We start from the raw sequence: 55,590 nt of genomic DNA, 5'->3' as shown, positions 1-55,590 counted from the left end.
CCTGCGCGGCCTTCGAAGTCGGCGCGCGCCCAAGCACATCGCAGATGAACTGCCCGGCATCCACCAGTTTCGCCATATCCACGCCGGTTTCGATTCCCATGCCATGCAGCATATAGACCACGTCTTCCGTGGCGACATTTCCCGAAGCGCCAGGCGCGTACGGGCATCCTCCCAAACCGGCAACAGCGGAATCCACTGTCGCGACGCCGGCATCGAGACAGGACAAGATGTTCGCGAGCGCCTGGCCATAGGTGTCGTGGAAATGCAGGGCGAGCCGCGCAACCGGCACAACCGCCGAAACCGCGTCCACCATGGCCCGCGCGCGCGTCGGCGTGCCGACTCCGATGGTGTCGCCCAGGCTGATCTCGTAGCACGACATGTCGTCCAGCGCCCGGGCGACACGCACCACATTCTCAATCGCCACATCGCCTTCATAGGGACAGCCGAGCACGCAGGAGATATAGCCGCGCACTTTCATCCCGGCCGCCAGCGCGGCGGCGGCCACGGGGCGGAACCGCTCAAGGCTCTCGTCGATCGAGCAATTGATGTTTTTCTGGGAAAACGTCTCCGAGGCGGCGCCGAAAATCGCAATTTCCTCGACCCCGGCCGCCATTGCGCCCTCCAGGCCTCGCGCATTGGGCACAAGCACCGGGTAACGCGTTCCCGGCCGGCGCCGTATGCCGGCCAGAACCTCCGCCGCATCGGCCATCTGCGGCACCCATTTCGGCGATACAAAAGCGCCGGCCTCGATCGCCGGAACCGCGGCATCCGAAAGCATGTCGATCAGTGTGATCTTGTCTGCCGTCGAGACCATGCCCGGCTCCGCCTGCAGCCCGTCGCGCGGCCCCACATCGACAATCTCCACCCTGTTCGGTCGCGTCATCTCAGCCATCCAGGGGTTCGAGTTGCAACAGTTCCGCACCTTCGGGCACCTGATCGCCCTCGGCAAAAAACACGACTGCCACCTCGCCATCACCCGGTGCGGTGATGGCATGTTCCATCTTCATCGCTTCAAGCACCATGAGGGCTTGCCCCCGGCTGACGCGGTCACCCGCCGCGACCATCACCCGGACGACCTTACCCGGCATCGGCGCGTTCAGCCCGCCCGATGCACCCGCCCGTTCCGATGCCTCGTCGACCGCAACGACACGCTCGAGCCGCAACTGCGTACCTTCCGCAACGGCGAAGAAAAGGTTGCCGGACAGATAAGCAGACCAGCCGCCGTGCCCGATCTGCGCATCGATGACCTGCCCGTTGGGCAATGTCAGCGAGACCCGTTCCGCGTCATGAACAACGGCAACCGAAATTTCCGTCTCGCCATCGCGAAACAGAAGTGTCTCCGAATTCAGAAGGTTGGTGCGCCAGCTGTCAGATGCCGCCCAGGGCGAATTCGCCTCGCCGCGCGCGACGGCCCGCGCCAAAGCGTCGGTCCGGCGTTGCGCGAGGAGTCGCGTCACGACCGCCGCGAGCGCATCATCGGGCACGCCGTCACGAGACGGGATAAGCGCGTCGCGGTGCCGGTCGATGAAACTCGTATCCACCGTGCCGGCGACAAACGCAGGATGCGTGATCGCCCGGCGCAGGAAAGCCTGATTGGTCACCGGCCCGACACAAGCAAGCTGGGCCAACACCCGGTCAAGCGCCGAGATCGCGGCCTCCCGGTCGGCGCCATGAGCAATGATCTTGGCAATCATCGGGTCGTAGGAAACCGCAATGTCGTCGCCCGTCGCGACACCCGTGTCGATGCGCACCGAGGGCCCCATCTCCGGCGCATCGAACGCAACGACATGGCCGGGGGAAGGCAGAAAATCGCGCTCCGGGTCTTCGGCATAGAGCCGCGCCTCGATCGCGTGACCGTTCAGCCTGATATCACCCTGCCCCAGCGGTAACGCCTCGCCATCGGCGACACGCAGTTGCCACTCGACGAGATCCAGCCCCGTGATGAACTCGGTGACGGGATGCTCGACCTGCAGACGGGTGTTCATTTCCATGAAATAGAACGGCCCGTTGGCGCCGCCATTCGCCGCGTCGACGATAAACTCGACCGTACCCGCGCCCGAATAATCGATGGCCCGCGCCGCGGCGACCGCGGCGGCACCGATCTCCCCCCGGCGTTCTTCGGACATCCCCGGCGCCGGTGCCTCTTCCACCACCTTCTGATAGCGACGCTGCAACGAGCAATCACGCTCGAACAGGTGCACCACATGACCGTGATCGTCGCCGAAAACCTGAACCTCGATATGCCGGGGCGTCGTCAGGTATTTCTCGATCAACACGCGGTCATTGCCGAAAGCACCACGCGCTTCGCGTTGCGCCGCGGCGAGCGCCTCATCGAACCCTCCCGGATTCTCGACGATCCGCATGCCCCGCCCGCCGCCACCGGCGGATGCCTTGATCAGAACCGGAAAGCCGATTTTCACGGCCTCGGCCGCCAGGGTCGCGAGGTCCTGGTCCGCGCCGTGATAGCCGGGCACCAATGGCACATCCGCTTTGGACATCACGTCCTTCGAGGCCGCCTTGTCGCCCATCGCACGCATCGCCGCGGCGCTCGGCCCGACCAGCCGGATGCCCGCCGCCACACAGGCATCGGCAAAATCCGCATTTTCCGACAGGAACCCGTAGCCGGGATGGATCGCATCGGCGCCGGTGCTGCGTGCCGCCTTGATCACGGCATCGATGTTCAGGTAGCTCTCCGCCGCCGCATCGGGGCCGATGCGCACGGCCTCATCCGCCACGGCGACATGCATCGCGGACACATCCGTGTCGGAGTAGACCGCGATCACGTGAATGCCCATGCGTTGCGCCGTGCGCGCAACACGAACCGCGATTTCACCACGGTTGGCGATCAACAGGCGTTCGATCATTGATCTGCTCCGGATTTGCCGTCCGCTTCGCGGACGTAACGCATGATTTCGGCGAACCCGAACAGGAACAGCAGAATTCCGAACATCACTTCGATTGCCGCCACAACCCGCACGGCTTCGCCCGCCGGCGTGATATCGCCATAGCCGACCGTGGACATGGTGATGAGTGAAAAATACAGGCCATCGGAAAAACTGATGGCGGACCGCGCACCCTCGACGAAGAAAATGGGCTCCGCCGCGAGGCGGTCCATGATCCGAAATATCATCGCGAACACAATCACGATGAACGAATAGAGGGTAAAAAATGCGAAGGCCGGCCGGAATAGACGGCCGGTCCGCACGAAGAACTGATCGAACAGCAGCCCGGTGTCGATCAGGAACAGGCAAATTTGCCGACTGACCCCCGCCACAAGGAGGGCGATGACCCCCATCGACCCCACAAGCACCAGGCTGATTGTGCCCCCCTCAAAACCGAGACGGGGCAACGCAAATGTTGCCGCGGCGATTGCGAAGATCGGCAGGGTCCAGAGGAATTTACGGCCCGACAGATGCGCCCGCCGCAACTCCTCGACCCGCGAAAGCTGATGGATATTGTTTCGATTCAAGGCGACGGCGGCCATGAAAACAAAGATCGGTACAAGATAGCCAACGGCAATCGCCCACGTCTCCGCACCCGCAAAATTGGTCAGCTGCAGGAAGGAATAGACGCTCGTGTAGATCGCCAATGAGTTTGCAAACGCCAGCACGAAGAAGCGGCTGCCCGGGAACATCCACAGAAACAGGCCCACCGCACCGAAGACGGCACCGAGAATGATGATCGTGTGCAGCCCGAAGAAATCGGTGACACCCACCGCCACCAGCAACACGATGACGGCGGAAAATCCGACCGCGCTCAGCCAGCCCTGATGGCTGATCCCGACGCTTACGCTTTTGTCGTCGTCCGCCAATTCGGCCCCCGTTTCTCCAGAAAGGCTTGCACGCCCTCGCGTCCTTCAGCGGTCGCGCGGATGTCGGCGATGCGCTGAGCGGTATACTCGACCATAGCGTCATCGACCGGTCCCGACGCGACCCTGCGGATCAATTCCTTCGACGCCGCCATCGCCGCGGGTCCGTTGTCGAGCAGAACACCGATCAACTCATCTATCCGCCCATCGAGCCGCTCGCGGGGCACCACCTCGTGAACCAGTCCCAGCACATGGGCTGTCTCGGCATCAAACCGCTCGGCCGTCTGGAAATAGCGCCGCGCCGCGCGCGCGCCGATCGCCTCGACCACATAGGGGCTGATGACCGACGGGATCAGCCCCAGCCTGGCTTCCGACAAACAGAAACTGGCCGCCTGGGATGCCAATGCGATATCGCAGGCCGCCACCAGCCCGACCCCGCCACCGAATGCCGCCCCCTGAACCCGGGCGATCGTCGGACGCGGCAACTCGTTAAGTGTGCGAACCATGCCCGCCAGCTTGCGCGCATCGGCGAGGTTCTCGGCCGCCGAATAGTCGGCCATCCGCTGCATCCAACCGAGGTCCGCCCCGGCAGAAAAGCTCTTGCCCTCGCCCTCCAGCACAACCACCCGCACCGCGCCATCCCGGCCGACAGCCTCGAACGCATCGGTCAGGTCCGTGATCAGCACGTCATCGAACGCATTGTGCTTGTCCGGGCGGGCCATGGTGACCCGGGCAACCCCGCCGGCGACATTCACATTGATCGAATTCTCACTCATGGTCACATCCTGAACACGCCGAAACGCGTTTCCTCAATCGGTGCGTTCAGCGCCGCCGACAGGCCCAGCCCCAGCACGCGCCGCGTATCCGCGGGGTCGATGATCCCGTCGTCCCACAACCGCGCGCTGGCGTAATAGGGGTGACCCTGGGTCTCATATTGTTCCTCGATCGGCCGCTTGAAAGCCGCCTCGTCATCGTCGGACCAGGTCTCGCCGCGGCCCTCGATATTATCGCGCGTCACCTGGGCCAGCACATTCGCCGCCTGGGGACCGCCCATCACCGAGATGCGCGCGTTCGGCCACATCCAAAGAAACCGCGGGCCGTAGGCGCGGCCGCACATGCCGTAATTGCCCGCCCCGAAGCTGCCGCCGATGATGACCGTGAACTTGGGCACGTTGGCGCAGGCAACGGCCATCACCATCTTCGCGCCGTCCTTGGCGATGCCGCCGGCCTCGTATTTCTGCCCGACCATGAAACCCGAGATGTTCTGCAGGAAGACCAGCGGAATGCCCCTCTGGCTGCACAGCTCGATGAAATGCGCGCCCTTCTGGGCCGATTCCGAGAAGAGAATGCCGTTGTTCGCGATGATCCCCGCCGGGTAGCCGTGAATATGGGCGATGCCTGTGACCAGCGTCTCGCCGTAACGCGGCTTGAACTCGTCGAATTCGCTGCCGTCGACGATGCGGGCGATCACTTCACGCACGTCATAAGGTTTGCGGATATCGGCGTTCACGACGCCATACAACTCTTCCGCCGAATAAAGCGGGTCGCGCGGTTCGGTCAGTTCCAGGTCCACATGCTTGGGCCGGTTCAGGTTGGCGACGATCTGGCGCACCTGCGACAGCGCGTGTGTATCGTCCTCGGCCAGGTGGTCGGCGACACCGCTGATTCGCGTATGGACATCGGCCCCGCCGAGGTCTTCGGCCGAGACGATTTCCCCGGTGGCCGCCTTCACAAGCGGTGGCCCGGCCAGAAATATGGTGCCCTGATCCTTGACGATGATCGCCTCGTCCGACATGGCCGGCACATAGGCACCGCCCGCCGTGCAAGAGCCCATCACCGCGGCGATCTGCGGAATGCCCGCCGACGACATGGTCGCCTGATTGTAGAAAATCCGTCCGAAATGTTCGCGGTCGGGGAATACATCGTCCTGCTGCGGCAGGTTGGCGCCCCCGGAATCGACCAGATAGATGCACGGAAGGTTGTTCTGGCGGGCGATCTCCTGGGCACGAAGATGCTTCTTCACGGTGATCGGAAAATACGTCCCGCCCTTGACTGTCGCGTCATTCACAACGATCACGCATTCGCGGCCCGATACGCGCCCGATGCCGGTCAGGATGCCGCCGGCGGGGATGTTGTCTTCATACATCTCCCACCCGGCGAACTGGGAGAATTCCAGGAAGGGCGCGCCTCCGTCCAGCAGCGTATCGATCCGATCACGGGGCAACAGCTTGCCCCGGCTCAGATGCCGGGCGCGGGACTTTTCGCCGCCGCCCTGCTCGATCTGCCCGACCTTCGCGCGCAGATCGTCCACGGCGGCATCCATCGCCGCGGTGTTTTCCACGAATAATTCGGATCGGGTGTCTAGGCTGGAGTTCAATACGGTCATATCAAACCTGCTCCATGATCGCGGCGGACCGCAGCGTGACGATTTCAATGGCGGGCGGCATATTGAAACGCATCGGCAGAAAACTCGTTCCCAAACCGGCGCTGACATACATCCGGCATTTGCCCGCCAACACATGTCCATGCGCCCAAGCCCGCGGCGCGCGGCCGGGAACTCTCAGCGCGCCGATAAATGGCAAAGACACCTGCCCCCCGTGGGTGTGCCCGGCGAAAGTTGCGACAACGGTGGACGGAACTTCAAGGAATGTCGCGGGATCATGGGCGGCCACAATCACAGGCTGATTGTCCGGCACGGTTGCAAGTGTTCCGGCGACATCAGGGGTTCGGGTGGAATCGTCGGCAATCCCGGCAAGGGCAACAGGACCATGTTCGGTATCGAGGCTGGTGACCGCGTTCTCAAGAACTGGGATGCCTGATTCCGCAAAGGCGCGCCGGATCCGCTCCCCGTCAAACAGCCAATCCGCATTGCCGAGCACCGCCACAATAGCGATCTCCGCGTGGAGCCGGGACAGACGCGGCGCAATGAGCTCCGGTGAAACCGCTCGCCCCCCCACAACGCAGACCGAAACGTAATCCCCGAGCAACAGCACAATTTGCGGATAAGCCGCGTTGACCGCATCAACGATCTTGTCCACCCGATCGAGGTCATTGAATGGGCTGCCGACATGCAGGTCTGCGACCAGCGCGATTCGCAACGGTGGCCGGTCGCGGGGCCAACTAACGCTCTCAACGCTGACCTCCCGAACGATCAACAGACGCGGCTCGACAAACACCGCCCAGCCCATCATCAGCAATCCGGCGGCGAACGCGCCAAGCAATATCCAGTAATATAAACTCACAGCCCGCGCTCATTCGGTCGCGGTGCCATACGGGCCGTGTTGGGCCGACGTGAGGAGAATCCAGAGTGGCCGCAGAATTGCCGACCAAATCCGAGATCGAGGCTGCCGCCGGGACGGTGTATGCGGCGATGTCCTCGACCCCGCAATATGCCTGGCCCCTGCTCGCCGCGGCGACCGGCGCGAATGTCTGGGTGAAGCATGAGAACCACACGCCCACCGGCGCCTTCAAGGTGCGCGGCGGGCTGGTGCATATGGCCAACCTGCGCGCGCAGAAGCCCGGCATCAAGGGTGTGATCGCGGCGACACGCGGCAACCACGGGCAATCGATCGCCTACGGCGCGCGGACCAACGGCATCGATGCGGTGATCGTCGTGCCCGAGGGCAACTCGCTCGAGAAGAACGCGGCCATGCAGGCCTTCGGCGCGGAACTGGTCGTCCACGGCCATGATTTTCAGGCCGCACTCGAATACACAGAGGGGCTGGCCGACGAACACGGTCTCGAGATGGTTCCGTCCTTCGACGTCGCGCTCGCCCATGGTGTGGCAACCTACGGGATGGAGCTGCTCGCCGCCGCGCCGGATATCGAGACTCTGTATGTGCCAATTGGCCTTGGTTCCGGGATCACGGGCTGCATCGCCGCGCGGGAAGCACTCGGCCTGAATACGGAGATCGTCGGCGTGGTCGCGGAGAACGCGCCCGCCTATGCGCTGTCGTTTGCCAAGGGCGAAGCCGTCTCGACCAACAGCGCCGACACGTTTGCTGACGGACTCGCCTGCCGGGTGCCCGCCGCCGACGCGGTGCCGATCATCTGTAAATACGCGTCGCGTGTCGTCACCGTCAGCGAGAACGAGATCAAGGCCGCGATCCGGCTCTACTACACCGCCACCCATAACCTGGCCGAGGGTGCGGGTGCTGCCGCACTCGCCGCACTGATCCAGGAACGTGACGCCATGGCCGGCCGGACCGTCGGGGTCGTGCTGTCGGGCGGGAATATCGATCGCGCGGTCTACCAGGACATCATCTCCACCGATTGAGCCGCCTACCAGCCGCCGGTCTCGAGCCAGCGTTCGACCATGTCGAGCCGGTCGGCGCCCCAGAAGGCTTCGCCGTCCACGACCATGAACGGCGAGCCGAAAATCTCCCGCGAGATGGCCTCGTCGGTCGCGGTCTTGAGCGCTTCCTTGATCGCCGGGTCCTGGATACCCGCCGCCACGGCGTCGCCATCGAAACCCGCCTTCGCCGCCACGGCAACAACCGCATCCGGCGCGGCGATGTCCAGGCCTTCGCCGAGCGCCGCATTATAGAGCGCCAGTGTCATCTCTCCGGCCTTGCCGTCGGCCTTCGCCCAATAGACGGCGCGCGAAGCCGCGACAGGCGAGAAAGGGAAGCTCTCCGGCGGGTTGTAGGTCACCTCGTGAAACCGCGCCGAGCGGGCAAAATCATGCTTCGCGTAGTCTCCCTTCATCGGAACATGAGGCAGCGGCTGCGCGCCCGTCACCTTGAAGACGGCTCCCAGCAGGAAAGGTTTCCAATCGACGGTGCGACCATGCTTCACCGCGATATCGCCGATCTTGTGGGCCGCGATGTAGCCGTACGGGCTGTTGAAGTCGAAAAAGAACTCGACCGGTGCGTCGGACATACTGTTTGCTCCCCTCTCGGATTGTTTCGTCAGGCCGCCGCGATATCGCGGCCGATGATCAGCCGCTGGATATCGCTGGTGCCTTCATAGATTTTCGTGACCCGGACGTCGCGATAGATGCGCTCGACCGGGAAGTCCTGCAGGTAGCCGTAACCGCCGTGAATCTGGATCGCGTCGGAGCAGACCTGTTCCGCGATTTCCGACGCATAGAGTTTGGCCATTGCCGCCTCGGTCAGGCAGGGTTTGCCCGCATCGCGCATCCGCGCGGCGTTGTGGGTGAGCTGGCGCGCCGCCTCGAGTTTGGTTCGCATGTCCGCCAGCCGGAAGATCACGGCCTGATGCTCAATGATCGGTTGGCCGAAGGTCTCGCGTTCCTTTGCGTAGGCCAGCGCATGTTCATAGGCCGCCCGTGCCATGCCGATGGCCTGGGCCGCTATGCCGATGCGCCCGCCCTCGAGATTGGAGAGCGCGATCCGGTAACCCTGCCCCTCCTCTCCGAGCAGCAGATCCGGCGTCAGCTCCATGTCCTCGAATACGAGCTGGCAGGTGTCCGAGGCCCGCTGGCCCATTTTGGCCTCGACCGACGCGACCCGGTAACCGGGTGTGTCCGTCGGCACGATGAAGGCGCTCATGCCCTTGCCGCCCGCCTCGGGGTCGGTCTTGGCGAAAACGATCGCCACGTCGGCATTCTTGCCCGAGGTGATGAACTGCTTGGTACCGTTGAGCACATATTTGTTGCCGCGCTTCTCGGCCCGGGTCCGGATCGCACCGGCGTCCGATCCCGCGCCCGGCTCGGTCAGCGCAAATGCGCCCAGCATCGCGCCGGTCGCCAGCGGGCGCAGGAAACGCTCCTTTTGTTCGTCGCTGCCGAAATTGAGGACCGGCAAACAGGCGACCGAATTATGCACCGCCATGATCGTCGAACAGGCGCCGTCACCGGCCGAGATCTCCTCAATCGCCAGCGCATGGGTGAGCGTGTCGGCACCGGAACCACCCCATTCCTCTGGCACGACCATGCCCAGCAAGCCGAGCTCGGCCATGCCGCGCACGGCGCCTGCCGGATAGTGGGAGTCCCGGTCCCACGCAGCCGCGTTCGGCGCGAGCTGTTCGGCCGCGAAGCTCCGCGCCATGTCGCGGACCATGACCTGTACGTCAGTCAGCAACGCCGAGCTCTCCCTCCCCGGCTACGAGATCGCGAATGCCGTCGCCCTTGTGATCGACAGCGCACAACCGCCCGGCCTGCAGGTCGACCCACCAGCCATGCAGCAGCAGATCGCCGGCGTCGATCCTCTCCGTGATCCACGGAAAGGTCATAAGGTTATTCAGGGAAACCCGGATGCAGGAATGCTCCACGGTTTCCTGGTCCGGCACGTTTCCGTCGGCATCGCACGGGCAGGCATCCGCCGCGATCTGCATCCAGGGTGCGATGAAATCGCGCGGAAACTCCTCGCCGGCACTGGTGGCACGAAGCGCCTGGATACCGCCGCAGGCAGAATGCCCGAGAATGACGATGTGGCGAACGCCGAGGTCGCGTACCGCAAACTCGATCGCCGAGCTGGTGCCGTGTGGATTTTCGTCGGGGCCGTAGGGGGGAACCAGGTTCGCAACGTTTCGTACAACGAACAATTCGCCCGGCTCGCTGTCGAACAACAGCGCCGGATCGATGCGAGAGTCCGCACATGCGATGAGCAACACGTCAGGGTGTTGGCCTTGCTCCGCCAGCTCCTTCATCCGCTCGGGGCGCTGCTCGTAGTAGCGCGCGCGGAAGCCCTTGAACCCGGCGATCAGGCGATGAACAGATTCTACCATGCGACGTTTTTACCTCGATAATCCAGAAACCGGCCGCTGTCCTTCACAATCAATCCGGCCAATACATTGCGAATGCCGCGAACGCTTTCGTCGGGTGAAAGCGATGCGTGCGCGCCGGTCATGTCGGTGCGCACATACCCCGGATGTAGTGCCACGGCGGTGACGCCGCGCGCGCGCCAATCGGGCTCGATCGCACGGAACCGCTTGTTCAGTTCACGCTTGCTGTCGCCATACAAATCCGGACTTCCCGCGCGAGATTGCCCCGACCCCTGAACGCTCGACATGACGGCGACCTTTTTCTCGTCGCTCGCCGCCACGCTGTCGAGCAGGGCCGCGACTGTGGCGATGGGCGCCTCGGCGTTGATCCGCATGGAACGCGCGGTGGTCTCCGCATCGCCCGCGCCCCGCCCGGCGTTGATACCGGCATTATGGATCAGGATATCGATCGGCTCACCGGACAATGCGCCGGCCAACGCGTCTATTTGTTCATCATCGACCACGTCGAGCCGATGCAGACGGACATCGCCGCCGACGGCACCCAATTCACCGGGCGCACCCGGCGTGCGCGTGGTGGCATGAACCCGGCAACCGTCAGCCGCATACTGGCGTACGAGTTCAAGGCCGATGCCCCGGCTTGCGCCGATGACCGCGACGGTCGTCATATCCGACCCGGTATGTTCGTGCATTCATTCACCACGGATGCTCGGTTCCCTTCCATGTCAGAAACTTGCCACTGTCGGCGGGCGAAAGTCCCGCGATCACCCGGCGCATCCCGGTGACGCTCTCATCGATGCTCACCGGCGCACCGCTGCCGCCCATTTCGGTCGCCACCCAGCCCGGATGGAACACGACCGATGTCACGCCTGCTGCACGCCATACGGGCTCGATCTCCCGGAACCTGTCATTGAGGATGCACTTCGATTCCCCATAGGGGCTCGACGGGGTGCCGCCGCCATGGCGCGCGCCCATCTGACTGGTCAGAATCGCGATTTTCTTGTGTTCGCCACGCGTCACCGCATCGAACAACGCGCCGACCACGTTGAACGGCGCGTCGGCGTTGACCGCCATCATCTCGTCGCGGTCCACGCCGCGCAGGACGCCGGCACTGTGGATCAGCAGATCGATGGATCTGCCTTCAAACGCGTGCCCGAGCGCCGCGATCTGCTCCGTGTTCCGGACATCGAGACTGTAAAGGGACACATCGCCGCCGACCGCACCCAGTTCGCCCGGGCTGTCCGGCGTCCGGGTCGTCGCATGAACCTCCCAGCCATCCGCGGCAAACCCTTGCGCGAATGCCAGGCCGATACCCCGGCTCGCGCCGATGATCACGACCGACGCCATCACTCTTCTCCCTGGGGCATGCCGCGGTTCGGGCCCGGGCGCCGCGCGGTCGCCTCGATCTCGATCTTGATACGTGGATCGATCAGCTGCGCTATTAGCGCCGTGGCCGCGGGCGGGTTGGGTCCGAGATACTGCTTGAAGACTGGCATCAGCGCCTCGTAGTCATCGGCGTCGGCGATGTAGTAGGTCACCCGCACCAGATCGGCGAAGGAAACACGCGCCGCGGCAAGCGTGCGCGCGATATTGCCGAACGCCTGATGGGCCTGCGCGACCACATCGTCGGATATCTCCATCGTCTCGTAGTCGAAACCGGTCGTACCGGAGACGTGGACATAGTCGTCGTCGACGACCGCGCGGGAATAGCCAACGGCTTTTTCGAATTTGGAATTGGTGGAAATACGGCGCATCAGGCCGTCTCGTCGAAAAGTTCGCGGCCGATCAGCATACGCCGGATCTCCGACGTGCCCGCGCCGATCTCGTAGAGCTTGGCATCGCGCAGCAGACGACCGGTCGGGAATTCGTTGACGTAGCCGTTGCCGCCCAGCGTCTGGATCGCCTCGAGCGCCATCCAGGTCGCCTTCTCACCGGCGTACAGAATGGCGCCGGCGGCATCCTTGCGGGTTGTCTCGCCCCGATCACACGCCTGCGCGACGGCATACACATAGGCCTTGCAGGCGTTCATGGTGACATACATGTCGGCCAGTTTGCCCTGCATCAACTGAAACGTGCCGATTGGCTGGCCGAACTGTTCACGTTCATGGACATACGGCACGACGATATCCATGCAGGCCTGCATGATGCCCAGCGGCCCGGCGGCGAGGACCGCGCGCTCATAGTCGAGGCCGGACATCAGGACGTTGACACCCTTGCCGACCTCACCCAGCACGTTCTCCTCGGGTACTTCGCAATCCTCGAATATCAGTTCGCAGGTGTCGGACCCGCGCATGCCCAGCTTGTCCAGCTTCTGTGCCGTGGAGAATCCCTTGAAGCCGCGCTCGACGATGAAGGCCGTCATTCCCCGGGGGCCGGCGTCGGGGTCGGTCTTGGCATAGATTACATAGGTCTCGGACACCGGCCCGTTGGTGATCCACATCTTGGTGCCGTTGAGGATGTACCGATCACCCTTCTTTTCGGCCCGGGTGCGCATGCCGACCACGTCGGAGCCGGCACCCGGCTCGCTCATCGCCAGCGCGCCCACATGCTTGCCGGAGACAAGATCGGGCAGATAGCGGGCCTTTTGCGCGTCGCTGCCGTTGCGGTGAATCTGGTTGACGCAAAGATTCGAGTGGGCGCCGTAGGACAGGCCGACCGACGCCGACGCGCGGCTGACCTCCTCCATCGCCACGCAATGTTCCAGATAGCCGAGGTTCGACCCGCCATATGCCTCATCTACCGTAATGCCGTGCAGGCCGAGTTCGCCCATCTCGGGCCAGAGATCGATCGGGAACTCGTTGTCCCTGTCGATGGCTTCCGCGCGCGGCGCAATCCTGTCGGATGCGAAGCTGCGTACCGAATCGCGCAGCATGTCGGCGGTATCGCCCAAATCGAAACTCAGGCTCGGATACTCGTTGGGAATCATGTGTCGCCTCCACCCGGGCGGGTTCGCCGCCCCCAATGTTTTCAGACAATAGCGGGAATTTTACTCCGCCGCCTCCCGGCGGGACTCGAGCTCCGCCAGGCGGTCCCGGCAACGGGCCGCATACTTGTCCATGTTCGAGATCGCCGCATCCAGGTCACGGTGCTTGTCTTCCAGCAACCCGCGTTTCTCGTCGAGTTTCTCCAGCAGGGTCCGAAGCTGGAAGGCCTCGCCCTGTGGGGCGGCATAGAGGTCGATGATCTCCTTCGCCTCGGCCAGCGAGAAACCCAGCCGTTTGCCGCGGAGCACAAGCGCGAGGCGCACCCGATCGCGTCCGGAATAGATGCGTCGCTGGCCGTCTCGGTCCGGCTTGATCAACCCCTCCGCCTCGTAGTGACGAATGGTCCGCGGGGTGATGTCGAACTCCTGCGCGAGGTCGGATATCGAGAATGTCTGCTCCATACCCAATAGTTTACGTTAACGTAAACGTTAGTCAAGAGCGGCGACAAAAAACCTGCACAACCCCTTGTTTCATAGTCATTTAACCGTGGTCGCGAAGTAGACGGGCCTTCTGACGGTCCCAGTCGCGCTGCTTCTCAGCCTGACGCTTGTCGTATTTGCGCTTGCCCGATGCGATGCCGAGATCGACCTTGGCGATGCCACGTTTGTTGAAATAGATCGAGAGCGGCACGAGGGTCACGCCGTCGCGATGGATCTCCGCAAACAAGCGGTCCATCTCGCGACGGTTCACCAGCAATTTGCGCGGCCGGCGTTCCTCATGGGGTAAATTTTTCGCCGGGGCGTATTTCGGGATGTAGCAGTTGAACATCCACAACTCGTCGTCGCGCTCGCCGGCCCAGGCATCCACGAGGCTGCCCTTGCCTTCGCGCAGGGATTTTACCTCGGGTCCCGTCAGGACGAGCCCGGTCTCGATATTGTCCTCGATCGAATAGTCATGGCGCGCCTTGCGATTCTGCGCGGCGATCGTGCCTGGCGGCGCGTGTTTTTTTCCGGCCATCGATCCTGCGATACCGCGCCGCTAGTTGAGCAGCCCCGCCGACACCATCGCGTCGCGGACCAGCTTCTGGGTGTTCTCGTTCGCCGGCGTCAGCGGCAGGCGGACATCCATCGTGCATTTCTCGAGCAGCGAGGCCGCATACTTGACCGGCACCGGGTTCGGCTCGACGAACAACGCGGAATGCAGCGGGAACAGGCGGGCGTTGATCGCCATCGCAGCCTTCGCATCGCCGGCCTGCCACGCGTCATGCATCTCGGCACACGCGCGCGGAGCGGCATTGGAGGTGACGGAGATACAGCCGTCCCCACCATTGGCCAGGAACGACATGACCGTCGCATCTTCGCCGGACAACATGCAGAAATCCTCGCCGATCTCCTGGCGCATCGCCAGCGGCCGGGTCAGGTCGGCCGTCGCATCCTTCACACCGATGATGTTCGGGCAGTCCTTCGCCAGCCGCGCCATGGTCGCGGTGGACATGTCGATCACCGAACGGGGCGGGATGTTGTAGATGATGATCGGAATATCGACGGCATCGGCGACAGTCTTGAAATGCGCATACAGGCCATCCTGCGACGGCTTGTTGTAATAGGGCGTCACGATCAGAGCCGCATCCGCGCCTGCGGTCTTCGCATGCTCGGTCAGGCGGACACATTCCGCGGTCGAATTGGAACCCGCACCCGCGATCACGGGGACACGACCGGCTGCGGCCTCAACGCACATCTCGACGACGCGTTCATGCTCACCATGGCTCAAGGTGGGCGATTCCCCAGTCGTTCCGACCGGAATCACGCCGTCGGTGCCCTCGTCGATCTGCCACTCGACAAGACCCTGATATGCTTTCTCGTCGACCTTGCCGTCGCGGAACGGCGTAATCAGTGCGGTCATCGATCCCTTGAACATATCGCCCTCCTGCCCGCGAATTGCGGAACGTGCGGATATTCGCGCGGAAGATAACGGCTCGGCTGTGCCCGAACAAGGCGCAAACCGCGCGAACCAACTCTGCGGATCGATACGATACTGGTCAGGTGCAAGCGGTATCCCTACACTCGCAGGCCTGAGAATCACCCTGGATCTGCACGTGTTTGTTCGACCCGCCAACCGATGCATATTTGCCCTGTTCACTGCGGTCGCGCTCGCATGGGGTGTGACGAGCGGATATATCGGGCCCGCCTATGCGTCGGATAAAAACGCCCGCGACCTGATCGCCGCCGCGGAAAAGGAAAACTGGCCGGCGGTGCGCCTGTACCGCGACCGGGGCGTCGAACCTCTCATCGCCAAATACGCCGCCTGGCTCGACCATCAGCGCGCCGCCGGGAAAAGCAGTTTCGCCGAAATCACGGCATTCCTCGCCGCGAACCCGGACTGGCCGCGCGCGCGTGAATTGCGCCGCAATGCCGAGGCGGCCATCGACGAGACAGTCACCGGCGCGGCCGTTCGTGAATGGTTCGACGCGCACCCGCCCATCTCGGGGGCCGGCGCGCTGGCCCATCTCGACGCGCTGCGCACGAACGGCGAACGCGACCGCCTCGCCGAACTGACCCCGCGTTACTGGCGCACACTCGGCATCGACCGGCATACGGAAACCGCGCTGCTTAAACGCCACGGTGCATATCTCGGCAAGGACGATCACCGCGCCCGGCTCGACCATCTGATCTGGACGCAGAATCATGGCGCCGCGCAGCGCATGTTGCGTCGTGTAGACCCGGCCACAGCCGCATTGGGCCGGGCCCGCATCGCCTTGCTGCGCAGAAGCGGCGGGGTAGACGGTGCGATCGCGCGGGTACCGGAGGCGATGCGTGACGCGCCGGAACTCTGGTTCGAGCGCCTGCGCTGGCGCCGCCGCAAAGGCAAGGATATTGACGCGCGCGACATCCTGTTCGAACTTACGGGCTTGCGCCCCCATCCGCATAAATGGGCAGCAGAGAGCCAGATCCTTGCGCGGCGCGCCCTTGCGGACGGGCATTACTCCGAAGCCGCGCGACTGGTGACAGGCCACGGCCTGTCCTCGGGTGCCGCCTTCGCGGAATCGGAGTTTCTCGCCGGCTGGATACAACTTTCGTTCCTGGGCGCACCAAACACCGCCGAGGACCATTTCGCCACCCTGTATGAAGGCGTGCGATACCCGATTAGCCGGGCACGCGGCGCGTTCTGGAAAGGCCGCGCCGCGGACGCGCGTGGCGAGCATGAACATGCGCGCGAATGGTGGCAGCGAGCCGCCGAGCATCCATCGACCTTCTATGGCCAGCAGGCGCTGCTGTCGCTCGGGTCGCCGGCGCCGCGGATCGCGTTTGCACGGCCGTCCGATCCGGCTATCCGCGAGGCCTTTGTCTCGCACGAGCTTGTTGTCCTGGTGCAGCGCCTGCATGCGCTGGGCGCCGACGCCAGCCTGCGGACATTCCTTTTGCAGCTTTCCGGCCAGGCAAAAACCGCCGACGAACGCCTGCTCGTCGCCCAGCTTGCCCATGAGGCCGACAGGCCCCGCGAGGCCGTACGGGCCGCAAAACGCGCCAATCAACTCGATAACATTATCGGTGCGGCAGGCTATCCGCTATGGCCCCTCCCGAAACGCGAGGCGGATACGCCGCTCGAAGACGCACTGGTGCTGTCGGTGATCCGGCAGGAAAGCGGCTTCGACCGGACCGCCATCAGCCGGGCGGGCGCGCGGGGCATGATGCAATTGATGCCGGCCACCGCCAAACAAATCGCCAAGGGCCTGTCCGAGCCCTATAGCCGGTCGCGGCTGCTTACCGATCCCGGCTACAACATCCGCCTCGGCGGCGGCTATCTGGAGCAGATGCTGGAGCGGTTCGACGGTTCGTCGCCCCTCGCGCTCGCCGCCTACAATGCCGGGCCACACCGGGTCGTTCGCTGGGTGCGCGAATATGGAGATCCGCGGACCGGCGAAATCGACATGCTCGACTGGATCGAGACAATCCCCTTCAGCGAGACCCGCAACTACGTCCAGCGCGTTCTCGAATCCGTGCCCGTGTACCGCCATCTCCTGAGCGATACGCAACTCGCCGAGACCGGCGCCAACCCGATCTTCAGCGCGCTGAAAAGCCAATGACCGATCAGCATATCGACGCTATCGAGGCTTGCGTTTTCGACGCGTATGGCACGCTGCTCGACTTCAATTCCGCCGTCATGCATTGCCGCGAGGAGATCGGCGACAGTGCCGAGACCCTTTCGGAAATCTGGCGTCAGAAACAACTGCAATACACTTGGCTGCGCAGCCTGATGGGGACCCATGCGGATTTCTGGCAGGTCACCGGCGAGGCCTTGGATTTTGCCCTGGCTGCGACACGGATCGACAATCCCGATCTGCACGAACGCCTGATGGCGCTTTACCGTGAGCTCGACACCTTCGCCGAAGTGACGGACACGCTGACTCGCCTCAAGGCCGCGGGGATGAAGACCGCGATCCTGTCGAACGGATCCCCGGATATGTTGAACGCGGCGGCCGCCGCGTCGGGAATCGACGCCTTGCTCGACGCCGTGCTGAGCGTCGAGGAGGTCGGTGTCTACAAGCCCGACCCGCGCGTGTATCGGCTGGCGGTCGACCGGCTGGGCGTGGCCGCGGGAAATATCTGCTTCATGTCGTCGAACGGCTGGGACGCCGCCGGGGCCGGCGCGTTCGGCTTCCGTGTCGTCTGGGTGAACCGCTACGGCCAGCCGGTGGAACATCTCCCCGCGAAGCCCGAAATCATCCTGGACACACTGGCACCGCTGCCCACCATTCTGGGTCTCGACCCGGCATGACGACGCAGGCCCGGCCCACCCTTGCCGGCATCGAGGCGGCGGCAGAAAGACTGGCCCGCGTCGCGGTCCGCACCCCGCTGATCGAGAACCCCGCCCTCAATGCCCGCACCAACGGACGCGTGCTGCTGAAGGCGGAAACCCTGCAGCGGACCGGGTCGTTCAAGTTTCGCGGCGCCTATAATTTCCTGTCCCAGATTCCGTCCGATGTCCGCACGAACGGGGTCGTCGCCTATTCGTCAGGCAACCATGCCCAGGGTGTTGCCGCGGCGGCGGAAATCTTCGGCGTTCCCGCGACGATCGTGATGCCCGCCGACGCGCCCCGCGCCAAGAACGACAACACGCGTGGTTATGGTGCGGAGGTGGTCACATATGATCGCCAGACCGAATCCCGCGAGGATATCGCCGCGGCCATCGCCGATGAGTTCGGTGCGACCCTGGTTCCCCCCTTCGATCACCCCTGGACCATCGAGGGGCAGGGCAGCGTGGGACTCGAGATCGCCGCGCAATGCGCGGCATTGCAAGCCCCGCCCGATGAAGTGCTGGTCTGTTGCGGCGGCGGCGGGCTGACGTCCGGGATCGCCATCGCGCTGGCGGATCGCTGTCCCGCATCCCGGGTCACAGCGGTCGAACCGGCCGGGTTCGACGATGCCATGCGCTCCCTCGCCGCCGGCCAGCGTCTTTCGAACGAGACCGGCGCGGCCTCCATCTGCGACGCGCTGCTGTCACCAAGCACGGGTGACCTGACCTTCGCCGCCATGCACGCGCACGGTGTAACGGGCATCGCGGTAGACGACGACGACGTGCGCGCGGCCATGGCCTACGCGTGGCGCACCCTCAAACTCGTGCTGGAACCCGGGGGTGCCGTGGCGCTGGCTGCCATATTGTCGAACAACATCGAAACGGAGGGTCGGACGATCGTCGCCATTCTATCCGGCGGCAACGTGGACGCGGCGCTTTTCAACGCCTGTATCGGCTAGGCTTTCTCGCGCTCGCCGACGACCAGATTCAACCGTGACTGTTGCGCGTCGCGGCGCAGAAGCTGGCCTTCCATATACGCGCCCGCCTCGATCGAAAGCTCTTCATGCTGGATATCGCCAATGACCCGCGCGGTCGACGAGAGGCTCACGGCGCGGGCGCGAATTTCGCCGGTGACCGTGCCATGTACATGCACGGTGTCGCACTCAAGCTGACCATATACCTGGGCACCCTGCCCGATCGTCACCTCCGCGCAGCGGATATCACCATTGACCGTTCCATCGATCTGCATCACGCCATCGCCGGAAAGGTCACCAGACACGCTCAAGTCTGCGCTGATAATCGACGGCACACCGTTGCCCAAACCCTGTCGGTCAGTTTTTGAAAACATACTGTCCTGCCTTGATGAAATTCGACGGATCATTCTGCCGTCCATCGACCAGGATTTCATAGTGCAAATGTTCGCCCGAACTCCGACCCGTACTGCCGATAAGGCCCACTTTTTCCCGGAAATCCAGTTCCTGGCCGCGTTTCACGAAAATCGCCGACAGGTGACCATAACGCGTGCGTACGCCCAGCCCGTGATCGACCTCGACCATTTTGCCGAAGCCGCCCTTCCAGCCCACGAAGGTCACGACCCCCGGTGATGTCACGCGAACCGGCGCCTTGCGGCGACTGGCCATGTCCATGCCGGAATGAAACGCCAGGCGTTTGGTGAATGGGTCGAGGCGACGGCCAAAATTGCTCGTCACGCGATATTCGGTGAGCGGTGCGGCCAGCGGCAGGTGTTCCATCAGGGACTGCAGGCTGTGCAGGTCGTCAATCCGCCGCTCGACTGTCGCAATCTGTTGCGCAAGACCGCCGCCCGGACTGTTCTCGATCGCGAGGAAAGGCCCGCCCACGCCGCGACCTTCGCCCGCCGCACGCGCCATCCGGTCCAGCAGACGGTCGACGTCAAGTCCGGCCAGGTCCAGGGTTTTTCGCAGGGCTTCGCCGCCCTGGTCGGCAGTCTCGCCCAGCCGGGAAACGATGCCGACCTGCGCGGTCTCCAGTGATACAAGCCGCGCCGACAAATCCGCGACCTGTTCACCAAGTGCCTGTCGCTGGTTATCGACCGCAAGCTTCTCATCCACTGTGCTGCGCAGCTTCTGGTCGCTCGCATCGAGGTTCGCCTGGAGATCCGCGCGCGCAATTTCGATCGCCACAACATCCGACTTGAGCGCGGCAAGAGCACCGCGCGACTCTGCGAGTTGTGTCTCCAGCGCCAGGCGTGACTCCTCGACCGCTGCAAGTTTTTGTCCCCGGTCGACGAGCCGCTGCCGCATCTCTTCGCGCGAGACCGTGAGGCTTTCCGCTTCGGCCGCGATCCGCGCCTTTGATTCGACCTCGCTCAGATACGAAAGCGCGAGCGCGTCGCCCCGCAGCTTTTGCTCATCGAGGGCGCCCTGCAGCGCGCCGATCTCATCCTTCAGGGACCGGTTTGATGTTTCGAGATCGACCGTCGTTTGTTGGGTTGCGGTCAATGAGCGTCGCTGAATATCCACGCGATCACGCACCCGCTCGAGCTCTTGCGCAATCCGTGCATTATGGTCGCGAAGCTCTGAAATCTGGGTTTTCTGACCCGATACGATGCTGTTGTGCGACGCAAACTTGGCCGTCGAGAAGGCCGTCCAGACAAACGCTGTCGCCACCAGCGTGACCACACCGACCTGGACATGCCGGCCGACCCGCAGATAGCGCACACGACCGCCGGCGCGCACGATCAGTTCGCGCTGTTCCGGGAACAGTCTGCCCAGCATCTTTCGTGCTGCGATCACTCGTGAACTCCCCCACGCCGCGTCCAGCGGCGAACCTGTCCTGTTTACCCCGCCGGGTTCATTTCCGGCCTATTCGATGCGGCGCACTAGTCGCCAGACCTGGCCATTACGACACCCGCCAGAATCATAACCGTGCCCAGAATGGCCAGCCCGTAACTCTTCAACCCCATGACAACCAGGCCCCTGTGGGACTGCCAGATAATGTCATGGAGATAGGCGTAATTCACCGCCACCAAACCGGCAACAATCAGCCAAAACGCGCGTTGTCCGATCTTCATGAAATCAACCCTCAAGGTCCTCCGGAGCCAGCGCATCGCTGACCCCGATCATGGCGTCTCGCGTTACCAGGCGCGCAAGCCTGTCCTGATCCCAGCCGTCGGTGCCTTCCGGGCGCTGCGGCAGTACCAGATAGCGCAAATCGGCGTTGCTGTCATGTACACGCACTTGTTTTTTCTCAGGAATCTCCGTGCCGAACTCGCGCAGGACCGCGCGCGGCTCACGGACCGCACGCGCGCGATAGTCGCGGCGCTTGTACCAGGCCGGCGGAATGCCGAGCACCGGGCGCGGATAGCAGGAACACAGGGTGCAAACGACCATGTTGTGGACGTCCTCGGTATTTTCGACGACACACAGCTCCATGGGGCTCATGTTGATGCCGAAATCCTTCAGCGCCTCGTCACTGTCAGACATGAGCAGCAACTTGAACTCGGAATCGTCCCAGGCACGGGCCACGATCTTGGCGCCGAGCGCCGGATTGCGGCTTTCGACCTGGTCGATTGCGCGGCGCACATCATCCGACGAGATGACCCCCTTTTCGATCAGGAGTTCGCGCACCGCGGCCTCGAGAATCTGCGCCTCGAGCGACGGCAACGGATCCTCCTGGATCGGTTTGCCGTCATGGGTATGCGTCGGGTGGTCGTGGGAATGATCATGCGAGTGATCGTGGGTTTCGCTCATAATTGTCACCGCTTTCCGCGCGCGCCTAAACTGGCGCCAGCCAATGTTCGTAAATTTCGATCTCAAGCGTGTCGTCGGGTGCCCCGTCATAGTCTTCCCACAGCTCACCCTGCCGGAAGTTCACACGGTAGAGCATCTTGTAGGGCAGCCCCGAATGGCCGACCGCCAACAGTTCGGGGTTGGGAAATGAACCGACGATGCGTTCGATCACGCCGGATTTGCCCCGCACATACATCGGCGTTCGTACATGGCCCGGCTGGTCGCGATGCAACACCTGGACCTTGTCGCCCGGCTGGAACCTAGGATCCATGGCCTTCCGCCTCCAGACGCGCACGGACCTCGGCCTGCTTCGCCTCGAGTTCCTCCTGGGTGTAGACGCCCTTCTCCAGCATCAACCAGGAGATCGCCTGCAGCCAACGCTCGTAATAAGGATATTTGTGATAATCCTCGCCAAGCGCTTCCTGCATGCGCCGCGATTCATCGACGCGGGCCAGGCGACGGCGCTGATCGAACAGCAGCATCATCATCGCATCGACCGTCTTTTCCCAATGGGTCGGGACATGCTCGTGCTTTTCGGGATCGACCGGGCCTGCCGGCATCCCTCCGTAATCCTGTGGACCGCGCATTCTCTCCCCCCGCGTGGTGCGGACGCCATTTTCAGGGTCCAGCCCGGACAAGGCAAGGACTTCGTCGACCGACACACATAAATACCGGGTTTCGCTCTATCCCTTTAGATTTCTTCAATATTTCCAATTCAGAATGGGACGGATCAGAACTCCCGGAGTCTCGTCTCGATGTCCATGAACCGGCAACAGCTTTCCCGCGCTATCGATGTGGGTCGTTCCTCGACCCTGAATTGCTTCGAAACCACGAAGGACATCGCCGGCATCGCGGCGACAATCGCCGACGATGACCCGTTCGGGCCGTTGTTTCGCAACCGCTATCTGAATGATTCGATCATTTTCAAGGTCGTCGATACCGTCACCATTCGCGGCAAACGCCAGCACGGTGTCGAGACCCTCGTCTATTTTCCCTACAACCATCAGAATATGTATGAGGGTGGCGACTCCATTCTGGTAAGCGACCCCCGCCGGGCCGAGAAACTGCTGCACAAATGTGGTCTCGATACGAATCGCGAGGACAAGGCTGAAGACGGCCGTTGGGACATTCAGATCATGGAAATGATCGACCAGTTGCCCACCCTCGACCCGTTCCTGCTGAAATGTAAGGCGCAACAGCAGGGCATCGAGGACCAGTTGAACCCCGCCTATTTCAACATCAGCATCGAGGAATGGACCCGCATCCAGAAGCCCATCCGCGAAAAAATCGACGCGCTGGTCCGCAAGGCGCTGGGCATGGAAGACGACGACGTCGACACCGACCCGGACCTCAAGATCAGGATCGAAGAGAACATCTCCAAATTCCTGAAGAAAATCTGGGAAGCGCGCGACATCGACGGCATTGAGGATTTCGTCTACGGCATGGAAATGCCGCCCGAGCGCGCGCCGGAGCTATTCTTCGCCTGGAAAGCGATTTGCTATTATCAGGTGCAGTTTTCGGAAGTGGAGCCGGCACTACGCCGCCTCTTCGCCTGGATCGGCGACGCGAAGACCGCGCTGCCGGTCGATTACGGCGGTCTGCGCACGGAGGTTCAGGGCCTGATCAAGCGGGACCTCAAGCAACTCCGCGCCCTGTTTCGCGAAAATTATCTCAGCATCGTCAATATGCTGGAGGCTTATGAAAACAGCTATCGGCAGTTTATCGAGGAAAGCAATCCGGCACCGTTCAAGGATTTCCTCGGCCAGGCCGACACGCACTATGTCGAACTGGCAGCCTGCCTGAGCAGCAACTCCCACGCGATCAATCTGCTGCAGGACCAGCTCGGACGCACGGGCCCGCAGATTACGAGCGACCAGCACCGCGAGTTGCTCGATTGCATGCTTGGCGTGTTCGGGGTCGAGCCGCAAGCCGCCGACATGCTGATCGCCAGCTAATCCGACGCCAGATCCGACTTTAGATCCGACGTCAGCAGCTTCAGCCGGTGGGACGCGCGTTCCAGCCGCTCCTCGACCGTGTCCGGCGTATCGCGGGTCACATGCTCGCCCACATCATAGAAATACCAGAGCCGGGCCCTAAAGGCCGCATCGGACGAGCTGAGTCCCGCCTCCTCGAACAATGACCGCGCCGTTGCCATCCGGCGTTCGTCAATCGCCGCCACCGCGGCCGCGACGTCCGGATCGAACTGAGCCCAGGCACGCATGGCATTGTCGTATTGGTCGGGGTCCTCGTGCGCGATGAATTCGAGAATGGCCCGCATCTTTTCGATCGGACCTCCCGACGTGGCCTGCACATGGGCAAGTACCGGATCCGTCTGGCGACGCGCCCAGAATTCCGGAAGCGAGTTCAGCAGGTCCTGACGATCCTTGAAGTGCCAGTAAAAGCTCCCCTTGGTCACCCCGAGGCGCTGCGCGAGAGGCTCGACCTTCACATGATCGACCCCGCGCTCTCGCAGCATTTCAAGCGCTTCCGCGAGCCAGGAGTCTCGATCCTGGGACTGTTCTCGTTTGCTCGTCATTCGTCCGCCTACAATATCTGCCAGACCAGGCTCGGCCCCATACGCACGCGTATTGACACCCGCACACCAGCATAATACCATACGGTTGCGTATGGGCCAAATACCGAGCGCGTGACACCGGGTTAGAGGCTTTCCGAGCCAAGCCTGTTCCGTCTAGAGTATCCAGCAACACCGCCGCGAATGGCAGGGCAGGAGGAAATCCCCATGACTGAACCCATTATCAAGGTCGCCGATCTCGAATGGGGCCGCATCAGGTCACCCGATCTGGACGTCCAGGAAGAGTTCCTGACCAATTTCGGTATGATCACGGTCGAGCGCACCAACGACAAACTGTTCATGCGCGGCACCGGTGCCAGCCACCATATTCACGTGACGGAAAAGGGCGACCCCGGTTTCATCAGCCTCGCCTTCCGTGCTGTTAGCGAAGACGATCTGCACAAACTCGCTGCGGAAGCCAAAGGCGCGTCAGATGTCGAGAATATCGACGAGCCCGGCGGCGGCAAAAGGGTCCGCCTCACAGAACCCAACGGCTACACCATCGAAGTCGTCCACGGTATTGAAGCCGTCGACGAGATGCCCGTCGAGCGTCAATCCTACAACCTCGGCAATATCGACAAGTACAAGCGCGCCAACGAACTTTGGCGCAAGGCCCCCGGCCCGGCCACGGTCATGCGGATCGGCCATGGCGTGATCGGCACACCGAAGATGCACGAATGCACGGCCTGGGTGCGCCACCATATCGGCCTCATCGCTTCGGACGAGGTCTATGTCGAGGATGACAAAGACAAGATAATTGCCAGCTTCAACCGTATCGACGGCGGCAAGCAATTCGTCGACCATCATGTGTTTCTCTACATCGGCAACGAGAATGCCGGGCTGAACCACCTCTCGTTCGAGGTGCCCGATTTCGACGACGTGATGATGGGTCACGAACATCTGCGTGATGCCGGTAATTACGACCATGTCTGGGGCATTGGCCGTCACGTTCTCGGCAGCCAGATTTACGACTATTGGAAGGACCCGTGGGGTCGGGTGCACGAACATTGGGCGGATTCGGACACGCTCAATGCGGACTACGAAACCCGCTACATCCCCGCCGATGAAGGGCTCAGGTCCCAGTGGGGCGAGCCTGCTCCCATGGAATTCATCCATCACGTCAGCCCTTAGGCGGTTTCTGCCTTGTGATGTGCGGCCCGGCAGCCAATGCCGGGCCGTTTGCGTTTATTGCGGCACCCGACTTGGCGCACAGCCAGTTTTCTGGCAGACAGAGCCATCATCCCAGGGCCGTGATATTTCATGACAGATTCTGACAACCCCGATTCCCACGACACCGAAACGGCGCCGCGCGATTTCATCCGCGACCGGATTCGTGCCGATCTCGAATCCGGCCAGACCGATACGATCGTCACCCGCTTCCCGCCGGAACCGAACGGCTACCTTCATATCGGACACGCCAAGTCGATCTGCCTGAACTTCGGCGTCGCGGCGGAGTTCGGCGGCACCTGCAACCTGCGCTTCGACGATACCAACCCCGCCCGCGAGGACGCCGCCTATATTCGCGCCATACAGGACGACGTGCGCTGGCTCGGATTCGACTGGGGCGAGAATCTCTTCCACGCGTCAGATAATTTCGAGCAACTCTACGCCTGGGCGCAGCATCTGATCGAAGGCGGCCTCGCCTATGTGGACGATCTGACGGCCGATGAAATCCGCGAGTATCGCGGCACCCTGACCGAACCCGGCCGACCGAGCCCCTACCGCGAGAGGCCGGCCGCAGAAAGCCTCGATCTGTTCGCGCGCATGCGCGCCGGCGAGTTCGAGGATGGTGCACGGGTGCTCCGCGCCAAGATCGACATGGCCTCAGGCAATATCAACCTGCGCGACCCCGTATTGTATCGGATACTTCGCGCCGATCATCCGCGCACGGGCGATGCGTGGCGCATCTACCCGACCTATGATTTCGCCCACGGCCAGTCGGACGCCATCGAACATGTGACTCATTCCCTGTGTACGCTGGAGTTCGAGGATCACCGCCCTCTGTATGACTGGTTCATCGAAAACCTCCCGGTGCCCGCCCGGCCCCGCCAGTATGAATTCGGACGCCTCAACCTCGGTCACACGGTGCTGTCGAAACGTCGCCTGATCCACCTCGTGGAGGAAGGCCATGTCGCCGGCTGGGACGACCCGCGCATGCCCACCGTGGCCGGGCTGCGCCGCCGCGGTGTGCCCCCCGAGGCGATCCGCGATTTCATCACCCGCCTGGGCATTACCAAGGCCGACGGACTGGTCGAGATGTCGTATCTCGAGAACACGATCCGCGAGCATCTGAATCAGACCGCCCCGCGCCGAATGGGCGTACTCGATCCGGTCAAGCTGGTGATCGAGAACTATCCCGAGGGCGAGACAGAAGAACTGGACGGGGTGAACAACCCGACCGACGAAAGTGCCGGCACGCGCAAAATTCCGTTCGGGCGCGAACTCTGGGTCGAGCGTGACGATTATATGGACGACGCACCCAAGAAATTCCGCCGCCTGACCATCGGGCGGGAGGTGCGGCTCCGCTTCGCATATTTCGTGACTTGCACGGATGTAATCAAGGACGCCGTCGGCAATGTGACTGAGCTGCGCTGCACCTATGACCCGGAAAGCCGTGGCGGCGAATCACCCGACGGCCGCAAGGTCCGCGGGACGATCCATTGGGTCTCGGCGGCCCACGCCGAGACCGCAGAAGTCCGCCTTTACGATCATCTGTTCACCGCCGAGGAACCGGGCAAGGAGCGCGACTGGCTCGAAGACCTCAACCCGTCCTCACTCGACCTGCGCACCGAATGCTACCTGGAGCCGACCCTCGCGAAGGACGATGCGGTGGTCCAGTTCGAGCGGCTTGGCTATTTCGCGCCCGATGCGGGATCTGCCCCCGGCGCACTCGTGTTCAACCGCACGGTGAGCCTGCGCGATGGCGGGGCGAAGGCAAAAGGCTAGACGTTCGAAAACGTAAACGGGCGCGACGGGTATTCAGGACTGTTCCGACGACGCGACCTCGACTTTCACATCCATTCCCTCGAATGCGTTTCCGTCACCGATGAAGCTTCCCGATACGGGCATCGTCTGACGGATATGGCGGGCCACGGCGACCGGAATCAGATTGAATCCGCCGACACTTCGGTTGGTCGGATCGAACACGATCCAGCCCGCACCGGGCACGTAGACTTCGGCCCACGCGTGGGTCGACCCCGCCCCCTGGGACCCCACGGCATCATTGTCCGGATCGTACAGATATCCCGATACAATCCGCGCACCGAAACCGAAACTGCGTACGGCATCGACAAACAGAACCGCGAAATCCCGGCATGACCCCTGGCCAAGGCTGAGCGTCTGCCTCGGCGACTGGGCATCATCGGTTTCGCGAACTTCATAGGTGACCCGCGCCGCGACACCGTCCGACAAATCCTTGAGGAGCGACAGCGTATCGGTCGGATTCCCGGAAACGAAACCCTGGGCCCATGCCCGCAGGCTCCCGTCGGAATCGAGATAGGCTTGCAGCCGCAATGCCCCGAGGTCGGTCATCTCGTCTTCTGTCAGCAGGAAAGGGTAATTGGCGGCCGAGGCGGCGATATCGAAAACGGGCCACTGGTCGACGTCGAGTGTGAGTGCCGCAAAACTATCTATGACGAGCGTATCCGACGGTTCCTGAAATGTGGCCGTCGCAACGGAATTGCCGAAAACATCATGCGCCCAGGCAATGGTTGCGCCGGGTGACACATCCAGATTATGCGCGGTGAGACGCAGATTGCGGCTCTCGCGCGGGCGAAGCATCATGCGGTGCGTGCCGAACTGGATGGGCTCCCGGTACCGGTAGGTTGTGCGGTGGTGAATCTCGAGCCTGGTCAAATTTCGTCTCCCGCCGGAAGCTAGCATAGATTGGCCCGGCACCCGCCCCGGCCGGTGGCGGGTTTGATCCGGGGACTGGACCCGGCGGCCGAACCCGGGGGTTGGACCGAAGGGCTGCGCATGGGAACATGGCTTGTCTGACTGGAGCATTTAAATGGAAATCAACATCCCCGAAGTCCTCGCCGAGGTAACGGCAGCCCATGACCGCTATGAAGCGGCGCTGACGACGAACGATGTCGACGTGCTGAACGAGCTGTTCTGGACCCATGATCTGACCCTGCGCTACGGCATCGGCGAAAACCTCTACGGCCATGACCAGATCGCCGGGTTCCGTGCCGCACGTGACCCGGCCGACGTGGCCCGCACCACCGGGCCGGTGATCGTAACCACATACGGCCGTGATTTCGGTACCGCGAACCTGGAGTTTCATCGCGAAAGCATGGGCGACAAGGTGGGGCGACAGAGCCAGAGCTGGGCGCGCATGCCGGAGGGATGGCGCATCGTCGCCGCCCATGTAAGCGTCATCGACAAATAGAAAAAGGCCGCTGCGATGAGCGGCCCTTTCAAATCTGGTCCCGGGGCTGATTCTAGCTGGCGACGCGCCAGATCTCCGGCGCTTTCTCCATGCTATCGAGCAACGCCTGACGCTCAGCCTCCATGGCCGCCGGCAGACGACCGGCAAAGCTGTCGAACAGTTCCTTCTGGGCTTGAGCCTCGTTGCTGCCCGCGTCGCGCGCGAGATCCATGATCCCGCTGAACGCATCGGCCGTGAATTCGAGGCCGGTCCAGTTGAGATCGCTGTAGCGCGGCATATTGCCGAGCGGGCCTTCGATGGCGTCGCGATTGTCGTGCACCCGGTCGCAGACCCATTCGAGTACACGCATGTTCTCGCCGAAGCCCGGCCAGATGAAGTTGCCCGCCGCATCCTTGCGGAACCAGTTCACCCTGAAAATCTTGGGCAGCTTGAGCCCCTTCTCCGCGAAGCCCAACCAATGGCTCCAGTAATCGGCCATGTTGTACCCGCAGAAGGGCAGCATCGCCATCGGGTCGCGGCGAATTGCTGCCTGATTGTCCGCTGCTGCGGTCGCTTCCGATCCCATGGTCGCGGCCATGTAAACACCGTGCTGCCAGTCCGTGGATTCGTAAACCAACGGAAAGGTTGAGCTCAGTCGGCCGCCGAAGACAAACGCATCGATCGGCACACCGTTCGGATCGTCCCAGGCCGGGTCGAGGCTCGGGCAATTGACCGACGCGACGGTGAAGCGCGCGTTCGGATGGGCGGCAGGTGTGTCACTGTCCGGGGTCCAGTCGTCGCCGCGCCAGTCGATCAGATGATCGGGCACCTCGCCGTCCTTGCCTTCCCACCAGACGTCGCCATTGTCCATCAGCGCCACATTGGTGAAGATCGTGTCGCGCTCGATCATCGTCATGGCATTCGGGTTCGTCTTCGTCGACGTTCCCGGCACCACACCGAAATACCCGGCTTCGGGATTGATCGCATGCAGCCGGCCATCCTCGCCAGGTTTGATCCAGGCGATATCGTCACCGACGGTACTGACTTTCCAGCCCTCGTAACCGGCAGGCGGAATGAGCATGGCGAGGTTCGTCTTGCCGCACGCACTCGGGAATGCGGCCGCGACATATGTCTTCTCACCCTTCGGCGATTCCAGCCCGAGGATGAGCATATGCTCGGCGAGCCAGCCTTCTTCCCTGGCCATGATCGACGCAATGCGCAGCGAGAAGCACTTCTTGCCGAGCAGCGCATTGCCGCCATAGCCGCTGCCATAGGACCAGATCGAATGATCCTGCGGGAAATGCACGATGTATTTGGTCTTGTTGCAGGGCCAGACGACATCCGCCTCGCCATCCGCGAGCGGCGCGCCGACGGTATGCAGGCACGGCACGAAGTCGCCGTCATCACCCAGCACGTCAAGTGCGCCCTGCCCCATCCGGGTCATGATGCGCATGCTCGCGGCGACGTAAGGTGAGTCTGTAAGTTGCACCCCGATATGGGCAATGTGGGAGCCGAGCGGCCCCATGCTGAAGGGGATCACATACATGGTTCGGCCGCGCATGCAGCCGTCGAATAAGCCGTTCAGGGTCTCGCGCATCTCGTCGGGTGCGACCCAGTTATTGTTGGGTCCGGCATCTTCCTCATTGTCCCAGCAGACGAAGGTGCGGTCCTCGACCCGCGCCACATCGCTGGGGTCGGAACGGGCCAGGAAGCAGCCGGGCCGTAATTCCTGGTTCAGCGGAATCAGCATGCCGGACTCGACCATCTGCGCGGACAGGCGGTCATATTCTTCCTTCGACCCGTCGCACCAATAGATGTCGGCCGGCTTCGTCAGCGCGGCGACCTCATCGACCCAGTTCAACAGCCCCTGATTACGGGTTCGACTGTCTGCCGATTTCCCCATCGTTGCGTCCCCTCCGGCGATCTTTGCCGCCTGTTTTCCGATACGAGAATTATCGAACTATAAGCCAAAGGACTCGGGGCATGTAAACCGCTCGCCCGGATTATTCTGGGGGCGAAATGACGCATGATCTACGCGGGCATTTTTCGCTTTGCGCGCGGGCGGCGCGCTTGCGTTCCCACGGTCGCGATCCGCAGGGTATTTGTGCGGCCCGGAGTCCCGAACGGCACGCCCGCAGTGATGACCAACCTGTCACCCGTTTTGGCGAACTCTTCCGTCTCCGCCACCCGGCTGGCCCGGACCACCATGTCCAGGAAGCTGGTTGTGTCCTCGGTCTCCACACAATGCACCCCCCAGGCAAGCGCCAGACGCCGCGCGGTCTGAACCACCGGGGTCAGCACGAGAATCGGTACTTCCGGCCGTTCGCGCGAGGCGCGCAGCCCAGTGGAGCCCGACGCCGTATAGCAAACGATGGCAGCCGCCTTGAGGGTTTCGGCGACCTGCCGCGCCGCCAGGGTGATCGCATCCGCCGAAGTCGTCTCGGGTGCCATCCGTCCCGCGTCGATCTCATCCCGGAACTGCGGGTCACCCTCGACCGACCGGGCGACCCGGTCCATCATCTCTACCGCCTCGAGCGGATGTGCGCCGGCGGCGGACTCGCCCGACAGCATCACCGCATCCGCGCCCTCGAAAACGGCATTCGCCACGTCCGAGACTTCCGCACGGGTCGGCACCGGTGCCTCGATCATCGACTCCAGCATCTGGGTCGCGACGACCACCGGCTTGCCGGCGCGCCGCCCGGCCCGCGTGATCGCCTTCTGGATACCCGGCACCTTTTCGATGGGCAGCTCCACACCCAAATCCCCGCGCGCGACCATGATGCCGTCCGCGACCTCGATTATCTCATCCAGGAAATCGAGTGCGCGCGGTTTTTCAATTTTTGCCATTACCGCCGCGCGCCCGGCGACGATCTTCTTCGTTTCGGCCACGTCGTCGGGCCGTTGCACGAAGGACAACGCCACCCAGTCCACGTCGAGAGTCATGGCAAAATCGAGATCGCGGCGATCCTTGGGCGACAAGGCCGGGACAGGCAGGGTCACGTCCGGCACGTTCACGCCCTTGTTGGACGAGAGCGGCCCGCCGACGATCACCTTCGTATCCGCAAAATCCTTCCCCGCCTCGACCACCTCAAGCCGAATCTTGCCGTCGTCGATGAGCAGGCTGGCGCCGGCACCGATCGCCTGAAAAATTTCCCTGTGGGGCAACTCCGCACCGGCAGCATCGCCGGGCCCATGTTCGAGTTCGAGCCGGAAGGCCGCACCATCCTTCAAAACCGTACCCGCGGCGACCTTGCCGATCCGCAGTTTCGGTCCCTGGAGGTCGACAAGGATACAGATCGGGCGCCCGAGCTCTGCTTCGACCGCACGGATACGCGCATGCATTTCACGGACGTCGTCGTGGGACCCGTGGCTCATATTCAGCCGGAACGCGTCCGCGCCGGCCAGAAACAGCGCGCGGATCATCTTCTTCGATGAACTCGCCGGGCCGAGGGTCGCCAGGACCTTCACGTTTCGCACACGCCGCATATCGCTCTTCCCAGATAACTTAACGTTCAGATCATTTCGCGCAATCGACGCATTGCGCGGCCGCCGGATCGACTTCCAGGCGCTTCTCCGGGATGTCGTTCCCGCAAGTCATGCAGTAGCCATACTCGCCCTCGTCGAGCCGGGACAACGCCGCCGAGATGAGGCGCAACCGATGCTGACGCCGGTCTTCCTCGGCCTGCGCCATCGCCTGCACCTGGATGGCATCCATGCGCGAGAGCCGGCCGACGCTCTGCTGATCCAACGTCACCGGTGTGCGGTTCTCGGATGTCGCGGCGCTCGACTCCCTCAGTGCGGCGCGTTCGCCCAGGAGCGTCGCGCGCCATCTCTCGAGGTCCAGTTTCCCTGTCATGGTCGTATTGGGAGCCGAGTTCGTCGCGAAATCAAGTCGCGCGTGATGGTTCGCCCTTCCCTGCAACCCAACGATGTTTGTGGCTACACTCGTTTCAGGGAAAACGCGGGAGAAACAAATGTCACGTTTCGAAGACAGGGTCTGCATCATCACCGGCGGCGCGAGCGGGATCGGTGCGGAGACCGCGCGCCGGTTTGTGCGCGACGGCGGTCGGGTCGTCATCGGAGATGTGGACGCGGCGCTCGGCGGCGTCATTGCCGACGAAATGGGCGATGCGGCGGCGTTCGCTCCCATCGACGTCGCCGACCCAGATTCCTGCGCTTCCGGCGTTGCCTTCGCGGTCGAAACCTTCGGTCGGCTCGACGCTCTGGTGAACAGCGCCATCCGCATGGGACCGGGACCGTTGGAAGATCTGTCCCACGACGACTGGAGCAAGGTCGTCGATGTGGGGCTGACGGGCACCTTCCTGATGACCCAGGCTGCCGGCCGCTGGTGGATCGGGAAAAAAACCCCGGGCGCGGTGGTGAACCTGTCCTCGACCGGCGGGCTTCAGCCCTACAACCTGGCCGGCGCCTACAGCACGACCAAGGCCGGCGTGATCATGCTGTCCAAACAATTCGGGCTGGAATGGGCGAAGCACAATATCCGGGTCAACGCGGTCTGCCCCGGACACACGGAAACGCCGCTCACCGCCTACATGCGCGACCCGGCCGTCAAACAGGCGCGCGCGGATGTCACGCCGCTCGGCCGGGTCGGCCAGCCCGACGACATCGCCGAGGGCATTCTCTATCTGCTGTCAGATGCCGCGTCCTATGTGACCTCATCCGAACTGGTTATCGACGGCGGCATGTCGACGAGCCTTTTCAACCACATGCCGGGGCGAAAATGGGACTAGGCTGTTGGCTTATCTCGCCGGGCCCATCTTGAATTGCACGTCGTCGTCGGCGGCGATCTGCTCGATCAGCGCGACCTCCCAGTCGATATATTCCTGCATCCGGGCTTCCACATCCGTATTGCGGTCATAGGCGCGCAGATAGACATCGGTGCAGTCTTTGTCGGCCGGATATGTCGGGTCGGCCTCGGTCTCAAGGCCCGCCGCGACCCAGGCGTTCGTACCGCCGGACAGAACCAGAATCTCCGCATTCGTATGGGCGCGCACCTCTTCCACCGCCAGCGCGGCGAGACGGCCATCATCGGATGTGAGAACGAGTGTGCCGCTGTCAGGCAACGCGGGGCCGGTCGCGGCGATCCGCGAGCGGATGGCCCATTTCGCACCGGGGATATGCCCCTTGCGGAACACCCGGCTCTCGCCGAGATCGAGGACGCGCATATCACCGTCATTCAGGCGCGCTGCGAGATCATCCGGGTCGATCGACGCGGCGTCTGAAGGCAACGCCGGGGCGGCGCCGCCGTTCTCCAGTTCACCCGTCAATCCGCCCTCAAGCACATACACCTCTGGATATCCCATCTGCACCAGCCAGTGGGCCGTCATGGTTGCGCGCACACCCGTGTCATCGATCAAAACGATGCGGCCATTCGGGACACCGATGTGAAAATCGGTCGCCTGCACCAACTGGCCGCCCGGCGCGGAACGCGAACCCGGCAGATGCCCGGCAGCGAATTCTTCCGGGTCGCGCACGTCGAGCAGATACAATGTGCGGCTGCCGGCATCGCCCCGCCATGCAACGAGCCTGGCCATATCGATGGTCTCGATATCGTGGGCAGACGCGATCCGGTCACGCATGGCGATTGCGGCCTCCAGGGTCTCCGGGTCGCCCGCTGAAAATCGATCTGTCCGGCCATGTTCCAGCTCAAGCCCGGCGAGGTGCCAGCCCATCGTGCCGTTTTCGAGCGCGATGACCTTGTTGGGCACGCCGGCGTTGATGACCGACTGGGCACCAAGAATACTGCGGGTGCGGCCGGCGCAATTGACCACGATGGTGGTATCGGGCGAAGGCGCAAGATCGCGCACCCGATAGGCGAGTTCCCCGCCCGGCACACTGACCCCCCGGGGGATGCTCATGTTGCGATATTCCGCGAAAGTGCGCGAATCCAGCACGACCAAATCGTCGCCGCGGTCCTGCATCGCCTTGAGGTCGGTCGCGTGCAGCGCAGGTGTAGCGTAGTGATGCTCGACCGCTTCGCCGAATGCCTTACTGGGCACGTTGATGCCCGAATAGACGGTGAAACCGGCTGCAATCCATTCGTCGCGCGTATCGGGACAGATCACGACGTCGGTGTAGCCCAGGGCGGCCAGCGCCGCCGCGCCGCGTGCGGCCAGGTCAGCGTCACCGGCGGTCGTCACGATGACGGGCGTGCTTTGCCGGGGCACCAATCTCGAGACCTCGAATTCGAGCCGGCTCAGGGGCGTGTTCGCCGCCCAGAACAGGTGACAGGCGCCGAACTCGCCCTGCTCACGCAGATCGAGGAGTGCGGTTTCGCTTTTGGCCGACAGGGCGGCGCGGAGAATCTCGGATTTCATGATTGCCATTCTACAGTAAACACACGTGTATTGTGATTCGGGTCGGGTCCGGTGCATGATAGGGGTCAGACATTCAGATACGACCGTCGCAACAGCGGTCATCGTAACAGGAGGAATTTCATCATGGCGCTTACCGTCGATCAGTTCGCCGAAGATTGCCGTCAAATTCTCACGAAGGATTCAAGCGAAAGCGGACTCGAGAAGGTCCGACAGGTTGTCGAGAAATTCCTCGCCGATCAGGAATTCATCAACGAGCATCTCGGGCCGCAAGCCGATGCCAATCGCGACGTCCTGTATGAAGATCCGGACCTGGGTTTCTGCATCTGCGCCCATGTCTTCAAAGGTACGAACGAGGCCCCGCCCCACGACCATGGATCAACGTGGGCAATCTATGGCCAGGCGACAGGCCAGACAGTCATGACCGAATATGAAAAACTCGAAGCACCGCATGACGGCGCACCCGGAAAGGCGAAGCCGATCAAATCCTATGACCTGGACCCGGGAATGGCGGTTGCCTACCCGATCGGACGCCTTCACTCACCCAAACGCGAGGGCGAGACCCGGCTGATCCGAATCGAGGGCAAAGACGTCACCAAGATGTCGCGCGATTCCTACGATCGCGCCTAAACGTCTGAGGGAACGATCATGACGGCCAGCCGCGGCGGCGCGGTCGCGCGCGCGGCTGGTCATTTCGATTCCGGTCAGTTCGTCGCGGGGCTGGCGCGCCTGGTCGGACACCCGACCCAGAGCCAGATCCCCGACGCCCATCCGGCTCTCGCGAGCTATTTCGACGATGTCGTCGGCCCCGAGCTCGCCGCACTTGGCTTCACGCTCGACATTCTCGACAACCCGGCCCCGGGGGCGGGCCCGGTGCTGCTCGCCACCCGACATGAAGGCGACGATCTTCCGTCAGTTCTGATTTACGGCCATGGCGACGTGGTCGTCGGACAAGACGAACGCTGGAAGACCGGTCTCGCGCCATGGGATGTCACGCAAGACGTCGACCGGCTTTATGGCCGCGGCACCGCCGACAACAAGGGCCAGCACTGGACCAATATCGGCGGCCTGCGGGCGGTGATTGAGGAACGGGGCCGCCTCGGCTTCAACTGCACGATCCTGCTGGAGAGCGACGAGGAGATGGGCTCGCGGGGTCTGCGCGAATTCTGCCGCATTCACGCCGACCGGTTGCGCGCGGATGTGCTGATCGCGTCGGACGGGCCGCGCCTCGACCCAGCGCGGGCGACAATCGTTCTCGGCTCGCGCGGCCTGGTAAATTTCGAGCTCGCATTGAAACTACGCGACGGCGCCCATCATTCGGGCAACTGGGGCGGGCTGATCCGCGACCCGGGCGTGGTTCTGTCTCATGCCATTGCCAGCCTAACCGACACGCGCGGCCAGATCGCTATCCCCGAATGGCGGCCGACTTCTCTCACCCCGGATATCCGTGCGTTGCTGGCCAAAGTGAAAGTGTCGGGTGGCGACGGCAGCCCCGACATTGATCTGGACTGGGGCGAAGAAGGTTTAAGTCCCGAAGAACGGGTCTATGGCTGGAACAGCTTCGCCGTGCTCGCGCTCGATCTCGGCAACCCCGAACGCCCCCAGAACGCGATCGCGCCCGAGGCGCGCGCGGTTTGCCAGATCCGCTACGTGGTCGGCACCGACCCGGATGACATCCTGCCCGCGCTGCGTCGCCATCTGGATGCGCATGGTTTTCGCAATGTGACCGTCACACCCACCCGGATGGCCGGGATGCGCGCGACCCGCTCGGACCCGACCAACAAATGGGTGCAGCGGGCGCTGGAGTCAGTCAACGAGACTCTCGAAATGAACGGCGGCGGCAGCGCCGCGCTGATCCCGAATATCGGCGGCGGCATTCCCAACGACATCTTCGCCGAGGATCTCGGCATGCCGACCGTGTGGATTCCCCACTCCTACGCGGGCTGCAACCAGCATGCGCCGAACGAACATATGCTCGCGTCGGTCGCGCGCGAGGGGCTGCAGATCATGGCCGGGTTGTTCTGGGATATCGGCGCGGACTAGCGCCGGATTATTCCGCCGCCTCGGCGGTCTCGAGCGCCTCGCTCGCCTCCAGCCAGACCGCTTCCGCCGCGCCGAGCTTCTTCTCGATCTCGCCACGTTTCTTCATCAGGTCGGTCATCGCCTGATCCTTGTAGGGCGCCTCGGCGCTGTCGGGGTCGAACATGGCGCGGTCGATCGCGGAGCGTTGATCGGTGAGCTTGCCCATCTCCGCCTCGGCCTTGCGGGCGCGGGCGCGCAGGTCCTTGGTCCGTTCGCGGGCTTCGGCGGCCGCGCGGCGCGCCTCCTTCTTGTTCCCGCGCTTTTCCTTGGGTGCTGAGTCCTCGCGGGCCTTGGTCTGCCCCCGCCCCAGCAGGTGATCGCGGTAATCATCCAGGCTGCCGTCGAACTCACGCGCGGTGCCTTCGTCGATCAGAATCAAACGATCCGCCGTCATCTCCAGCAGGTGCCGATCATGGCTGACCACCACCACCGCACCGTCGAACGCGTTGAGGGCCTGGACCAGGGATTCGCGGGCATCCACATCCAGATGGTTCGTCGGCTCATCGAGGATGAGGATATGCGGCGCATCGCGGGTGATCAGCGCCAGCGCCAGACGCGCGCGCTCGCCGCCTGACAGCTTGCCGACTTCGAGATGCACCTTGTCGCCGGAGAAGCCGAACCGGCCGAGCTGGCTGCGGACCAGCCCGGGCTTGGCATCGGGCAGGAGCCGGGTCATGTGATCGAGAGGTGTTTCTCCGACGCGCAACTCCTCGACCTGATGCTGGGCGAAGTAACCGACACGCAATTTGCTGCTCGACGTCACATCCCCCGCCATGGGTTTCAGTTGACCCGCCAGCAAACGCGCAAGTGTCGTCTTGCCGTTGCCGTTGCGGCCCAGCAGCGCAATCCGGTCATCGGGGTCGATGCGTAAACTCAGTCCCGACAGCACCGGCGTGTCGGCGACATAGCCGACGGCCGCCCGGTCCAGCACCATGAGCGGCGGGCGCAGTTCCTGGGGGCTCGGGAAATCGAACACCAATGTCGGGTCTTCGGCGGCCGCCGCCACGGGTTCCATCCGGGCCAGCGCCTTCATCCGGCTCTGGGCCTGGCGGGCGGTGTGGGCCTTGTAGCGCCAGCGGTCCACATAGGCCTGGAGCTTGGCGCGTTTTTCTTCCTGTTTGACGCGCATCGCCGAAATCTGGTTGAGGCGCTCGGCGCGAATTTTCTCGAACGCGTCGTAGCCGCCGGGATACAGGCTGATCGTCCCGCCCTGCACATGCAGGATGTGGTCGACCACGTTGTTCAGCAGGTCGCGCTCATGGCTGACCACGACCATGGAGGCGGGATAGGTCTTGAGGAAATTCTCGAGCCAGAGCGCGGCCTCCAGATCCAGATGGTTCGACGGTTCATCGAGCAACAACAGGTCAGGCCGCGAGAACAGCAGCCCCGCCAGCGCCACGCGCATGCGCCAGCCGCCCGAAAAAGACGACAGTGACTGATGCTGGACGTCCTCGTCGAAGCCGAGCCCCGCCAGAATGCGCGCAGCCCGCGACGGCGCGCCATGGGCGTCGATCAAACCCAGCCGCTCGTGGATCACGGAGATACGCTCGGCGTCCGTCGCGGTGTCGGCCTCGGCCAGCAGGTCCACGCGTTCAGTGTCGGCGGCGAGCACCATTTCGAACGGCGTCATCGGGCCGCCCGGCGCCTCCTGGGCGACATAGCCGATCTTGGTGCCGCGCGGCGTCTCGACCGAACCGTCGTCGGCTTCGAGCAGCCCCGCGATGATCTTGAGCAGCGTAGACTTGCCCGCGCCATTGCGCCCGATCAGCCCCACCCGGCTGCCCGTCGGCAGCATGGCGGTGGCGCCCGAGAGAATGGTCTCGCCGCCCAGACGCGCGGTGATGTTGTTCAGGTTCAGCATGGAAGCGCGGGGGATAGCACAGGGCGCGCTGTTGCGGAAATATCTGCCGCGCAATTCGTCAGAAAGAGTTATTTGCCATTGCCATGAAAACCAGGCTGACCCCCACGGTCCAAGTGTCGAAGAGCACCATCGGCCAGCGAACTGTTATCGGGTGCGTTGCCCACGGCAATGGAACCCCACAAGATCGTCGAATATCTCGGCGCACATGAACACTCGCCGCAACGGCTATCAGCCCTCCGACAACAAACAACAGCAACGGATCGACCACGACAGCTAAGACCATCATGACCATCAGGCCCAACACATACGGAATGACTACTCGAATGGTACTTCCATAGGCCGAACGATCGGACGTGAACATCCAAAAGCCTCTGTAGAATGGTGGAATCCCTATGCCCACCAATACCGAAGCGATGAAGTAGTGGATCGCAAAGTCAAAAAAAACACCAGCTGTCGGCAGGGCTTCCATCACAAATTCCAGCTCGCGCGCGCTACTCTGCGGCTTCGCGGACCTCGAACCCATCCCGCGTGAGGCCAGCCGCCACCATGGCATCACCAATCCGCGCGATCTCAGTATCAGGCAGCTTGACCAGCGGCGGGCGGACCACCGCGCGGTCCTGACGGCCGAGATGGACGAGCGCTTCCTTCATGCGGTTGTGCATGTCGCCGAACGGGTCGGCGTAGAAGGCCTCGGTGGCGTGCAACATCCGATCGGCCACGGCCTGCGCCATCGTCATGTCGTCGGCCTGCACTGCCCGGAACAACGCGACCTGCATGTCGGCGATCACCGAGCCCGCGCCGGACAGCAGGCCGTTGGCCCCCATCACGAGGGACGACATCATCCATGACGAGTTGGTCGACAGCACGTTCACCGGTCGGGGCAGGTTCTGCAGGGCGTTGATGTGGCGCTGATGGGCCTGGGGCGGCGACCAGTCCTTCACCGCCTGGATCGTCGGAATCTCTTCGGCGAGCCCGACCAGCGTGTCCAGAGAATAGGCCAGCTCATCGCCATACTGGAACACGATCAGCGGCAGATCCGTGGCGTCGGCGATGGTGCTGAAATGGGCCATCGCCATTTCCGGCCGGTGGCGGATGCCGCCCATGCCCATGGAATGAGGCGGAAAACACAGCAACGCGGATGCGCCGCCCGCCTCGGCCATCTTCGCGATCTTCGCCGCCTCGTGGCTGCCGTCGGCGTAAACACCGTTGATCAGCGGGAGTACATCGCCGATCTCGTCCATGGACACATCGAGGATTTCGCGTTGCTCGTCGAAGGAGCAGGCGTGGATTTCCGAGGAATGTCCGTTCACCGTGACGGCGGAGATCCCGTCCGTCGCGGCCACGAAGGACAGATGGCGCCGGGTCTCGGCCTCGTTGATCCCGAAATCCTCGTCGAACGCGAGAATCGCAGCCGGAATCACGCCTGCGGGTGTGTAGTCCCTGAACTTCGCCATGTCGGTTCCTCCTGCGGTCCTTCTATCTAGCCGTGATCATAGTCGGCGAGCGTCGTGCCGTCTTCCACATAGACGGTCTTCTCGTAGCCGCCGGGGCGTCCGTTGGTGAGTGATTCGAGCAGCCAGTCGGCGATGCCCGGATAAATCTGCCCGGCCACTTCGCCCATGGGATGGAACACCCCTTCATAGAGCCAGAGCTCGCTCGGGCCGCCGAGCCCGGCACGGAAGGTGGCGATGTCGGCGGGCGAACACAGCTCGTCCATGTCACCGGCCACCAGCAGATGCGGCACCTTCAGGCCCTTCGCCGCGTCGGGCAGATGGGCCAGACGGGCGACGAACTCATCGAACTCGCCCTCGTCGGAATAGCCGGCCATATACATAAAGATACGTTTGAAGTTGGGCTGGGCCTGCTCGAAGATCATGTCGAACGAGCCGACATTGGCCATCTGGCCGCACACCGCGCTGATGCGCGGGTCGGCCGCGCCGATCAGCACGCCCCAGCGCGAGCCCATGGACATGCCGAAGATGCCGATCTTGTCTGCATCCACATCGTCGCGGGTGACCAGCCAGTCGACGACCGCCGAGGCCGCCTGCTCGTAGTTGTTTTCGGTCTGCCAGGTGCCGTCGCGGTTGCACGCGCCCTGCCCCGGCCCGTCGATGGCGCAGACATTCATGCCCCGGGGGATGAACTCGTTGTTGAACGGGTTGCAGACATCTTCCTTGACCTGGTCCATGCCCGGCAGCGCGATGATCGTCGGCTTCGGGCCATCGCCAGCTGCCTTATGGAAGGTCACATAGGCGTTCTGGCCCGGCGCGAACTCGACGGCCTTGGATTCCATGGTGCCGTCGGACCATTCGACGACCTTGTCATAGCAGCGATACAGCCCCTCGAACCATTCGACCTTCCGGGCCTCGCCATGAATGGGGATCAGATGCTGGGCGCGGCCATAGCAGATGGCGGCGCGGTGATAGAGCTGGCGTGCGGTATACAGACGCCCGCGTGTCTCGGCGTCCTTCGCCATGCCTTCGAGCACGGTTGCCCGCTTGCCCCATGCCTTGGGGAAGGACCGGCGGCCCGAGACTTTCGAATAGACCGCGTTCAGGTCCTCGAACTTGGTGCCGCGCTCGAGCCGGTTGCCCATGATGCCGGGATGCAGGACATCCTCATTGTCCGACAGCATCAGGAAATTGTCGAAGATCCAGCCTTGTTCGGCGCGCAATTGTGGTTTCGGCATTGGTGTTTACTCCCCCTGTTTCCGGATTTGATTCCGGTTCCTAAATTTCTTCATAGCCGCGCTCGCGCAGCCGGTCGACCAGCGTGTTCACGGCATCGGCGGGCAGCCCCAGTCCCGACAGGACGAAGGCACCCATCTGCAGGCTCGATTCCGCCAGTTCCGGGATCGTCCGCGTGGCACCCGCCGCGTCCAGTACGGCGGCATGTTCGAGATCGCGCGCGCGGGCATATATCTGGACATCGGGCCAGCGCTTGCGGATATCGCGCACGGCATGTTCGGCGTCCCGCTCCACGTCCAGGGTCAGAACGATGGCATTAGCGTCTTCCGCACCGACTTTTGCCAGCACGTCGGTCCGGCGTCCGTCGCCGAAGAACACGGGCTCGTCGCGCGCACGCAGTTTCGCCACCAGTGCTGAATCCAGATCGATCGCGACATAATTGATCCGTTCCTCGCGCAACAACGCCGCGATGGTCGCACCGACCCGGCCGTAGCCGGCTATGATCACATGGTGACCGAGGTCCGCGATCTCGTCGGGCGCGGGTGCAAGCGATTGTGACGCGCCCCGCTCGAGCCAATGCGCCAGACGCGCACCGGCGATCGCCAGCGCGGGCGTCACCATCATCGCCAGCCCGGCAACGATCAGGAAGAACTGGCCGGTCTCCGCCGGGACAACCCCTCCGACAATCGCCAGGCCGACCACGAGCAAACCGAACTCCCCCGCCTGCCCGAGCAATATGCCGGTATGCGCGGCAGCTGACAGCGGCAGACCGAACATTCGGCCCAGCACCGTCAGCACACCCGCCTTGAGCGCGATCAGGCCGACAACGGACAGAATGATCATCAACGCCAGATCGGCGAAGGCATGCAGGTCGATGCTCATCCCGACGGCGAGGAAGAACAATCCCATCAACAGCCCCTTAAAGGGCTGCACGTCGACCTCGATCTGGTGACGGAATTCCGTCTCGGCCAGCAGCAACCCCGCAAGGAACGCACCCAATGCGAGGCTGAGCCCGGCCGCTGCCGTGGCCGCCGACGCGCCGATAACGGTCAGCAGCATGATCGCGACGAAGAACTCCGGTGCCCGCGCCGACGCGGCCAGCCGGAACAGCGGCCGCAGGACGATCCGCCCCAGCACGAAGATCGCGATGGCGGCCGCGATCGCGACCCCGAATCCCACCGCGAGCGCCTCGATAAAGCTCCCGCCCGTCGCGCCGGTGAAGGCGGACACGAGGATCAGGATCGGTACGACGGACAGATCCTGGAACAAAAGTACAGAGAATGACGCCCGCCCGACCCGGGTCGAAAATTCCCGACGCCGGATCAACTCCTCCACCACCACGGCCGTGGAGGACAACGCGAAGCTCGCACCAATCAGGATCGCGGCGTAGACCGAGTTGCCCCAGGCGAAGGCGATCGCGCCGATCGCCAGGCCCGTGACCAGCACCTGAGCCGAGCCGAGCCCCAGGACCAGCCGCCGCATGGACCAGAGCCGTTCGATCGACAGCTCCAGGCCGATCAGGAACAGCAGGAAGACCACGCCGAACTCGGCGAGGACCCGCACGCTTTCCACGTCGGTGATCGTGACATAGCCGAGGACCGCAATACGGTCGGCGAATGCGCCCAGACCGAAAGGACCGATGATCACCCCGGCGAGCAGAAACCCCAGCACCGGGCTGATCCGCACCCTCTGGAACAGCGGCACCAGAATCGCCGCGATAACCAGAAAAACGACGACTTCGCGCAAAAACGGAACGGCGGTCTCGTGCATCGGGCGGGATTCCTTTCCGGCCCCAGACTATGACAGTTTCAACACCGATTCACCGTGTCGACAGCGCCCGGTCAGCCGTGTGCGTGGTCGGCGATGGTCGTACCTTCCTCGATATAGGCCGTCACACGTTCGCCGGCCGGCCGTCCCTCGTTCAGGGTTGTCAGCATCCAGTCGGCCATGGTCGGATAGATCTCCGCCGAGACCTCGCCCATTGGGTGGAAAATGCCCTCATAGAGCCAGAGTTCGCTCGACCCCGCCAGATTGGCGCGGAAGTTCTCGATGTCCTGGGGGGTGCAAAGCTCGTCCATGTCGCCGGCGACCAACAGGTGCGGCACCGTCAATTGCCTGGCCACGTCCGGCAGACTGTCATGTGTCTGCATATGCGCGTCGAAGGCGTCCTCATCCGAATAGCCGGTCATGTACATGAAGATGCGTTTGAAGTTGGGCTGGGCCTGCTCGAAGATAATATCGAAGGAGCCGACATTGGCCATCTGGCCGACCACGGCTTTCACACGCTTGTCGGCGGCGCCGACCTGTACGCCCCAGCGTGAGCCCATGGACATGCCCATGACGCCGATCTTGTCGGCGTCGACGTCGTCACGCGCAACCGCCCAGTCGATCACGGCGGATGCGGATTTCTGGTAATTATCGGCGGTGAGCCAGGTCTCGTTGAAGTTGCACTCGCCCTGCCCCGGGCCGTCCATGCAGACGATGTTCATGCCGCGGATCGTGTAGTCATTCTCGAACGGACAGCCGACGTCTTCCTTCAGCGCGTCCATCCCGGGAATGATGACGACGGTCGGCTTCGGCCCGTCGCCCGGTGCCTTGTGATAGATGGCGTGGACCTTGTGGCCCGGCGCGAATTCCAGCGAGACCTTCTCCATCGCGCCGTCGGACAGTTCGATCAGCTTGTCGTAGTTGCGATAGAGGCCGCGATACCAGTCTTCCTTGTTGGGGTCCCGGTGAACCGGCACCAGATGCTGGGCGCGGCCGAAGTGCAGCGCCGCCCGGTGGTAGAGCCGCCGCGCGGTGACCAAACGTCCCTTGCCCTGGGCCTCCAGCGCCATCGCCTCAAGCTTCATCGCGCGCTTCGCCCACGCCTTGGGGAAGGAGCGCCGACCGGTCACCTTGGTATAGACCGCGGTCAGGTCCTGCATCATGAAACCGCGCCCGAGCCGCGTGCCCATGATGCCGGGATGCAGAACATCCTCGTTTTCCGACAGCATCAGGAAATTATCGAAGATCCAGCCCTGGTCGGCGCGCAATTGTGGTTTCGGCATGTTGGTGTCTCCCCCTTGAGAATTGTGCAGACCGGTGTCCGGTCAATTTTTCCAAAACTACAATTAAGTCTCGTCCACCGCCAGTCGTCGCGGACCATGCTTGGGCAGGCTTCCCTTCCCCGGCATAATGCCTCCTCGATAACAGCCCGGGGACCATCCATGTCCGTCACGACCAAACTCCATCCCGAACTCCGTCTCGATCTGTCCCCGCCCGTCGCGACCATCACCATCGACGCGCCCGACAACGAAAACCGCCTCAACCCGGATTCCCTGCGCAATCTTGGCGCGGTCATCGACGAATTGCGCACGAGCGTCGACATCCAGGTGGTGATCTTCACCGGCGCGGGGGACGAATGGTTCTCGGCCGGCCTGATGAACCCGGCCATCCGTGCCGCCATGACCAAGGACGAGGTGATCGCCTATGTGGTGGACGGCAACCGCATCTTCGACGAGATGGAGGCCCTGCCCCAAATCACCGTCGCCGCGATCAACGGCAAGATCGTCGCAGGGGCATCCGAGTTGGCCCTGGCCTGCGACATCCGGATCGCGGGCGAACATTCGACCCTGATGCTGCCCGAGGCGAAATGGGGCGGTTTCCCCGGCGCCGGCGCGCCGCACCGCCTGCCTATGGCTGTGGGCCACAGCCACGCCATCGAACTCATCGCATCGGGCAAACAGATCGATGCCGCCGAGATGGCCCGGATCGGCTTCGTGAATCACCTTCACCCAAAGGGCGCCGTCCTCGACGCCGCCACCGAACTCGCGCAGTCCATCGGCGCGAACGGGCCGCTCGCGACCCGCGGCGCCAAGCGCATCGCCCGGGCGCGCCGGGAACCGGGCTTCCGGGCGGCACGCGAGCTATCGGATTCATTGCGCCACGCGCTCGAATGGAGCCATGATGTGGATGAGGGTATTGCCGCCGCGACCGAGGGTCGCCCGGCCAAGTTCACCGGGCGTTAGGACCGACCTTTAGGAGACGAGACGATGAAGACATGGTTCGCCATATCGGCCTTTGCCGTGCTTCTTTTTCTTCCCCTGGCGCCGGCCCATGCGGACGCCATCGACGGCAACTGGTGCAATCAAGAGCTGGGGTATCTCGAAATCAGGGGCCCGCAGATCGTCACCCCCGGCGGCAATCGGCTCTCCGGTGACTACGACCGGCACGGGTTCCGTCATGTCGTGCCCGCTGGTGAGCCCCAGCCGGGCGCAAGCGTCGATATGGTCCTGGTGGACGACGACACATTGCATCGGGTCGTGGCGCCGGGTGCCGCGGCGAAGCTCGAGGTCTGGCACCGCTGCCAGGCACCGGTCAGCTAGCGATCCGCGCCCCTGCGACTGCATTCAATTTGCATTCGCTGCGGGACGGGGTAGCCTGCATCCAACAACAAATTATTTGAACCGGGGGAACGAGGATGGCGGAATTCACCGCTGCGGATCTGGCCGTCGAGGACCAGTATAAATTGATGAGCGGCGCGATCATCCCGCGCCCGATCGCGTTGACCGTCACGCTCGGGCCGGACGGGCCGAACGCCGCGCCGTTCAGTTTTTTCAACTGCATCGGCGTGTCGCCGCCCATGTTCATGATCGCCTGCAGCCCGAAGACCGGCCCCAAATCCGGCGGCAGCACGGGCCTGCTCAAGGACACGGTGGCCAATCTGCGCCATCACCCGGAGATGGTCGTCCATATCGTGGATTACGAGTTGCGCAACCGCATGAATGCCTGCGCGCTCGACTATGACAGCGATGTCAATGAGATGGAGATCGCGGGGTTCAACACGGCCCCGTCGAAATTGGTGGAACCCCCGCGCATCACCGACTGCCGCGTCGCGCTCGAAAGCAAGCTTATCGACATCCATGAGATGGGCACCCTGCCCTACTACGTGATCTTCGGCGAGGTCGTGCACTTCCATTTGGACGATGCCGTGGTAAACGACCGCCTGCATGTGGACCCCGGGGCGCTCGACGCGCTGGGGCGCATGGCCGGCAACGGTGGCTACACGAAGATCACCGACAAGTTCACGATGCCCTTCCTGCACCCGCCGGGTTCCGCGCCACCCGAAGAGACCATCGCCAAGGCCCAGGAAATCGCGAAGACCGACCGCTGACGCGGGCGGCAACCAGCCGGAGAGACCGACATGTCCGATGCACACGAATCCGTTCAGGCCGATCTGGTCTACGCCGTCGATACCGGCGAGAAGCTCGTCAACCAGACCATGCCCGCCGGCGACATGTCCCGGGTCGTGACCGGGACATACGAAATGCACCCGCGCGACATCCGCAACGGCCGTCTAACGCGCGACGAATTCGCGCTCGATCGGAACGGTTTCGAGTTTGTCGATCACCCCACAGCGATGACCGATTTCTTCGATCCCGATGAACTCACCAGCGTCTATTACCCGGAAGCCTGCAGGCTGGTCGCGGAAGTGAGCGGCGCCTCCCGGGTCGAGGTGTTCGATCACACGATCCGTTCCAGCGACGACGACACCCGGAAGGAGAAACTTGTCCGCGAGCCGGTTCACTCGGCACATAACGACTACACGGAAAACTCCGGCCCGCGCCGGGTGCGTGAAATCTTCCCCGACGAGGCCGACGACCTGTTATCGCGCCGCTTCGCCATCATTCAGGTGTGGCGGGCAATCCGCGAACCGATCGAGCGGGACCCGCTGACCATCTGCGATGCGCGCACCTTCCGCCCGGAAGACCTGATCACCGCCGAGCGTCGCTACCCGCACCGGGTCGGCGAGACCTATCGCCTGGCCTTCAGCCCGGGACAGGAATGGTACTACTTCCCGCGTATGACCCGCGACGAGGCGCTGGTGTTCAAGGTCTTCGATTCCGACGCCAGCCTGGATGGGCGCTTCACGCCCCACACCTCCTTCGCCGATCCGACGAGTCCGCCGAACGCACCACCGCGCGAGAGCATCGAAATCCGGACCTTCGCCTTCTTCGACTAGGGATTTTCGCCGCTGTCCGCCAGCGCCGCATCGACGAACGCCGAAGCGGAGCCGAGATAGTTCTCCGGCCTCGCAAGCGCCTTCCAGTCCACGGGCGCATCCGTGCGCGCCGACAGAACAGCGATCAGGTTTTCACCCGTTCGGCCGACATCCGCGCAGGCCTCTCCCACCAGCTTCTGGGCGTCGGCCCGCGGCAGATGCGCCGACAACGCGAAGGACGCCGCCTCGGCGAGGCAGAGGCCGTTGGACGCGTCGATGTTCGATCGCATACGCACCGTATCCACAACCAGCTCCGATGCCAGATGCCCGCCATGGGCGAGTGCGCCGCTCGCGGCGAGGACCATGTTGGGCAGGGTCAGCCACTCGAGCGACCAGGCGGACCCGCTGCGCTCGTTTTCATGCAGCAACGCCTGGTGCATGCCGGCGACGGCATGCGCGTTGTAGCGGGCGAGGGTCACGAGCGCTTCGCTGCGCACCGGGTTCGATTTCTGCGGCAGTGTGGACGACCCGCCCCGTCCGGCCTCACCGGTTTCGCGCAATTCGCCGACTTCACTCTGGGCGAGCAGTCCGACATCCAGGCCGATCTTGCCCAGTGCGCCCGTGAGCAGCGACAGCCAGGATGAGAGTTCGACGATCGCATCACGCTGACTGTGCCAGGGCAGCGCCGAAAGTTCGAGATCGAGAATCTCCGCCAACGCCCGTCGCACACCGACACCATTTTCACCCAGCGGCGCGAGCGTACCCGCCGCCCCGCCGAGCTGGACCACCAGCAGTCGTGGACGCAATTCGGCCAGCCGCACCCGCGCGCGAACCAATGGCGCACGCCAACCCGCAACCTTGAGCCCGAAGGTGGTGGGCGCAGCCTGTTGCATGCGGGTCCGGGCCAGCACAGGCGTCTCACGATGTTTCCGCGCCAGCACCGCCAGCGCCTCGGCCAGATCGGCGAGCCGAGCATCGAAGTGATCGAGCACGTCCCGCAGCACCAGAACCAGCGCGGTGTCGATGGCATCCTGGGAGGTTGCACCCCAGTGAACATAGCCGGACGCATCGCCGCCAACCGCTGTGCGCAGCTGGGCAACCAGCGCAGGCACGGGGACGCCCGCGGATTCGGTTCCCGCGCCGATGGCCGCCAGGTCGGGCGCAAAGTCCGCCAGTTTTTCCTCGATCGTCGCGGCCACCGTCTCCGGGATGACGCCGCAGGACGCCTGGGCCCGGGCCAGTGCTGTTTCGAAATGCACCATTCCGGCGATGCGGCGTTCCTCGGACAGAAACGTGCGCACCTCGGCCGTGGCAAACAATTCCCCATGGGAGATGGCGCCAAACGGATCGCCAGTCATCGGCCGATTTCCTGCGCACCGCGGTCAAACATCGAAGAAGACTGTTTCCTTCGGGCCCTGCATGTGGATGTCGAAGCGATAGACGCGGCCTGGCAGATTCTCATCGCGCCGGGCGATCAGCGTATCGCGCCGTTCCTCAGGCACCGACGACAGAACGGGATCGGCCGCATTGGCCTTCTCATCGTCGGAAAAATAGGCCCGGGTGTAGGCATGCAGAAGCATGCCGCGCATCATCACGATAATATTGAGGTGCGGCGCCTGCGCGCCATCGACGCTGCCCGGCTTGATCGTATCGAACTGGTAGTGACAGTCGGGCGCGGTGCCGGTGCCGAACCGGCCAAACCCTCTGAATTCCGGGTCGAGAAGGTTGTCCTTGCGGTCATCGGCCGGGTGATTGTAGCGCCCGTGGGTGTTCGCCTGCCAGACCTCGATCAAGGCATCGGGGACCAACTCGCCGGCGCCGTCGAACACCTGCCCGATCAGACGTATCCGCTCGCCTTCGACCGAATCCGCAGCCATATCCCCGCCGGCGACGCTGGCGAGCGGAAAATTATACTGTTCGGGCGCCAGGCCGTAGGCGAAATAGGGGCCAACCGTTTGCGACGGCGTTTGTCCGCGCTTCATCCTTCAGCTCTCCATCGGGGTCGCCCTGGGGCCCCGCAGCACGATGTTGAAATTGTACCCCAGAGCGAATTCGGGTTCCGTCAGGCTCAGGTCGAATGCCGAGATCATGCGCTCGCGCGCGCCTGCCGGGGCGCTCTGGTAGATCGGATCAAGATCGAGAAGCGGGTCCCCGGGGAAATACATCTGCGTGACCAGCCGCGTGGCCAGGGTCGGTCCGAACAGCGAAAAGTGAATATGATTGGGACGCCACGCATTGTGGTGGTTGCCCCAGGGATACGCGCCCGGCTTGATGGACCGGAACTCGTAACGTCCGTTCTCGTCGGTCACGCATCGGCCGGCGCCCAGGAAATTGGGGTCGAGCGGCGCATCATGCTGATCCCATTCATGAATGTAGCGGCCTGCCGAATTGGCCTGCCATATCTCGATGAGCGTGTTCGGCAGCGGCCGGTCATTCTCATCGACCACGCGGCCCGCGACGACAATTCGTTCGCCCAGCGGTTCGCCGTTCTTGCGCGCATTTTTCGTCAGATCCGTATCCAGCGGACCGACCGCATCATGCCCATAGGCCGGACCGGTCAGTTCCGACAGCGATTCCGGAATCGGAATCAACGGTTTCGATGGCCCGCGCAATCGCGTCGACTTGTAGTCGGGGTGGATATAGGCGGGCTGGCTCGTCCAGTCGCGGTTATTCTCCATCGGCGTCACATCCCGGATTCAATAAGGTAAACCCACGTAGTTTTCGGCCAGCGCCGTCATCGCCGCCTCCGAGGAAAACAGATACTCGAGCTCGGCCTGCTGCATTTTCGCGCCGAAATCTCCCTGGTCGGGAAAATTGTGGAGCATGTTCGTCATCCACCAGGAAAAGCGCTCCGCCTTCCAAACGCGCGCCAATGCGCGTGCCGAGTATGCGTGCAGACCGGCTTCATCGCCAGCTTCGTAGTGCGCGAAGAACGCGCGCGAAAGGTAGTAGATGTCCGATGCCGCAAGGTTGAGTCCCTTCGCGCCCGTCGGCGGAACAATGTGGCCGGCATCGCCCGCGATGAACAGCCGGCCATGGGACAGGGGTTCGGCGACGAAACTGCGCAACGGCGCGATGGATTTCTCGATCGAGGGTCCGGTTTCGAGATTCGCGGAAACCGAACCCGGCAACCGCGCACGCAACTCGTCCCAGAAACGATCGTCCGGCCATTCCTCGATATCTTCGTCGACATCACACTGAACATAGTAACGGCTCAGGGAATGCGAACGCATGGAGCACAGTGCGAAACCCCGCTCGTGGCTCGCATACATCAAATCCTCGTCGACGGGGCGTGTCTCAGAGAGAACGCCGAGCCATCCGAAGGGATAGACGCGTTCGTAGGTCCGCAGAACATCCGCGGGAATTACCGTCCGCCCGACACCATGATAGCCGTCGCACGCTGCGATAAAGTCGCAATCGATCCGCTCCTCGACCCCGCCTTTCCGAAAGGTCACGCTGGGTGAGTCCTGGTCGATACCGTGCGGCATCACGTCCGTAGCTTCGTCAATTATGACGCCGCCCATCGCGTCGCGCGCCGCATACAAATCGCGTGTGATCTGGGTCTGCCCGTAGACCATGACGACTTTGCCGCCCGTCAGGCTTTCGAGATCTATGCGCTCGGCCCGGCCGCCGAAGGCGATCTTGAAACCTGTGTGAATCAGGCCTTCGCGGTCCATGCGCTCGCCGACGCCGGCTTCGCGCAGAAGCGCGGCCATCCCCTGTTCGATGACGCCGGCACGGATTCGCCCCATCACATACGCGCGCGACTGACGCTCGAGGATGACGTTGTCGATCCCGTGCAGGTGCAGGAGCTGGCTCAACAGGAGCCCCGAAGGCCCGCCACCAATGATGCAGACTTGCGTTTTCAAACCGCCCCGCTCCGTCCGGCCCGATCGGTCATTCCGCATTCCCGGGAAGGCCCAGATCGACACCCATCTCCAGATAGGTTTTCTTCGCCACCGCAATGGCCGCATTCGCCGCGGGCACACCGGCATAGACCGCCACCATCAGCAGCACCTCCTTGATGTCGTCCATCGAGGCCCCCGTATTGGTTGTCGCACGGATATGCATGGCCAGTTCGTCATGATGCCCCAACGCCGCCATGAATGCGACCACGAGGAGGCTCCGCTCCCGCGTGGTCAGCCCGTCGCGGGTCCAGACCGAACCCCAGGCGGATTCGGTAATCAGCTGCTGAAAATCGGCATCGAAACCGGTTTTGTTTGCCTCGGCCCGGTCCACATGATCGGCGCCCAGAACGGCGCGCCGCACCGTCATGCCATCTGCATGTTTGCTGTCAGTCAAGATCGTTCTCCGCAAGAAATTCGGCGATGGCATCCGCCATCACCGTCGGCTGCTCGATGCAGGGCAAATGGCCCGCATTCGCGACCTCCAGATAGCGCGCGCCGGGAATGGAGGCCGCCAGCTCGCGCACCAGTTCCGGTGGCGTCGCGCCGTCTTCGTCGCCGCAGATGCAAAGCACCGGCACATTCAGCCCCCCGATATCGGTGGTGAGATCGCCGCCGGCGAGTGCGGCACAGGTCCCGACATAGCCTTCAACGGGTGTGCGCACGAGAAGGTTGCGCCACAGGGACAACTCGCCGGGTGCCCGGCTTCGAAAGTCGCTGGAGAACCAGCGTTCCATGATCCCGTCCGCGATCGATTCCAGTCCGCCGGCGCGGATCGCGGCGATGCGTTCCTCCCAGGCTTCGCCTGTCCCGATCCTGGCTGCCGTGTCGCAGAGCACGAGGCCCGTCACCCGCGCCGGGTGCGCGACGGCAAGGCCCTGTGCGATCATTCCGCCAACGGAAACGCCGACGACAACGGCATGCGCGATATCGAGATGATCGAGCAGCGCATGCGCGTCCGCCACATGGTCCGCCAGCGAATATGGCGCCGGCGGCGCATCCGAGATTCCATGGCCACGCTTGTCGTAGCGGACAATGCGGGCCGTGTCCGCGAACCGGGCAACAACGTCGTCCCATATACGCAAATCGGTGCCGAGCGAGTTCGAGAACAGGAGCGTCAAAGGCGCATCCGTTGCCCCCTCGTCGCGGAAATGGATTCCGACCTCACCGCGTCTGATTATCCGGACAGCCATTCAGTTTCTCCCTCACAACTCACCGCATGCACACCCAATGAAGCTTAGCATCCAATCCGGCGCGAATGCCCCCCTGTCGGCGCGCCGGCAGTGCTTCCCGCCGGCGCATACCCGGCACCCGGGCGCGGCACTCCCGCGTCAGCGCAGCTATTCCCAGCTTCCGCCGATCAGGACGAAGGCGACGCGGGCCGGCTTGCCGGACTTGTTGCTCCAGGCATGGTTCGTGCCACGCTGGATCAGCACGTCCCCCGGTCCGAGCACGGTTTCCTCGTTCTCCATGATCGCCGTGATTTCGCCTTCGATCACGATGGCATAGTCCACGGTTTCCGTGGTGTGCATGCCCGGATGCGCATTTCCGCCGTCGGGGCGGTCGGCATCCTCGAACAACTTGCCGAACATGCCGGCGAACTGGCGGGCCATCTCCTCGGGGTCCTCGGGATCGGGCGGGTATTCGATCACGCGCAGCACCGTGCCGCCCGCCGGCGGCAGGACCCCTTCATGGGTCTCCACGGCATCCGGCGCACCGACGGGCGCGGGGGCCGCGCCGGTGACCCAGATATTGTTCACGACATAGCCCGGCCGGGCGTCTACCGTCCGCACCGCGGGCGTGGGCCCGTCCTCGGCGATATATGAATTGCCATCCGCGTCGATCGCCGTCACGACCCGTCGCGTTACCTTGTAGTCTTGCGCCATATTCTCCCCCTCTCGGTCCGATACCGAACTCGCGTTGGCCCCCATTCTACACGACCCAACACACGTCACATTCTGATAGTCTGACACCACTGATTTCGGGGGAACATTCATGATCCAGAGCATGCCTGCGGACGTTGCACCCGCGACCGGTCCATACATCCGCAAGGTCGGCGCGGCCTGCGGCGCGGAAATCGAAGGCGTAGACCTCTCCGACAATATGGACGATGCAACCTTCGCCGCGATCGAGGCGGCATTGGTCGAGCATCAGGTGATCGTGTTCCGCGGACAGGACATCACGACCGAAGACCAGAAAGCCTTCGGGCGCCGGTTCGGCGCGTTGACCGTCCATCCGTTCGCGCCCAGCGACAGCGAAGCACCGGACCTGATCGTTTTCGACAATGACGCCGACAACCCGCCCTGGGGCACGGATGTCTGGCATTCCGACGAGACGTTTCGGGCGGAGCCGCCGCTGGGCACCATACTGCGCGCCCTGATTGTACCCGACTATGGCGGTGATACGCTGTTCGCCAGCATGGCGGCGGCCTATGAAGGGCTGAGCGATCACATGCAGCAGTTCGTCTCGGGTCTCGAGGCGGTCCACGACTTCAAGCCCTTCCGGCAATTGTTCGATGATGATGCCGAGAGCCGCGCAAGGCTGCGGGACTTCGAGGACCGGTATCCGCCGGCCGTACATCCGGTCGTACGGACCCACCCCGTCTCCGGCCGCAAGGTGCTGTTCGTGAACCCCCAGTTCACGATCGCGATCAAGGGCATGGACGAAGCCGAAAGCCGTGCGGTGCTGGAGTTGCTGTTTCACCAGGCCGAAGTACCGGAATACCAGTATCGCCATCACTGGACACCCAACACGCTGGTGTTCTGGGACAACCGGTCCGTCCAGCATTACGCAATCCACGACTACTACCCCAACCGGCGGAAGCTCGAACGGATCACAATCAAGGGCGACCGGCCCTACTCCGATATCCCAGCCATCGGCGCCGACGTGGTCCGCTCCCGCAAGGGGGCACGCGCGATCAGCCAGTCGGCCCATGGCGGGCATGCCCCGAAGGAATAGGACCGTTCCCGCGTTGCCGAAATTGTCCCCTCTGCCGCCGGGCCGTAACGAATTGCCATGACCCTTCTCTGGATACCCCTGACCATCGCCGCCGCGTTCCTGCAGAATGTGCGTTCGGCACTGCAGAAGCATCTCAAGGGCGAGCTGGGAACCATCGGCGCCACCTTCGTGCGCTTCGGATACGGATTTCCATTCGCGCTCGTGTATCTCGCAACCTTGGTTCTGCTGTTCGATTTCGAACTGCCGCGACTGAATCAGGATTTCCTGATGTTCGCCGTGGTCGGCGGGCTGGCGCAGATCCTGGCAACAGCGCTGCTCGTGACCTTGTTCGATGCCCGCAACTTCGCGGTCGGGACCACCTACTCCAAGACCGAAACCGTGCAGGCGGCGGTGTTCGCTCTGGTGTTTCTCGGTGAAAGCATATCCACGGCGGCGACAATCGGCATCCTGATCAGCCTCGTGGGTGTGATCTCCATTTCCGCGGCCCGCGCGCCGGCCGGCCTGGCCGGGATTGCCAAATCATGGCTGGCGCGCCCGGCGCTGATCGGGCTCGCGTCGGGCGCCTTCTTCGGCGTGGCCGCCGTCTCCTACCGCGGCGCGTCACTGTCGCTCGGCGGGGACGGCTTCCTCGTGCAGGCGTCCTTCACGCTCGCAGTCGTTCTCGTGTTTCAGACGGTTGTGATGGCGACATTCATGGCCCTGCGCGATCCGGGCGAGATCCGCCGCGTCATCAAGGCATGGCGCGTCGCCGGCCTCGTCGGATTGAGCGGCGCACTCGCATCCATCGGCTGGTTCACGGCCATGACGATCCAGAATGCGGCGCTTGTCCGCGCCCTGGGACAGGTCGAACTGGTGTTC

General features: G+C 63.3%; 58 protein-coding genes (2 of these 58 only partly in view). 17 read left to right on the top strand and 41 right to left on the bottom strand.

Going from position 1 to position 55,590, the window contains the following annotated elements; all coding sequences use genetic code 11:
* The 6 genes in view from ABJ363_00560 to ABJ363_00535 are tightly spaced (at most 2 nt apart) and all read right to left on the bottom strand, a layout consistent with a single transcriptional unit that may run on beyond the window.
* Window positions 1–883, bottom strand: partial view of a hydroxymethylglutaryl-CoA lyase gene (locus ABJ363_00560; protein ID MEP4377462.1) — the 5' portion only. Its footprint begins 20 nt before the window's first position; only the first 883 of its 903 coding nucleotides appear in the window; its start codon is at window positions 881–883; its stop codon lies off the left edge, out of view.
* Window position 884: 1 nt separating this feature from the next.
* On the bottom strand, window positions 885–2,864 hold the full coding sequence (locus ABJ363_00555) for an acetyl/propionyl/methylcrotonyl-CoA carboxylase subunit alpha (GenBank protein ID MEP4377461.1): 1,980 nt from the start codon (window positions 2,862–2,864) through the stop codon (window positions 885–887).
* Complete coding sequence (locus ABJ363_00550; protein ID MEP4377460.1) at window positions 2,861–3,811, bottom strand: ion channel; 951 nt, start codon at window positions 3,809–3,811, stop codon at window positions 2,861–2,863. The genes ABJ363_00555 and ABJ363_00550 overlap by 4 nt, the downstream gene beginning before the upstream one ends.
* Window positions 3,787–4,584, bottom strand: a complete 798-nt coding sequence (locus tag ABJ363_00545) for an enoyl-CoA hydratase/isomerase family protein (GenBank protein MEP4377459.1) — start codon at window positions 4,582–4,584, stop codon at window positions 3,787–3,789. Before ABJ363_00545 ends, ABJ363_00550 begins: the two co-directional genes overlap by 25 nt.
* Before the next feature lie 2 nt (window positions 4,585–4,586).
* Window positions 4,587–6,194: a carboxyl transferase domain-containing protein gene (locus ABJ363_00540; protein MEP4377458.1), complete on the bottom strand. Its 1,608-nt coding sequence runs from the start codon at window positions 6,192–6,194 to the stop codon at window positions 4,587–4,589.
* A 1-nt stretch (window position 6,195) separates the two neighbouring features.
* A complete protein-coding gene (locus tag ABJ363_00535) occupies window positions 6,196–6,996 on the bottom strand; it encodes a metallophosphoesterase (GenBank protein MEP4377457.1) in 801 nt (266 codons plus the stop codon).
* Window positions 6,997–7,115: 119 nt separating this feature from the next.
* Between ABJ363_00535 and ABJ363_00530 the strand changes: the two genes are divergently transcribed.
* Window positions 7,116–8,084 carry a threonine dehydratase gene (locus ABJ363_00530; GenBank protein ID MEP4377456.1) on the top strand — a complete coding sequence of 323 codons (969 nt, stop codon included), beginning with the start codon at window positions 7,116–7,118 and terminating at the stop codon, window positions 8,082–8,084.
* Window positions 8,085–8,089: 5 nt separating this feature from the next.
* Here the strand turns inward: ABJ363_00530 and ABJ363_00525 are convergent, their stop codons facing one another.
* The 10 genes from ABJ363_00525 to dapA form a co-directional block, all read right to left on the bottom strand.
* Complete coding sequence (locus tag ABJ363_00525; GenBank protein MEP4377455.1) at window positions 8,090–8,689, bottom strand: 2-hydroxychromene-2-carboxylate isomerase; 600 nt, start codon at window positions 8,687–8,689, stop codon at window positions 8,090–8,092.
* A 29-nt stretch (window positions 8,690–8,718) separates the two neighbouring features.
* On the bottom strand, window positions 8,719–9,831 hold the full coding sequence (locus tag ABJ363_00520; protein MEP4377454.1) for an acyl-CoA dehydrogenase family protein: 1,113 nt from the start codon (window positions 9,829–9,831) through the stop codon (window positions 8,719–8,721).
* A 10-nt stretch (window positions 9,832–9,841) separates the two neighbouring features.
* The gene (locus ABJ363_00515) at window positions 9,842–10,498 is read right to left on the bottom strand and encodes a carbonic anhydrase (protein ID MEP4377453.1); all 657 of its coding nucleotides are present in this window, start codon (window positions 10,496–10,498) and stop codon (window positions 9,842–9,844) included.
* Window positions 10,492–11,184, bottom strand: a complete 693-nt coding sequence (locus ABJ363_00510; protein MEP4377452.1) for an SDR family NAD(P)-dependent oxidoreductase — start codon at window positions 11,182–11,184, stop codon at window positions 10,492–10,494. The genes ABJ363_00515 and ABJ363_00510 overlap by 7 nt, the downstream gene beginning before the upstream one ends.
* A 4-nt stretch (window positions 11,185–11,188) precedes the next feature.
* Window positions 11,189–11,839, bottom strand: coding sequence for an SDR family NAD(P)-dependent oxidoreductase (locus tag ABJ363_00505; GenBank protein MEP4377451.1), 651 nt, complete (start codon window positions 11,837–11,839; stop codon window positions 11,189–11,191).
* Window positions 11,839–12,246, bottom strand: a complete 408-nt coding sequence (locus ABJ363_00500; protein MEP4377450.1) for a RidA family protein — start codon at window positions 12,244–12,246, stop codon at window positions 11,839–11,841. The genes ABJ363_00505 and ABJ363_00500 overlap by 1 nt, the downstream gene beginning before the upstream one ends.
* Window positions 12,246–13,418 carry an isovaleryl-CoA dehydrogenase gene (locus tag ABJ363_00495; protein ID MEP4377449.1) on the bottom strand — a complete coding sequence of 391 codons (1,173 nt, stop codon included), beginning with the start codon at window positions 13,416–13,418 and terminating at the stop codon, window positions 12,246–12,248. Before ABJ363_00495 ends, ABJ363_00500 begins: the two co-directional genes overlap by 1 nt.
* Before the next feature lie 60 nt (window positions 13,419–13,478).
* Entirely contained in the window at window positions 13,479–13,877 is a 399-nt protein-coding gene (locus ABJ363_00490; protein MEP4377448.1) for a MerR family DNA-binding transcriptional regulator, read from the bottom strand.
* Between the two features lie 79 nt (window positions 13,878–13,956).
* Complete coding sequence (gene smpB / locus ABJ363_00485) at window positions 13,957–14,433, bottom strand: SsrA-binding protein SmpB (GenBank protein ID MEP4377447.1); 477 nt, start codon at window positions 14,431–14,433, stop codon at window positions 13,957–13,959.
* 21 nt (window positions 14,434–14,454) lie between these two features.
* Window positions 14,455–15,333, bottom strand: a complete 879-nt coding sequence (gene dapA, locus ABJ363_00480; protein ID MEP4377446.1) for a 4-hydroxy-tetrahydrodipicolinate synthase — start codon at window positions 15,331–15,333, stop codon at window positions 14,455–14,457.
* A 178-nt stretch (window positions 15,334–15,511) separates the two neighbouring features.
* Between dapA and ABJ363_00475 the strand changes: the two genes are divergently transcribed.
* Genes ABJ363_00475 through ABJ363_00465 form a run of 3 tightly spaced genes read left to right on the top strand, consistent with a single transcriptional unit; the run spans window position 15,512 to window position 19,169 of the window.
* Window positions 15,512–17,500, top strand: coding sequence for a lytic transglycosylase domain-containing protein (locus tag ABJ363_00475; GenBank protein MEP4377445.1), 1,989 nt, complete (start codon window positions 15,512–15,514; stop codon window positions 17,498–17,500).
* Entirely contained in the window at window positions 17,497–18,192 is a 696-nt protein-coding gene (locus ABJ363_00470) for a haloacid dehalogenase type II (GenBank protein ID MEP4377444.1), read from the top strand. The genes ABJ363_00475 and ABJ363_00470 overlap by 4 nt, the downstream gene beginning before the upstream one ends.
* Window positions 18,189–19,169: a threonine/serine dehydratase gene (locus ABJ363_00465; GenBank protein MEP4377443.1), complete on the top strand. Its 981-nt coding sequence runs from the start codon at window positions 18,189–18,191 to the stop codon at window positions 19,167–19,169. Before ABJ363_00470 ends, ABJ363_00465 begins: the two co-directional genes overlap by 4 nt.
* On the opposite strand, the gene ABJ363_00460 is transcribed toward ABJ363_00465, so the two are convergent.
* From ABJ363_00460 to ABJ363_00435, 6 genes are all read right to left on the bottom strand, one after another.
* A complete protein-coding gene (locus tag ABJ363_00460) occupies window positions 19,166–19,558 on the bottom strand; it encodes a polymer-forming cytoskeletal protein (protein MEP4377442.1) in 393 nt (130 codons plus the stop codon). The two genes, ABJ363_00465 and ABJ363_00460, sit on opposite strands and share 4 nt — an antisense overlap.
* The gene (locus ABJ363_00455) at window positions 19,542–20,984 is read right to left on the bottom strand and encodes a peptidoglycan DD-metalloendopeptidase family protein (GenBank protein MEP4377441.1); all 1,443 of its coding nucleotides are present in this window, start codon (window positions 20,982–20,984) and stop codon (window positions 19,542–19,544) included. Before ABJ363_00455 ends, ABJ363_00460 begins: the two co-directional genes overlap by 17 nt.
* Before the next feature lie 86 nt (window positions 20,985–21,070).
* Window positions 21,071–21,262 (bottom strand): hypothetical protein, encoded by a 192-nt coding sequence (locus ABJ363_00450; protein ID MEP4377440.1) that lies wholly within the window; start codon window positions 21,260–21,262, stop codon window positions 21,071–21,073.
* 4 nt (window positions 21,263–21,266) lie between these two features.
* On the bottom strand, window positions 21,267–21,941 hold the full coding sequence (gene nthA / locus ABJ363_00445; GenBank protein ID MEP4377439.1) for a nitrile hydratase subunit alpha: 675 nt from the start codon (window positions 21,939–21,941) through the stop codon (window positions 21,267–21,269).
* A 25-nt stretch (window positions 21,942–21,966) separates the two neighbouring features.
* On the bottom strand, window positions 21,967–22,251 hold the full coding sequence (locus ABJ363_00440) for an SH3-like domain-containing protein (protein ID MEP4377438.1): 285 nt from the start codon (window positions 22,249–22,251) through the stop codon (window positions 21,967–21,969).
* Entirely contained in the window at window positions 22,241–22,567 is a 327-nt protein-coding gene (locus ABJ363_00435; GenBank protein MEP4377437.1) for a hypothetical protein, read from the bottom strand. The genes ABJ363_00440 and ABJ363_00435 overlap by 11 nt, the downstream gene beginning before the upstream one ends.
* Before the next feature lie 168 nt (window positions 22,568–22,735).
* On the opposite strand from ABJ363_00435, the gene ABJ363_00430 reads away from it, so the two are divergent.
* Window positions 22,736–23,935 (top strand): hypothetical protein, encoded by a 1,200-nt coding sequence (locus tag ABJ363_00430; protein MEP4377436.1) that lies wholly within the window; start codon window positions 22,736–22,738, stop codon window positions 23,933–23,935.
* Here the strand turns inward: ABJ363_00430 and ABJ363_00425 are convergent.
* Window positions 23,932–24,516 (bottom strand): TetR/AcrR family transcriptional regulator, encoded by a 585-nt coding sequence (locus ABJ363_00425; protein MEP4377435.1) that lies wholly within the window; start codon window positions 24,514–24,516, stop codon window positions 23,932–23,934. The two genes, ABJ363_00430 and ABJ363_00425, sit on opposite strands and share 4 nt — an antisense overlap.
* Window positions 24,517–24,720: 204 nt before the next feature.
* Between ABJ363_00425 and ABJ363_00420 the strand changes: the two genes are divergently transcribed.
* Window positions 24,721–25,683 (top strand): catechol 1,2-dioxygenase, encoded by a 963-nt coding sequence (locus ABJ363_00420; protein MEP4377434.1) that lies wholly within the window; start codon window positions 24,721–24,723, stop codon window positions 25,681–25,683.
* 129 nt (window positions 25,684–25,812) lie between these two features.
* On the top strand, window positions 25,813–27,498 hold the full coding sequence (locus ABJ363_00415; protein MEP4377433.1) for a glutamine--tRNA ligase/YqeY domain fusion protein: 1,686 nt from the start codon (window positions 25,813–25,815) through the stop codon (window positions 27,496–27,498).
* Window positions 27,499–27,531: 33 nt separating this feature from the next.
* On the opposite strand, the gene ABJ363_00410 is transcribed toward ABJ363_00415, so the two are convergent.
* Window positions 27,532–28,407, bottom strand: coding sequence for a transglutaminase family protein (locus ABJ363_00410; protein ID MEP4377432.1), 876 nt, complete (start codon window positions 28,405–28,407; stop codon window positions 27,532–27,534).
* Between the two features lie 154 nt (window positions 28,408–28,561).
* On the opposite strand from ABJ363_00410, the gene hpxZ reads away from it, so the two are divergent.
* Entirely contained in the window at window positions 28,562–28,942 is a 381-nt protein-coding gene (hpxZ, locus tag ABJ363_00405) for an oxalurate catabolism protein HpxZ (protein ID MEP4377431.1), read from the top strand.
* Window positions 28,943–28,994: 52 nt separating this feature from the next.
* Here the strand turns inward: hpxZ and ABJ363_00400 are convergent, their stop codons facing one another.
* From ABJ363_00400 to ABJ363_00390, 3 genes are all read right to left on the bottom strand, one after another.
* On the bottom strand, window positions 28,995–30,824 hold the full coding sequence (locus ABJ363_00400; protein ID MEP4377430.1) for a phosphoenolpyruvate carboxykinase (GTP): 1,830 nt from the start codon (window positions 30,822–30,824) through the stop codon (window positions 28,995–28,997).
* 128 nt (window positions 30,825–30,952) lie between these two features.
* The gene (pyk, locus tag ABJ363_00395; GenBank protein ID MEP4377429.1) at window positions 30,953–32,407 is read right to left on the bottom strand and encodes a pyruvate kinase; all 1,455 of its coding nucleotides are present in this window, start codon (window positions 32,405–32,407) and stop codon (window positions 30,953–30,955) included.
* A gap of 31 nt (window positions 32,408–32,438) precedes the next feature.
* Window positions 32,439–32,777 carry a TraR/DksA C4-type zinc finger protein gene (locus ABJ363_00390; protein MEP4377428.1) on the bottom strand — a complete coding sequence of 113 codons (339 nt, stop codon included), beginning with the start codon at window positions 32,775–32,777 and terminating at the stop codon, window positions 32,439–32,441.
* 118 nt (window positions 32,778–32,895) lie between these two features.
* On the opposite strand from ABJ363_00390, the gene ABJ363_00385 reads away from it, so the two are divergent.
* Complete coding sequence (locus ABJ363_00385) at window positions 32,896–33,672, top strand: SDR family oxidoreductase (protein ID MEP4377427.1); 777 nt, start codon at window positions 32,896–32,898, stop codon at window positions 33,670–33,672.
* A gap of 9 nt (window positions 33,673–33,681) precedes the next feature.
* Here the strand turns inward: ABJ363_00385 and ABJ363_00380 are convergent, their stop codons facing one another.
* The gene (locus ABJ363_00380) at window positions 33,682–35,259 is read right to left on the bottom strand and encodes a rhodanese-like domain-containing protein (GenBank protein ID MEP4377426.1); all 1,578 of its coding nucleotides are present in this window, start codon (window positions 35,257–35,259) and stop codon (window positions 33,682–33,684) included.
* A gap of 123 nt (window positions 35,260–35,382) precedes the next feature.
* On the opposite strand from ABJ363_00380, the gene ABJ363_00375 reads away from it, so the two are divergent.
* Both ABJ363_00375 and ABJ363_00370 read left to right on the top strand, forming a co-directional pair.
* Complete coding sequence (locus tag ABJ363_00375; GenBank protein MEP4377425.1) at window positions 35,383–35,886, top strand: hypothetical protein; 504 nt, start codon at window positions 35,383–35,385, stop codon at window positions 35,884–35,886.
* A gap of 18 nt (window positions 35,887–35,904) precedes the next feature.
* The gene (locus ABJ363_00370) at window positions 35,905–37,299 is read left to right on the top strand and encodes a M20 family metallopeptidase (protein MEP4377424.1); all 1,395 of its coding nucleotides are present in this window, start codon (window positions 35,905–35,907) and stop codon (window positions 37,297–37,299) included.
* Window positions 37,300–37,306: 7 nt separating this feature from the next.
* Here ABJ363_00370 and ABJ363_00365 read toward each other — a convergent pair whose 3' ends face one another.
* The 6 genes from ABJ363_00365 to ABJ363_00340 all read right to left on the bottom strand — a co-directional run bounded on the left by ABJ363_00365 (window position 37,307) and on the right by ABJ363_00340 (window position 44,936).
* Window positions 37,307–39,199 (bottom strand): ABC-F family ATP-binding cassette domain-containing protein, encoded by a 1,893-nt coding sequence (locus ABJ363_00365; protein ID MEP4377423.1) that lies wholly within the window; start codon window positions 39,197–39,199, stop codon window positions 37,307–37,309.
* 58 nt (window positions 39,200–39,257) lie between these two features.
* Window positions 39,258–39,668 (bottom strand): hypothetical protein, encoded by a 411-nt coding sequence (locus ABJ363_00360; protein MEP4377422.1) that lies wholly within the window; start codon window positions 39,666–39,668, stop codon window positions 39,258–39,260.
* 22 nt (window positions 39,669–39,690) lie between these two features.
* Window positions 39,691–40,653 (bottom strand): dihydrodipicolinate synthase family protein, encoded by a 963-nt coding sequence (locus tag ABJ363_00355; protein MEP4377421.1) that lies wholly within the window; start codon window positions 40,651–40,653, stop codon window positions 39,691–39,693.
* A gap of 26 nt (window positions 40,654–40,679) precedes the next feature.
* Window positions 40,680–41,888, bottom strand: coding sequence for an alpha/beta hydrolase (locus ABJ363_00350; protein MEP4377420.1), 1,209 nt, complete (start codon window positions 41,886–41,888; stop codon window positions 40,680–40,682).
* A gap of 40 nt (window positions 41,889–41,928) precedes the next feature.
* Window positions 41,929–43,656 (bottom strand): cation:proton antiporter, encoded by a 1,728-nt coding sequence (locus tag ABJ363_00345; protein MEP4377419.1) that lies wholly within the window; start codon window positions 43,654–43,656, stop codon window positions 41,929–41,931.
* A 71-nt stretch (window positions 43,657–43,727) separates the two neighbouring features.
* A complete protein-coding gene (locus ABJ363_00340) occupies window positions 43,728–44,936 on the bottom strand; it encodes an alpha/beta hydrolase (protein ID MEP4377418.1) in 1,209 nt (402 codons plus the stop codon).
* A gap of 159 nt (window positions 44,937–45,095) precedes the next feature.
* Between ABJ363_00340 and ABJ363_00335 the strand changes: the two genes are divergently transcribed.
* The 4 genes from ABJ363_00335 (at window position 45,096) to ABJ363_00320 (ending at window position 47,890) form a co-directional block, all read left to right on the top strand.
* Window positions 45,096–45,896, top strand: coding sequence for an enoyl-CoA hydratase/isomerase family protein (locus ABJ363_00335; protein MEP4377417.1), 801 nt, complete (start codon window positions 45,096–45,098; stop codon window positions 45,894–45,896).
* Window positions 45,897–45,920: 24 nt separating this feature from the next.
* The gene (locus ABJ363_00330; protein ID MEP4377416.1) at window positions 45,921–46,253 is read left to right on the top strand and encodes a hypothetical protein; all 333 of its coding nucleotides are present in this window, start codon (window positions 45,921–45,923) and stop codon (window positions 46,251–46,253) included.
* A gap of 95 nt (window positions 46,254–46,348) precedes the next feature.
* Window positions 46,349–47,041: a flavin reductase family protein gene (locus ABJ363_00325; GenBank protein MEP4377415.1), complete on the top strand. Its 693-nt coding sequence runs from the start codon at window positions 46,349–46,351 to the stop codon at window positions 47,039–47,041.
* A 30-nt stretch (window positions 47,042–47,071) separates the two neighbouring features.
* Window positions 47,072–47,890: a CmcJ/NvfI family oxidoreductase gene (locus tag ABJ363_00320; GenBank protein MEP4377414.1), complete on the top strand. Its 819-nt coding sequence runs from the start codon at window positions 47,072–47,074 to the stop codon at window positions 47,888–47,890.
* Here the strand turns inward: ABJ363_00320 and pcaB are convergent.
* The 7 genes from pcaB to ABJ363_00285 form a co-directional block, all read right to left on the bottom strand.
* Window positions 47,887–49,227 carry a 3-carboxy-cis,cis-muconate cycloisomerase gene (pcaB, locus tag ABJ363_00315; protein MEP4377413.1) on the bottom strand — a complete coding sequence of 447 codons (1,341 nt, stop codon included), beginning with the start codon at window positions 49,225–49,227 and terminating at the stop codon, window positions 47,887–47,889. The genes ABJ363_00320 and pcaB overlap by 4 nt on opposite strands.
* A 24-nt stretch (window positions 49,228–49,251) precedes the next feature.
* The gene (gene pcaG, locus ABJ363_00310) at window positions 49,252–49,851 is read right to left on the bottom strand and encodes a protocatechuate 3,4-dioxygenase subunit alpha (protein ID MEP4377412.1); all 600 of its coding nucleotides are present in this window, start codon (window positions 49,849–49,851) and stop codon (window positions 49,252–49,254) included.
* 3 nt (window positions 49,852–49,854) lie between these two features.
* A complete protein-coding gene (pcaH, locus tag ABJ363_00305; protein MEP4377411.1) occupies window positions 49,855–50,547 on the bottom strand; it encodes a protocatechuate 3,4-dioxygenase subunit beta in 693 nt (230 codons plus the stop codon).
* A gap of 18 nt (window positions 50,548–50,565) precedes the next feature.
* Window positions 50,566–51,738 carry a 4-hydroxybenzoate 3-monooxygenase gene (gene pobA, locus ABJ363_00300; protein MEP4377410.1) on the bottom strand — a complete coding sequence of 391 codons (1,173 nt, stop codon included), beginning with the start codon at window positions 51,736–51,738 and terminating at the stop codon, window positions 50,566–50,568.
* 28 nt (window positions 51,739–51,766) lie between these two features.
* Window positions 51,767–52,171, bottom strand: coding sequence for a 4-carboxymuconolactone decarboxylase (gene pcaC, locus ABJ363_00295; GenBank protein MEP4377409.1), 405 nt, complete (start codon window positions 52,169–52,171; stop codon window positions 51,767–51,769).
* A complete protein-coding gene (gene pcaD, locus ABJ363_00290; GenBank protein ID MEP4377408.1) occupies window positions 52,164–52,967 on the bottom strand; it encodes a 3-oxoadipate enol-lactonase in 804 nt (267 codons plus the stop codon). The genes pcaC and pcaD overlap by 8 nt, the downstream gene beginning before the upstream one ends.
* A 147-nt stretch (window positions 52,968–53,114) precedes the next feature.
* Window positions 53,115–53,660 carry a cupin domain-containing protein gene (locus ABJ363_00285; GenBank protein ID MEP4377407.1) on the bottom strand — a complete coding sequence of 182 codons (546 nt, stop codon included), beginning with the start codon at window positions 53,658–53,660 and terminating at the stop codon, window positions 53,115–53,117.
* A 109-nt stretch (window positions 53,661–53,769) separates the two neighbouring features.
* On the opposite strand from ABJ363_00285, the gene ABJ363_00280 reads away from it, so the two are divergent.
* The gene (locus tag ABJ363_00280) at window positions 53,770–54,732 is read left to right on the top strand and encodes a TauD/TfdA family dioxygenase (GenBank protein MEP4377406.1); all 963 of its coding nucleotides are present in this window, start codon (window positions 53,770–53,772) and stop codon (window positions 54,730–54,732) included.
* Between the two features lie 57 nt (window positions 54,733–54,789).
* Window positions 54,790–55,590, top strand: the 5' portion of a protein-coding gene (locus tag ABJ363_00275; GenBank protein ID MEP4377405.1) for a DMT family transporter. It continues 105 nt past the right edge of the window; the window shows 801 of its 906 coding nt (coding positions 1–801); it begins with the start codon at window positions 54,790–54,792; the stop codon falls past the right edge of the window.

The sequence above is a fragment of the Alphaproteobacteria bacterium genome (assembly GCA_039980135.1).
Taxonomy (GTDB): Bacteria; Pseudomonadota; Alphaproteobacteria; order UBA6615; family UBA6615; genus UBA8079.
This window is presented reverse-complemented; position numbering and strand designations above follow the sequence as displayed.

Excerpts from the sequence above, each read along its gene's own strand:
- ABJ363_00555 (MEP4377461.1), bottom strand. The coding sequence starts at position 2,864 with ATGATCGAACGCCTGTTGATCGCCAACCGTGGTGAAATCGCGGTTCGT.
- ABJ363_00545 (MEP4377459.1), bottom strand. The coding sequence starts at position 4,584 with ATGAGTGAGAATTCGATCAATGTGAATGTCGCCGGCGGGGTTGCCCGG.
- ABJ363_00540 (MEP4377458.1), bottom strand. The coding sequence starts at position 6,194 with ATGACCGTATTGAACTCCAGCCTAGACACCCGATCCGAATTATTCGTG.
- ABJ363_00535 (MEP4377457.1), bottom strand. The coding sequence starts at position 6,996 with ATGGGCTGGGCGGTGTTTGTCGAGCCGCGTCTGTTGATCGTTCGGGAG.
- ABJ363_00525 (MEP4377455.1), bottom strand. The coding sequence starts at position 8,689 with ATGTCCGACGCACCGGTCGAGTTCTTTTTCGACTTCAACAGCCCGTAC.
- ABJ363_00520 (MEP4377454.1), bottom strand. The coding sequence starts at position 9,831 with ATGGTCCGCGACATGGCGCGGAGCTTCGCGGCCGAACAGCTCGCGCCG.
- ABJ363_00515 (MEP4377453.1), bottom strand. The coding sequence starts at position 10,498 with ATGGTAGAATCTGTTCATCGCCTGATCGCCGGGTTCAAGGGCTTCCGC.
- ABJ363_00510 (MEP4377452.1), bottom strand. The coding sequence starts at position 11,184 with ATGCACGAACATACCGGGTCGGATATGACGACCGTCGCGGTCATCGGC.
- ABJ363_00505 (MEP4377451.1), bottom strand. The coding sequence starts at position 11,839 with ATGGCGTCGGTCGTGATCATCGGCGCGAGCCGGGGTATCGGCCTGGCA.
- ABJ363_00500 (MEP4377450.1), bottom strand. The coding sequence starts at position 12,246 with ATGCGCCGTATTTCCACCAATTCCAAATTCGAAAAAGCCGTTGGCTAT.
- ABJ363_00495 (MEP4377449.1), bottom strand. The coding sequence starts at position 13,418 with ATGATTCCCAACGAGTATCCGAGCCTGAGTTTCGATTTGGGCGATACC.
- ABJ363_00490 (MEP4377448.1), bottom strand. The coding sequence starts at position 13,877 with ATGGAGCAGACATTCTCGATATCCGACCTCGCGCAGGAGTTCGACATC.
- smpB (MEP4377447.1), bottom strand. The coding sequence starts at position 14,433 with ATGGCCGGAAAAAAACACGCGCCGCCAGGCACGATCGCCGCGCAGAAT.
- dapA (MEP4377446.1), bottom strand. The coding sequence starts at position 15,333 with ATGTTCAAGGGATCGATGACCGCACTGATTACGCCGTTCCGCGACGGC.
- ABJ363_00470 (MEP4377444.1), top strand. The coding sequence starts at position 17,497 with ATGACCGATCAGCATATCGACGCTATCGAGGCTTGCGTTTTCGACGCG.
- ABJ363_00465 (MEP4377443.1), top strand. The coding sequence starts at position 18,189 with ATGACGACGCAGGCCCGGCCCACCCTTGCCGGCATCGAGGCGGCGGCA.
- ABJ363_00460 (MEP4377442.1), bottom strand. The coding sequence starts at position 19,558 with ATGTTTTCAAAAACTGACCGACAGGGTTTGGGCAACGGTGTGCCGTCG.
- ABJ363_00450 (MEP4377440.1), bottom strand. The coding sequence starts at position 21,262 with ATGAAGATCGGACAACGCGCGTTTTGGCTGATTGTTGCCGGTTTGGTG.
- nthA (MEP4377439.1), bottom strand. The coding sequence starts at position 21,941 with ATGAGCGAAACCCACGATCACTCGCATGATCATTCCCACGACCACCCG.
- ABJ363_00440 (MEP4377438.1), bottom strand. The coding sequence starts at position 22,251 with ATGGATCCTAGGTTCCAGCCGGGCGACAAGGTCCAGGTGTTGCATCGC.
- ABJ363_00435 (MEP4377437.1), bottom strand. The coding sequence starts at position 22,567 with ATGCGCGGTCCACAGGATTACGGAGGGATGCCGGCAGGCCCGGTCGAT.
- ABJ363_00430 (MEP4377436.1), top strand. The coding sequence starts at position 22,736 with ATGTCCATGAACCGGCAACAGCTTTCCCGCGCTATCGATGTGGGTCGT.
- ABJ363_00425 (MEP4377435.1), bottom strand. The coding sequence starts at position 24,516 with ATGACGAGCAAACGAGAACAGTCCCAGGATCGAGACTCCTGGCTCGCG.
- ABJ363_00420 (MEP4377434.1), top strand. The coding sequence starts at position 24,721 with ATGACTGAACCCATTATCAAGGTCGCCGATCTCGAATGGGGCCGCATC.
- ABJ363_00415 (MEP4377433.1), top strand. The coding sequence starts at position 25,813 with ATGACAGATTCTGACAACCCCGATTCCCACGACACCGAAACGGCGCCG.
- hpxZ (MEP4377431.1), top strand. The coding sequence starts at position 28,562 with ATGGAAATCAACATCCCCGAAGTCCTCGCCGAGGTAACGGCAGCCCAT.
- ABJ363_00400 (MEP4377430.1), bottom strand. The coding sequence starts at position 30,824 with ATGGGGAAATCGGCAGACAGTCGAACCCGTAATCAGGGGCTGTTGAAC.
- pyk (MEP4377429.1), bottom strand. The coding sequence starts at position 32,407 with ATGCGGCGTGTGCGAAACGTGAAGGTCCTGGCGACCCTCGGCCCGGCG.
- ABJ363_00390 (MEP4377428.1), bottom strand. The coding sequence starts at position 32,777 with ATGACAGGGAAACTGGACCTCGAGAGATGGCGCGCGACGCTCCTGGGC.
- ABJ363_00385 (MEP4377427.1), top strand. The coding sequence starts at position 32,896 with ATGTCACGTTTCGAAGACAGGGTCTGCATCATCACCGGCGGCGCGAGC.
- ABJ363_00380 (MEP4377426.1), bottom strand. The coding sequence starts at position 35,259 with ATGAAATCCGAGATTCTCCGCGCCGCCCTGTCGGCCAAAAGCGAAACC.
- ABJ363_00375 (MEP4377425.1), top strand. The coding sequence starts at position 35,383 with ATGGCGCTTACCGTCGATCAGTTCGCCGAAGATTGCCGTCAAATTCTC.
- ABJ363_00370 (MEP4377424.1), top strand. The coding sequence starts at position 35,905 with ATGACGGCCAGCCGCGGCGGCGCGGTCGCGCGCGCGGCTGGTCATTTC.
- ABJ363_00365 (MEP4377423.1), bottom strand. The coding sequence starts at position 39,199 with ATGCTGAACCTGAACAACATCACCGCGCGTCTGGGCGGCGAGACCATT.
- ABJ363_00360 (MEP4377422.1), bottom strand. The coding sequence starts at position 39,668 with ATGGAAGCCCTGCCGACAGCTGGTGTTTTTTTTGACTTTGCGATCCAC.
- ABJ363_00355 (MEP4377421.1), bottom strand. The coding sequence starts at position 40,653 with ATGGCGAAGTTCAGGGACTACACACCCGCAGGCGTGATTCCGGCTGCG.
- ABJ363_00350 (MEP4377420.1), bottom strand. The coding sequence starts at position 41,888 with ATGCCGAAACCACAATTGCGCGCCGAACAAGGCTGGATCTTCGACAAT.
- ABJ363_00345 (MEP4377419.1), bottom strand. The coding sequence starts at position 43,656 with ATGCACGAGACCGCCGTTCCGTTTTTGCGCGAAGTCGTCGTTTTTCTG.
- ABJ363_00340 (MEP4377418.1), bottom strand. The coding sequence starts at position 44,936 with ATGCCGAAACCACAATTGCGCGCCGACCAGGGCTGGATCTTCGATAAT.
- ABJ363_00335 (MEP4377417.1), top strand. The coding sequence starts at position 45,096 with ATGTCCGTCACGACCAAACTCCATCCCGAACTCCGTCTCGATCTGTCC.
- ABJ363_00330 (MEP4377416.1), top strand. The coding sequence starts at position 45,921 with ATGAAGACATGGTTCGCCATATCGGCCTTTGCCGTGCTTCTTTTTCTT.
- ABJ363_00325 (MEP4377415.1), top strand. The coding sequence starts at position 46,349 with ATGGCGGAATTCACCGCTGCGGATCTGGCCGTCGAGGACCAGTATAAA.
- ABJ363_00320 (MEP4377414.1), top strand. The coding sequence starts at position 47,072 with ATGTCCGATGCACACGAATCCGTTCAGGCCGATCTGGTCTACGCCGTC.
- pcaB (MEP4377413.1), bottom strand. The coding sequence starts at position 49,227 with ATGACTGGCGATCCGTTTGGCGCCATCTCCCATGGGGAATTGTTTGCC.
- pcaG (MEP4377412.1), bottom strand. The coding sequence starts at position 49,851 with ATGAAGCGCGGACAAACGCCGTCGCAAACGGTTGGCCCCTATTTCGCC.
- pcaH (MEP4377411.1), bottom strand. The coding sequence starts at position 50,547 with ATGGAGAATAACCGCGACTGGACGAGCCAGCCCGCCTATATCCACCCC.
- pcaD (MEP4377408.1), bottom strand. The coding sequence starts at position 52,967 with ATGGCTGTCCGGATAATCAGACGCGGTGAGGTCGGAATCCATTTCCGC.
- ABJ363_00285 (MEP4377407.1), bottom strand. The coding sequence starts at position 53,660 with ATGGCGCAAGACTACAAGGTAACGCGACGGGTCGTGACGGCGATCGAC.
- ABJ363_00280 (MEP4377406.1), top strand. The coding sequence starts at position 53,770 with ATGATCCAGAGCATGCCTGCGGACGTTGCACCCGCGACCGGTCCATAC.